Annotated in this window: 54 protein-coding genes and 1 tRNA gene (2 of these 55 cut by a window edge); 27 read left to right on the top strand and 28 right to left on the bottom strand. The window is 70.2% G+C overall.

Translation table 11 applies throughout. The annotated features are described in order from the left end of the window. The 5 genes from ISG29_RS07295 to cysS form a co-directional block, all read right to left on the bottom strand. Window positions 1–1242, bottom strand: partial view of an ABC transporter permease gene (locus ISG29_RS07295; RefSeq protein ID WP_194502701.1) — the 5' portion only. The gene continues 780 nt to the left of window position 1, outside the view; only the first 1242 of its 2022 coding nucleotides appear in the window; the start codon lies at window positions 1240–1242; the stop codon falls past the left edge of the window. A gap of 4 nt (window positions 1243–1246) precedes the next feature. After that, on the bottom strand, window positions 1247–2743 hold the full coding sequence (locus ISG29_RS07290) for an ABC transporter substrate-binding protein (RefSeq protein WP_207792829.1): 1497 nt from the start codon (window positions 2741–2743) through the stop codon (window positions 1247–1249). 119 nt (window positions 2744–2862) lie between these two features. Beyond that, entirely contained in the window at window positions 2863–4458 is a 1596-nt protein-coding gene (locus ISG29_RS07285) for a metallophosphoesterase (protein WP_194502699.1), read from the bottom strand. Next, window positions 4458–5411, bottom strand: coding sequence for a 23S rRNA (guanosine(2251)-2'-O)-methyltransferase RlmB (rlmB, locus tag ISG29_RS07280; protein WP_194502698.1), 954 nt, complete (start codon window positions 5409–5411; stop codon window positions 4458–4460). The genes ISG29_RS07285 and rlmB overlap by 1 nt, the downstream gene beginning before the upstream one ends. Continuing rightward, window positions 5411–6829, bottom strand: a complete 1419-nt coding sequence (gene cysS / locus ISG29_RS07275; RefSeq protein WP_194502697.1) for a cysteine--tRNA ligase — start codon at window positions 6827–6829, stop codon at window positions 5411–5413. The genes rlmB and cysS overlap by 1 nt, the downstream gene beginning before the upstream one ends. Before the next feature lie 104 nt (window positions 6830–6933). On the opposite strand from cysS, the gene ISG29_RS21550 reads away from it, so the two are divergent. Further along, entirely contained in the window at window positions 6934–8202 is a 1269-nt protein-coding gene (locus tag ISG29_RS21550) for a C39 family peptidase (protein ID WP_194502696.1), read from the top strand. Window positions 8203–8311: 109 nt separating this feature from the next. Here the strand turns inward: ISG29_RS21550 and ISG29_RS07265 are convergent, their stop codons facing one another. Together ISG29_RS07265 and ISG29_RS07260 are read right to left on the bottom strand one after the other, a co-directional pair. After that, window positions 8312–9070, bottom strand: coding sequence for an SDR family oxidoreductase (locus tag ISG29_RS07265; RefSeq protein ID WP_194502695.1), 759 nt, complete (start codon window positions 9068–9070; stop codon window positions 8312–8314). A gap of 2 nt (window positions 9071–9072) precedes the next feature. Beyond that, window positions 9073–10617: a molybdopterin-dependent oxidoreductase gene (locus tag ISG29_RS07260; protein WP_194502694.1), complete on the bottom strand. Its 1545-nt coding sequence runs from the start codon at window positions 10615–10617 to the stop codon at window positions 9073–9075. A 93-nt stretch (window positions 10618–10710) separates the two neighbouring features. Here ISG29_RS07260 and ispF point away from each other — a divergent pair, with 93 nt between their 5' ends. Beyond that, window positions 10711–11199 carry a 2-C-methyl-D-erythritol 2,4-cyclodiphosphate synthase gene (gene ispF / locus ISG29_RS07255; RefSeq protein ID WP_194502693.1) on the top strand — a complete coding sequence of 163 codons (489 nt, stop codon included), beginning with the start codon at window positions 10711–10713 and terminating at the stop codon, window positions 11197–11199. A 22-nt stretch (window positions 11200–11221) separates the two neighbouring features. Here the strand turns inward: ispF and nirD are convergent, their stop codons facing one another. Beyond that, window positions 11222–11566, bottom strand: coding sequence for a nitrite reductase small subunit NirD (gene nirD / locus ISG29_RS07250; protein ID WP_194502692.1), 345 nt, complete (start codon window positions 11564–11566; stop codon window positions 11222–11224). Between the two features lie 159 nt (window positions 11567–11725). Between nirD and ISG29_RS07245 the strand changes: the two genes are divergently transcribed. Further along, complete coding sequence (locus ISG29_RS07245; protein ID WP_328828313.1) at window positions 11726–12478, top strand: IspD/TarI family cytidylyltransferase; 753 nt, start codon at window positions 11726–11728, stop codon at window positions 12476–12478. Here ISG29_RS07245 and ISG29_RS07240 read toward each other — a convergent pair. Both ISG29_RS07240 and ISG29_RS07235 read right to left on the bottom strand, forming a co-directional pair. Continuing rightward, window positions 12465–13037 carry a hypothetical protein gene (locus ISG29_RS07240; RefSeq protein ID WP_328828311.1) on the bottom strand — a complete coding sequence of 191 codons (573 nt, stop codon included), beginning with the start codon at window positions 13035–13037 and terminating at the stop codon, window positions 12465–12467. The two genes, ISG29_RS07245 and ISG29_RS07240, sit on opposite strands and share 14 nt — an antisense overlap. A 226-nt stretch (window positions 13038–13263) precedes the next feature. After that, on the bottom strand, window positions 13264–13749 hold the full coding sequence (locus ISG29_RS07235; RefSeq protein ID WP_194502691.1) for a CarD family transcriptional regulator: 486 nt from the start codon (window positions 13747–13749) through the stop codon (window positions 13264–13266). 215 nt (window positions 13750–13964) lie between these two features. Here ISG29_RS07235 and ISG29_RS07230 point away from each other — a divergent pair, with 215 nt between their 5' ends. The 3 genes from ISG29_RS07230 to ISG29_RS07220 all read left to right on the top strand — a co-directional run bounded on the left by ISG29_RS07230 (window position 13965) and on the right by ISG29_RS07220 (window position 16412). Then, entirely contained in the window at window positions 13965–14894 is a 930-nt protein-coding gene (locus ISG29_RS07230) for a UbiA family prenyltransferase (protein ID WP_194502690.1), read from the top strand. Window positions 14895–15048: 154 nt separating this feature from the next. Next, the gene (locus ISG29_RS07225; RefSeq protein ID WP_194502689.1) at window positions 15049–15672 is read left to right on the top strand and encodes a hypothetical protein; all 624 of its coding nucleotides are present in this window, start codon (window positions 15049–15051) and stop codon (window positions 15670–15672) included. Continuing rightward, complete coding sequence (locus ISG29_RS07220) at window positions 15669–16412, top strand: phosphoglyceromutase (RefSeq protein WP_194502688.1); 744 nt, start codon at window positions 15669–15671, stop codon at window positions 16410–16412. The genes ISG29_RS07225 and ISG29_RS07220 overlap by 4 nt, the downstream gene beginning before the upstream one ends. Before the next feature lie 254 nt (window positions 16413–16666). Here ISG29_RS07220 and phoU read toward each other — a convergent pair whose 3' ends face one another. Next, the gene (gene phoU / locus ISG29_RS07215; protein ID WP_194502687.1) at window positions 16667–17323 is read right to left on the bottom strand and encodes a phosphate signaling complex protein PhoU; all 657 of its coding nucleotides are present in this window, start codon (window positions 17321–17323) and stop codon (window positions 16667–16669) included. Window positions 17324–17456: 133 nt separating this feature from the next. Here phoU and ISG29_RS07210 point away from each other — a divergent pair, with 133 nt between their 5' ends. After that, window positions 17457–18605 carry a sensor histidine kinase gene (locus tag ISG29_RS07210; protein WP_194502686.1) on the top strand — a complete coding sequence of 383 codons (1149 nt, stop codon included), beginning with the start codon at window positions 17457–17459 and terminating at the stop codon, window positions 18603–18605. Continuing rightward, complete coding sequence (locus ISG29_RS07205; RefSeq protein ID WP_194502685.1) at window positions 18602–19279, top strand: response regulator; 678 nt, start codon at window positions 18602–18604, stop codon at window positions 19277–19279. Before ISG29_RS07210 ends, ISG29_RS07205 begins: the two co-directional genes overlap by 4 nt. 70 nt (window positions 19280–19349) lie before the next feature. On the opposite strand, the gene ISG29_RS07200 is transcribed toward ISG29_RS07205, so the two are convergent. Next, complete coding sequence (locus ISG29_RS07200; RefSeq protein ID WP_194502684.1) at window positions 19350–19994, bottom strand: maleylpyruvate isomerase N-terminal domain-containing protein; 645 nt, start codon at window positions 19992–19994, stop codon at window positions 19350–19352. A 74-nt stretch (window positions 19995–20068) separates the two neighbouring features. On the opposite strand from ISG29_RS07200, the gene ISG29_RS07195 reads away from it, so the two are divergent. The 6 genes from ISG29_RS07195 (at window position 20069) to ISG29_RS07170 (ending at window position 24465) form a co-directional block, all read left to right on the top strand. Next, window positions 20069–21001 carry a DMT family transporter gene (locus ISG29_RS07195; RefSeq protein ID WP_194502683.1) on the top strand — a complete coding sequence of 311 codons (933 nt, stop codon included), beginning with the start codon at window positions 20069–20071 and terminating at the stop codon, window positions 20999–21001. 111 nt (window positions 21002–21112) lie between these two features. Further along, window positions 21113–21400, top strand: coding sequence for a hypothetical protein (locus tag ISG29_RS07190; RefSeq protein ID WP_194502682.1), 288 nt, complete (start codon window positions 21113–21115; stop codon window positions 21398–21400). Next, window positions 21397–22947: a hypothetical protein gene (locus ISG29_RS07185; protein WP_194502681.1), complete on the top strand. Its 1551-nt coding sequence runs from the start codon at window positions 21397–21399 to the stop codon at window positions 22945–22947. The genes ISG29_RS07190 and ISG29_RS07185 overlap by 4 nt, the downstream gene beginning before the upstream one ends. Further along, the gene (locus ISG29_RS07180) at window positions 22944–23519 is read left to right on the top strand and encodes a hypothetical protein (protein ID WP_194502680.1); all 576 of its coding nucleotides are present in this window, start codon (window positions 22944–22946) and stop codon (window positions 23517–23519) included. Before ISG29_RS07185 ends, ISG29_RS07180 begins: the two co-directional genes overlap by 4 nt. Next, on the top strand, window positions 23516–24070 hold the full coding sequence (locus tag ISG29_RS07175; RefSeq protein ID WP_194502679.1) for a hypothetical protein: 555 nt from the start codon (window positions 23516–23518) through the stop codon (window positions 24068–24070). Before ISG29_RS07180 ends, ISG29_RS07175 begins: the two co-directional genes overlap by 4 nt. Then, a complete protein-coding gene (locus ISG29_RS07170; RefSeq protein ID WP_194502678.1) occupies window positions 24067–24465 on the top strand; it encodes a hypothetical protein in 399 nt (132 codons plus the stop codon). Before ISG29_RS07175 ends, ISG29_RS07170 begins: the two co-directional genes overlap by 4 nt. 106 nt (window positions 24466–24571) lie before the next feature. Here ISG29_RS07170 and ISG29_RS07165 read toward each other — a convergent pair whose 3' ends face one another. Both ISG29_RS07165 and mshA read right to left on the bottom strand, forming a co-directional pair. Beyond that, window positions 24572–25072, bottom strand: coding sequence for a type III secretion system chaperone family protein (locus ISG29_RS07165; RefSeq protein WP_194502677.1), 501 nt, complete (start codon window positions 25070–25072; stop codon window positions 24572–24574). Window positions 25073–25094: 22 nt separating this feature from the next. After that, window positions 25095–26342: a D-inositol-3-phosphate glycosyltransferase gene (mshA, locus tag ISG29_RS07160; protein WP_194502676.1), complete on the bottom strand. Its 1248-nt coding sequence runs from the start codon at window positions 26340–26342 to the stop codon at window positions 25095–25097. 94 nt (window positions 26343–26436) lie between these two features. Between mshA and ISG29_RS07155 the strand changes: the two genes are divergently transcribed. Both ISG29_RS07155 and ISG29_RS07150 read left to right on the top strand, forming a co-directional pair. Beyond that, entirely contained in the window at window positions 26437–27204 is a 768-nt protein-coding gene (locus ISG29_RS07155; protein WP_194502675.1) for an SDR family oxidoreductase, read from the top strand. A gap of 254 nt (window positions 27205–27458) precedes the next feature. Next, window positions 27459–28148 carry an aspartate/glutamate racemase family protein gene (locus ISG29_RS07150; protein WP_194502674.1) on the top strand — a complete coding sequence of 230 codons (690 nt, stop codon included), beginning with the start codon at window positions 27459–27461 and terminating at the stop codon, window positions 28146–28148. 15 nt (window positions 28149–28163) lie between these two features. On the opposite strand, the gene ISG29_RS07145 is transcribed toward ISG29_RS07150, so the two are convergent. Then, window positions 28164–29462, bottom strand: a complete 1299-nt coding sequence (locus ISG29_RS07145; protein WP_194502673.1) for a protealysin inhibitor emfourin — start codon at window positions 29460–29462, stop codon at window positions 28164–28166. Between the two features lie 69 nt (window positions 29463–29531). Further along, entirely contained in the window at window positions 29532–30005 is a 474-nt protein-coding gene (locus tag ISG29_RS07140; protein ID WP_194502672.1) for a PPOX class F420-dependent oxidoreductase, read from the bottom strand. A 130-nt stretch (window positions 30006–30135) separates the two neighbouring features. On the opposite strand from ISG29_RS07140, the gene typA reads away from it, so the two are divergent. After that, window positions 30136–32031, top strand: coding sequence for a translational GTPase TypA (typA, locus tag ISG29_RS07135; protein ID WP_194502671.1), 1896 nt, complete (start codon window positions 30136–30138; stop codon window positions 32029–32031). A gap of 26 nt (window positions 32032–32057) precedes the next feature. On the opposite strand, the gene ISG29_RS07130 is transcribed toward typA, so the two are convergent. Further along, window positions 32058–32789: a TetR/AcrR family transcriptional regulator gene (locus ISG29_RS07130; RefSeq protein WP_194502670.1), complete on the bottom strand. Its 732-nt coding sequence runs from the start codon at window positions 32787–32789 to the stop codon at window positions 32058–32060. Between the two features lie 175 nt (window positions 32790–32964). Between ISG29_RS07130 and ISG29_RS07125 the strand changes: the two genes are divergently transcribed. The 4 genes from ISG29_RS07125 (at window position 32965) to ISG29_RS07110 (ending at window position 36881) form a co-directional block, all read left to right on the top strand. Continuing rightward, window positions 32965–33810, top strand: a complete 846-nt coding sequence (locus tag ISG29_RS07125; protein WP_328828303.1) for a 3-hydroxybutyryl-CoA dehydrogenase — start codon at window positions 32965–32967, stop codon at window positions 33808–33810. Between the two features lie 88 nt (window positions 33811–33898). Then, window positions 33899–34945 (top strand): FecCD family ABC transporter permease, encoded by a 1047-nt coding sequence (locus ISG29_RS07120; protein ID WP_194502668.1) that lies wholly within the window; start codon window positions 33899–33901, stop codon window positions 34943–34945. Further along, complete coding sequence (locus ISG29_RS07115; RefSeq protein WP_194502667.1) at window positions 34945–36039, top strand: FecCD family ABC transporter permease; 1095 nt, start codon at window positions 34945–34947, stop codon at window positions 36037–36039. The genes ISG29_RS07120 and ISG29_RS07115 overlap by 1 nt, the downstream gene beginning before the upstream one ends. Continuing rightward, the gene (locus ISG29_RS07110) at window positions 36036–36881 is read left to right on the top strand and encodes an ABC transporter ATP-binding protein (protein ID WP_194502666.1); all 846 of its coding nucleotides are present in this window, start codon (window positions 36036–36038) and stop codon (window positions 36879–36881) included. The genes ISG29_RS07115 and ISG29_RS07110 overlap by 4 nt, the downstream gene beginning before the upstream one ends. Window positions 36882–36948: 67 nt before the next feature. On the opposite strand, the gene ISG29_RS07105 is transcribed toward ISG29_RS07110, so the two are convergent. The 3 genes from ISG29_RS07105 to ISG29_RS07095 form a co-directional block, all read right to left on the bottom strand. Further along, window positions 36949–38049, bottom strand: a complete 1101-nt coding sequence (locus ISG29_RS07105; RefSeq protein WP_194502665.1) for an ABC transporter substrate-binding protein — start codon at window positions 38047–38049, stop codon at window positions 36949–36951. After that, window positions 38033–39067, bottom strand: coding sequence for an ABC transporter substrate-binding protein (locus ISG29_RS07100; RefSeq protein ID WP_194502664.1), 1035 nt, complete (start codon window positions 39065–39067; stop codon window positions 38033–38035). The genes ISG29_RS07105 and ISG29_RS07100 overlap by 17 nt, the downstream gene beginning before the upstream one ends. A 94-nt stretch (window positions 39068–39161) precedes the next feature. Further along, window positions 39162–40037, bottom strand: coding sequence for a siderophore-interacting protein (locus ISG29_RS07095; protein ID WP_207792826.1), 876 nt, complete (start codon window positions 40035–40037; stop codon window positions 39162–39164). A 185-nt stretch (window positions 40038–40222) separates the two neighbouring features. On the opposite strand from ISG29_RS07095, the gene ISG29_RS07090 reads away from it, so the two are divergent. The 4 genes from ISG29_RS07090 (at window position 40223) to ISG29_RS07075 (ending at window position 48804) form a co-directional block, all read left to right on the top strand. After that, the gene (locus ISG29_RS07090) at window positions 40223–41914 is read left to right on the top strand and encodes an ABC transporter transmembrane domain-containing protein (protein WP_194502663.1); all 1692 of its coding nucleotides are present in this window, start codon (window positions 40223–40225) and stop codon (window positions 41912–41914) included. Then, on the top strand, window positions 41911–43674 hold the full coding sequence (locus tag ISG29_RS07085) for an ABC transporter ATP-binding protein (protein ID WP_194502662.1): 1764 nt from the start codon (window positions 41911–41913) through the stop codon (window positions 43672–43674). Before ISG29_RS07090 ends, ISG29_RS07085 begins: the two co-directional genes overlap by 4 nt. Window positions 43675–43798: 124 nt before the next feature. After that, window positions 43799–43875, top strand: a tRNA-Phe gene (locus tag ISG29_RS07080). A 672-nt stretch (window positions 43876–44547) separates the two neighbouring features. Next, window positions 44548–48804 (top strand): hypothetical protein, encoded by a 4257-nt coding sequence (locus ISG29_RS07075; protein WP_194502661.1) that lies wholly within the window; start codon window positions 44548–44550, stop codon window positions 48802–48804. 248 nt (window positions 48805–49052) lie between these two features. Here the strand turns inward: ISG29_RS07075 and ISG29_RS07070 are convergent, their stop codons facing one another. The 4 genes from ISG29_RS07070 to ISG29_RS07055 form a co-directional block, all read right to left on the bottom strand. Beyond that, window positions 49053–49262 (bottom strand): transposase, encoded by a 210-nt coding sequence (locus tag ISG29_RS07070; RefSeq protein ID WP_328828383.1) that lies wholly within the window; start codon window positions 49260–49262, stop codon window positions 49053–49055. Window positions 49263–49292: 30 nt separating this feature from the next. Beyond that, window positions 49293–49829, bottom strand: coding sequence for a transposase family protein (locus ISG29_RS21545; protein ID WP_194502659.1), 537 nt, complete (start codon window positions 49827–49829; stop codon window positions 49293–49295). Window positions 49830–50204: 375 nt separating this feature from the next. Then, entirely contained in the window at window positions 50205–50729 is a 525-nt protein-coding gene (locus ISG29_RS07060; protein ID WP_194502658.1) for a calcium-binding protein, read from the bottom strand. Between the two features lie 41 nt (window positions 50730–50770). Then, window positions 50771–51160: a hypothetical protein gene (locus ISG29_RS07055; RefSeq protein ID WP_194502657.1), complete on the bottom strand. Its 390-nt coding sequence runs from the start codon at window positions 51158–51160 to the stop codon at window positions 50771–50773. 10 nt (window positions 51161–51170) lie between these two features. On the opposite strand from ISG29_RS07055, the gene ISG29_RS07050 reads away from it, so the two are divergent. Next, a complete protein-coding gene (locus ISG29_RS07050) occupies window positions 51171–51611 on the top strand; it encodes a DUF2511 domain-containing protein (protein WP_194502656.1) in 441 nt (146 codons plus the stop codon). A gap of 425 nt (window positions 51612–52036) precedes the next feature. Here ISG29_RS07050 and ISG29_RS07045 read toward each other — a convergent pair whose 3' ends face one another. Together ISG29_RS07045 and ISG29_RS07040 are read right to left on the bottom strand one after the other, a co-directional pair. Continuing rightward, complete coding sequence (locus ISG29_RS07045) at window positions 52037–52384, bottom strand: DoxX family protein (protein ID WP_194502655.1); 348 nt, start codon at window positions 52382–52384, stop codon at window positions 52037–52039. Between the two features lie 59 nt (window positions 52385–52443). Then, entirely contained in the window at window positions 52444–52755 is a 312-nt protein-coding gene (locus ISG29_RS07040; RefSeq protein ID WP_194502654.1) for a hypothetical protein, read from the bottom strand. A 465-nt stretch (window positions 52756–53220) separates the two neighbouring features. Here ISG29_RS07040 and ISG29_RS07035 point away from each other — a divergent pair, with 465 nt between their 5' ends. Beyond that, window positions 53221–53586: a winged helix-turn-helix transcriptional regulator gene (locus ISG29_RS07035; RefSeq protein WP_328828295.1), complete on the top strand. Its 366-nt coding sequence runs from the start codon at window positions 53221–53223 to the stop codon at window positions 53584–53586. 118 nt (window positions 53587–53704) lie between these two features. Here the strand turns inward: ISG29_RS07035 and ISG29_RS07030 are convergent, their stop codons facing one another. Both ISG29_RS07030 and ISG29_RS07025 read right to left on the bottom strand, forming a co-directional pair. After that, a complete protein-coding gene (locus ISG29_RS07030) occupies window positions 53705–54724 on the bottom strand; it encodes a hemolysin family protein (RefSeq protein WP_194502653.1) in 1020 nt (339 codons plus the stop codon). Further along, a protein-coding gene (locus ISG29_RS07025) for a hemolysin family protein (protein ID WP_194502652.1) crosses the window boundary here: on the bottom strand, window positions 54721–55983 show its 3' portion. Its footprint extends 129 nt past the window's final position; the window shows 1263 of its 1392 coding nt (coding positions 130–1392); its start codon lies beyond the right edge, outside the window; its stop codon occupies window positions 54721–54723. The genes ISG29_RS07030 and ISG29_RS07025 overlap by 4 nt, the downstream gene beginning before the upstream one ends.

Below are 55983 nucleotides of genomic sequence, written 5' to 3'. Positions count from 1 at the left end.
CGTCGAGAGCGCCAGGTAGAGGCCGGTGAGCCGGATCGACGGCAGCGCCACGAGCACACCGGACAGCGCGGCGACCAGGCCGGCGATGAGGATGCCGGTGAGCCCGGTGTTGCCCATCTTGATGTACGCCAGCGCACCCACGCCGGCGAAGGTGAGCTGCGAGAGCGACACGTGGCCGCCGTAGCCGGTGAGGAGCACCAGCGAGAGCATCACCATGGCGTAGGTGAGGGCGATGCCCACCAGCAGCAGGTTGGCCTCCGAGACCACCGAGACCACCATGGCGACGAAGAGCAGCGTCGCACCGCCCCAGCCGCCGGCCTTGAGTGGTGAGGGAAGCGGCGCCGAGACGATGCCCTTGACCTGGCCGATGCGCAGCTGGGCCTGGGGCATCAGCACGATGACGGCGAAGAGGAACAGCGCCGGGATCACGTTGCGCACCTGGTTCAGCACGCCGTCGGTGGGGAGGTAGCCCGAGGCGTAGGACGTCACCAGCCCCAACGTCATCGCGCCGACGAAGGTCAGCGGCAGGTTCTTCAGCCGTCCGAGCATGGCCGCGGCGTAGGCGTTGATGACCAGCAGGGTCAGCGCGTAGTAGTCCAGGCCCACGGTGCTGACGAGCAGGATGCCCGCAAGGCCCGCGAGCGAGACGCCGATCGCCCAGGCCAGGCCGGCGACCCGCTCGGGATTGCCGCCGAAGAGCTTCAGCAGCTCGGGATTGTCGACGGAGGCCCGCATGGCCGTGCCGATGCGGGTGCGGTTGAGCAGCCCGTAGAGGAGCACCGCGACGAGCAGCGAGAGCACGACCGTGAGCACCTGGTGCGCGGTGATGTAGGAGCCGCCGAAGATCTCGAAGCTGGTCTCGGGGAAGAACGGCGAGATGCTGCGCGCCTCGTTGGGCCAGATCGTCGTGGCCGCGCCGATGGAGAGCACCAGCAGCGCCACGGTGACGACCAGCGACACCGACACCGGCGCGTCACCCAGGCCGCGGGCGACCACACGCTGGATGAGCAGCCCGATGCCGGGCGCCACCACACCGAGCACGAGCACCAGCGCGAGCAGCGTGGGCATGCCCTGCCGGACACTGAAGTCCCAGAACACGAACGACAGCACCATGCCGAGCGCACCGTGGGCGATGTTGAAGACCCGGGTGGTCGCGTAGGTCAGCACCAGCCCGGACGCCGCGATCGCGTACGCAGACCCCGTGACCAAGCCGAAGATCGTGAAAGCGAGGAAGGATCCCATCGGGTCAGCCCACCGTCGTCGTTCCGGAGCAGGTGTACTTGGTGCCGCCCAGCGCCTTCCACTGACCGCCCTCGAGCCGCAGGAAGCGCCAGCAGTCGCCGGTGCGCTTGGGGCCGACGTGCTGCGGCGCGTGCATGCCGTTCGCGGTCCAGTTGTCGACCTGGGAGAGTGCCTGCACCAGCGAGGCCCGGTTCAGCTTGCCGCCGAGCTTGGCCGCCGTCTGGGCGAAGAGGCGCGCGGCCGACCAGGAGAAGACGCCGAAGAAGTCCGGCGTCGCGCCCGGCTTGGTCTGTTGGAGGTAGTTCAGGTACAGCGAGGTCTCCGGGCTCGAGGAAGCCTCCTCGAAGGGCACGAAGTTCGTGAAGACGGTCGTCCCCTCGGCCGCGTCGCCGGCCTGCTGGACGTACTTGGGGTTGTAGGCCGTGGGGTCGAACATGAGCACGTCGGGCTTGTAGTCCTGCTGCTGCATGGCCTGCACGAGCCGCACGAACTGCGGCACCTGCGCGATCATCTGCACGTAGCCGACGCCGGAGTCCTTCATCTTCTGCACGTAGGGCGAGTAGTTGAAGTCGGAGATGTCGACGCCCTGTACGTAGGTGAACTTCATGCCGCGCTTGTTCATCGCATCCGATTGCGTCTTGCCGTTCTCGGCCGCCGCGCCGGCGTTGATGTAGAGCATGGCGGCGTTCTGCGACGCCTCCTTGTAGCTCTTGAGCACGTAGTCGGGCACCGCGTTCTCGAACTCGGTCGACTTGGTCGACTGGGCGCCGAAGCACACGTCGCAGTCGTAGCGGGCCGAGGTGACCGCGGTGGACCGGATGTCGGGCAGACCGCACTTCTCGGCCGGACCGGCGCCGCCGGAGTCGAAGGCCGACATCGATCCGACCATGGCGAACACCTCGTTGCACGCCGCGGTGTAGTTGCGCTGGTCGCCGCTCTCGGAGGTGCCGGTGTCGTAGGTCTTGAGCACCAGCTTGCGCCCGCAGATGCCCTTCGGGTTGGTCTGGTTGAAGTAGGCGACGAACGCCTTGGTGGCGTCTTGGGAGGCCTCGAAGATGCCGGGCACCGGCCCGGAGACGTCGGAGGAGTTGCCGATGGTGATGGTCGAGTCGGTGATGCCGGGCCCGTTCTTGAACCCCGCGCAGTCGCCGGCGGGCAGCGGCTCGTTCTGACTGGGCGTCGTACCCGACGCCTTCGAGCCCGACGAGGAGGAGCCGCCCGACGAGGTGCCCCCCGAGGACGTCGAGGAGCCGTCGTCACCGCTCGCGGAGCCGGTGGACCCGGCGACCGAGCCGCCGGAGCTGCCGCTCGAGCCCCCGGTGTCGCCACCACCGGCGACCGAGCCGTCGGCGGCCGTGCTGCCGTTGGCCGAGCGCACCTCCTCGGGATCCAGCTGCGACCCGCAGGCCGCCAGCGTGCCGATCGAGAGCGCGGCGAGTACACCGATCGCCATGCGAACCCGGCGGCGGGGGTCTGTGGTCCGTGACCGGATGGCGGCCATCGGCACCTCCTGCGGCATCGAAAACTAGAACGTGTCCTAGTTCGTAACGACGGTCACAGCACAAGGTGACGTGGGGCACAGAGAAAATCCGACTGATGGCCAGAGGGATGGTGTGACGCTCAGCCCGCTCCGCTAGACGCGAGCCGGGAGGGCCCTGGGGCCGGGCCGCGGCTCGGACGCGTGGTCGGGATGCTCGCGCCGGGGCCGTCGCCACCCTCGGTGTCGGTCAGGTCGGGGAAGGTCAGTGGGATGTAGTCGTCGACGATCCACCGGCCGTTCGTCTGGAGCAGCACGGGCTGGATCCCGGCCGGGTGCCCCTCGGCGTCGTATGTCACCAGGGTGATCTCGGCCTCGCGGCGCGGCTTGCTGCCCAGGGCGAAGGCGTACGCCGCGCCGCCCGTCGTCCCGGTCGTGTAGCGGTAGCCCACCTGCCCGTCGGGGCCGTCGACGGCGTCCGGCCCGACCTGCACGTGCAGGTGCCCACCCACCACCAGACGCACGCACCCGCGCTCGAGGGCGGACGACGCCAGGTCGACGTCGTGCACGAGCATCGTGTCGATCGGCTCGTCGGACTCACACGCCACGTCGGAGAGCCGGTCACCGACCTCGGCGAAGCTCAGCCCGGTCTCGTCGCGCCAGGATCCCAGGCCGCTCGAGCGCGGGTCGGCCACCCCCAGCAACGTGCCTGCACCCGGACCCTTCGCGACCGAGCCGTCGAGCATGGTCCAGCCGTCCTTCGAGAGGTAGGCGGCCACGAAGGTGCCGTTGTCGTGGTTGCCCGCGACGCCCCAGCGGGGCAGGTCGGAGAAGGCGGCCTGGAGGGAGTCCAGGGAGAACGCCTCCCAGGTGGAGCCGGTCGAGGTGTCGTCGCCGGCGTCCATCACCGTGGTCGCCCCCGCAGCGTCGCCGACCGCCCGTGCGACGGCGTCCATGCCGATGTTGTCGTGCCGGTCGGACACCAGCACGGCCACGGTCTGGCCGTCCTTCGGCTCGTGCAGATCGAGGGCGGCGGCACCGGCGGCCGCGTCGTCGTAGAAGGTCTTGGACTTGTCGTAGGTGTCGACCGCGCTCTCGATGAGGCGTCGGGTCTGAGCCGTCGTGACGTCGCCGCGCACCTGCACGTCGTCGAGTTCGCTGGGCAGCGGTACGTCGGGGCCGAGGAAGTCGGCCAGGGTGGTCCAGCGTTGCGCCCGGCCCACGTCGTCCGGACCAGCCCAGGGCTGCCAGACGCCGACGACCAGGCCGGCCACGACGACGAGGGCGACGGCGCCCGCCCGCGTCGGCACCGCTCGCAGCAGCTCCTCGCGGCGACGACGCCCGACCAGCAGCCAGAGCACCACCGGCACCGCGCCCAGGGCCAGCCCTCGAACCAACGCCTCGATCGCCAGGTCGGCCACCTCGTGGTGCAGTCGCGACTCGACGCCCTGCGGGCTGGAGAAGAGGTAGGCGTAACGCTGCACGAGCACGTCGGTACTGGGCGCGTCGGTCTTGCCCAGCGCGATGTCGACGCCGATGGACGAACCCGACGACACGCGCAGGTCGGGCAGCACCGGGCCCGTGTGCAACACGGCCTCGCCGCTCAGCGTGGGCCGGAGAACGGCGTCGTGCGACGCGACCGTGATGTCGCGCGAGGAGTGCGTGAACACGAACAGCCCGGCCGCCGCGCTGAGCAGCAGCCAGACCGCCAGAGGTGCCGCGACCCGCAGGGCGCGCATCAGGCGCGGGCCCGGGCCACCGCGTAGAGAGCGACGCCCGCGGCAACGCCGGCGTTGAGGGACTCGACCTGATGCGCCATCGGGATCGACACGAGCTGGTCGCAGGTCTCGGCGACCAGGCGCGAGAGGCCGTCGCCCTCGGCGCCGACCACGACCACGAGCGGGCCGTCGGCGAGGTCGAGGTCGGGCAGCTCGACGTCGCCGTCGGCGGCCAGGCCGACGACCATGCAGCCCGCCTCGGCGTAGCTCTTCAGCTGCCGCGTCAGGTTGACCGCCCGGGCGACGGGGATGCGCGAGGCGGCCCCGGCGCTGGTCTTCCACGCCGCGGCGGTCATGCCGGCGGCCCGACGCTCCGGAACGACCACACCGTGCGCACCGAACGCCGCCGCGCTGCGCACGATCGCCCCGAGGTTGCGGGGGTCGGTGATCGAGTCGAGCGCCACGATGAGCGCCGGCTCGCCGGCCTCGTCGGCGGCGTCGAGCAGGTCGTCGGGGTGGGCGTACTCGTAGGCGGGGATGCGCGCGGCCAGCCCCTGGTGCACCGCCCCGCCGGTGAGCCGGTCGAGCTCGTTGCGACCGACCTCGAGCAGGCTGATGCCGCGCTCGCTGGCCACCTTGAACGCCTCACGCAGCCGCCCGTCGCGCTCGGCACCCTCGGCGACATAGAGCGCGTTGACGGGCACCCCCTCGCGCAGCGCCTCGACCACCGGGTTGCGACCCGCGATCCACTCGGCGTCGCCGGCGGGTTTGCGCGCGCGCTGAGGCCTGCCCTGAGCACCCGACTTCGGGGCACGCCGGGCCTGCTTGTGCGCCTGGTGGTACTCGCGGTCCTTGGCCTTGGGCGTGGGGCCCTTGCCCTCGAGCCCGCGCCGACGACGTCCGCCCGAACCGGCGGTGGGGTTGCCCTTGCTCGACTTGCGCACCGAGCCCTTGCGCTGGCTGTTGCCGGCCATCAGTCGGAGTCCTTCTCGGTGGTCGGGTCTGCGAGGGCCCAGGTGACGCCCTGGGCGGTGTCGGTGAGCACGACGCCCGCGGCGGCGAGCTGGCCGCGGATCGCGTCGGCGGTGGCGAAGTCCTTCGAGGCACGTGCCTCGGCCCGCTGCTCGACCAGCGCCTTGACCAGCGCGTCGACCACACCGGTGAGCGCCTGGTCGTCGCCTCCCCGCGGCCCCCACGCCGGGACGGCCGGGTCAAGCCCGAGCACCGCGAGCATCGCGCGCACCGCGGCCGCCTGCGAGGTCGGGTCGTCGGCGCGGTTGCCCTCGCGGACGGTGTCGAAGAGAACGGCGAGCGCGGCCGGGGTGCCGAGGTCGTCGTCCATCGCGGCGGCGAAGGCGACGGGGATCTCGCCGACCGGCACCTCGCCCGCCGTCTCCTGAGCACGGTCGAGGAACGCCTCGATGCGGCGGAAGCCCGTGGCGGCCTCCTCGAGCGCCTCGAAGCTGAACTCGACGTGGCTGCGGTAGTGCGCGGCCACGATGTAGTAGCGCAGCTCGATGCCGCGTACCCGCTCGAGCACCTTCGGGATCGTGAGACTGTTGCCGAGCGACTTGCTCATCTTCTCGCCCTTGGTCGTGATCCAGGCGTTGTGCAGCCAGAAGTTCGCGAACGCATGACCGGCCGCGCGGGACTGCGCCAGCTCGTTCTCGTGATGCGGGAAGCGCAGGTCGACGCCGCCGCCGTGGATGTCGAAGGCGGCGCCGAGGTACTTGCCGGCCATCGCCGAGCACTCGATGTGCCATCCGGGGCGACCGGGTCCGTACGGGCTGGGCCACGCGGCCGTCTCGGGCTCGGTGGCCACCTTCCACCCCTTCCACAGGGCGAAGTCGCGCGGGTCGCGCTTGCCGCGGGGGTCGGCGTCCTCGGCCGCCTCCATGTCGTCGATGCGCTGGTGGGTGAGCTCCCCGTAGTCGGACCAGGAGCGCACGTCGAAGTAGACGTCGCCCGAGCCGTCGTCGGCGGCGTAGGCGTGGCCGCGGGTGATGAGCCGGTCGATCAGCTCGAGCATCTCGGGCACGTGGCCGGTGGCCGACGGCTCATAGGTGGGCGGCAGCACACCGAGCGCGTCGTAGGCGCGGTCGAGCTCGCGTTTCATGTCGTAGGCGAGGTTGTACCAGGGGCGGCCTTGCTCGGCCGCCTTCGTGAGGATCTTGTCGTCGATGTCGGTGACGTTGCGGATGAACGACACGTCGTAGCCGCGGTGGGTCAGCCAGCGGCGCAGCACGTCGAAGTTGACCGCGCTGCGCACGTGCCCGACGTGTGGCTCGCCCTGCACCGTGAGGCCGCAGACGTAGATGCCGACCCTCCCCTCCTCGAGGGGTGCGAAGTCACGGACCTCGCGGGTCGCGGTGTCGTACAGCCGGATGCTCACGGTGCTCATCGTAGGTGCGCAGCCCTCCCGGCGCCGAAGTCGCGCGGGCGACGACCCGCTCGGATCGTGTGACGGGTGTGGCTGGTGTGACTTACCGTGGTCCGGTGCACCGCTCCCTCCGCCTCGTGACCACCCTGCTCGTCGCGAGCCTCACCGTCGCGCTGGCCCACCCCGCGAGCGCGGCCCCGGGGGCCTCGGGCGTGGCCGCGCGCCGCGCCGACTCCGGCGTGCACATCTCGCGCAGCTCCTTCGAGGGCGCCGACGCGCTGCGGGCCGGGCGCAAGGAGCAGGTGCGCGTGCGCCGCGACCGCGTGTGGCTCGCCGGCTCCCACGCGACCCGGCGCTACCAGGGCTCGCAGTACGACGTCGGCCGCTGGACCTCGCCCTGGGTCGGCACGCCGTACGGCCTGCGCCAGCTCGTGGCCTCCTGGGAGGCGCGCACGCCCGGCAACAGCTGGATCGAGGTGCAGGTCAAGGGCCGCACCGCCGACGGCAGGGCGTCGTCCTGGGACGTGCTCGGGCGCTGGGCGCGCGACGACCGGTTCGTGCACCGCACCAGCTGGTCTCCGCAGAGCGACGACCTCGCCTCGGTGTCGGTGGACACCTGGAAGGCCTCCACCCCGCTGACCTCCTACCGGCTGCGGGTCTCGCTCATGCGCAAGGTCGGCGCACGATCCAAGCCGCCGTCGCTCGGGTTCGTCGGCGCGATGGCCTCACGGCTGCCGTCGGGCGACCGGCCGACCTCGAAGCCCGGCGTGGTGGCGAAGGCGGGCGGCACGGTGCTCGACGTGCCGCGCTACAGCCAGATGGTGCACGACGGCGACTACTCCCGATGGGGCGGCGGCGGGGAGGCGTGGTGCTCACCCACCTCGACCTCGATGGTGCTCGGCTACTACGGCGACCTGCCCCCGGCGTCCGCGTACTCGTGGGTGAAGAAGCCGCACCCGGCCCGCTTCGTCGACTACGCGGCGCGGATGACCTACGACCACGACTACGACGGCACCGGCAACTGGCCGTTCAACACCGCCTACGCCGCCGGCCTCACCGGCCACGCGTTCGTCACCCGACTGCCCGACCTCCGGCTCGCGGAGCGGTTGATCAAGGTCGGCATCCCGGTGGTGGTCTCGATCGCCTTCGGCAAGGGCGACCTGCCGAACGCCCCGATCAGTGCCTCCAACGGCCACCTCGTCGTGATCGTCGGCTTCACCAAGGCCGGCGACGTCGTGGTCAACGACCCCGCGGCCGACTCCGCCTCGGGCGTGCGCCGCACCTACGACCGCGCCCGCTTCGAGGACGCCTGGCTGCCGACGTCCGGCGGACTGGCCTACGTGATCCACGACGACGCCCACCCCCTCCCCGCCGCGCTGCCGTAACCCGCGAGCGGTCGCGTAGTGACCCTCGAGGGGTCGCGAATCGTGGTCCGAGGGGTCAGGCGGCGAACGATATGCGACCCCTCGAGGAACGATTCTCGACCCCTCGCGGTTAACAGCCCCAGCCGCCGTCGACGTCGAGCTTTTGGCCGGTGATGAAACCGGCGCGGTCGGAGGCGAGGAAGCAGACGGCCTCGGCGATGTCGGACGCCGACCCGAAGCGCCCGAGCGGGATGTTGCCACGGGTGATCTCGAGGGCCTCGGGGCCGAGCTCACCGGAGTCGATCAGCCGGGCGGCCATGCCGTCGGTGAGCATGCCCGGGCCGACCGCATTGACGCGCACGCCGAACCGGCCCTCCTCCACCGCCAGCGCTCGCACCATGGCCTCGACGGCCGCCTTCGGCGCCGAGGAGAGCCCGTCACGCTTGGGGAACCGCGCTGTGGCGGCCGTCGTGACCGCGACCAGCGAGCCGGCCGCCGCCCGCAGCTCCCCCAACGCCGCGCGGGCGACCGCGAAGAAGCCGGCTGCGTCATCACGCAGCTGGTCGGCCATCGCCAAGGGATCCACCGTGCCCAGGTGCGTCATCGGCACGTGCGGACCCGCCGCGTGCACGAGCGTGTGCAGGCCACCGCACGAGGCGGCGACGTCGTCGACGACCCTGCGCGCCTGCGTGGCGACGTCCGGTGCGGAGAGGTCGAGATGATGCGCGTCGATTCCGACGGGGCGCTGCGTGCGGTAGGTGACGACGACGCGCGCTCCGCGCTCGGCCAGCAGGGCGGCGATGGCGGCGCCGAGGCCGCCGGAGCCGCCCACCACGAGCGCCGCGCCGGGGCGATCGGCGAAGTCCTGCGGCTCGGTCGTGCTGGTCATGGTCACGTCTTCGCCGTGAACGCGATGCCGTCCAGGCCGGTCGCGCCGTCGGGCAGGACGTCGCGCACGACGGAGGTCTGGACCTCGCCGTTCTCGTCGATCGCCCGCACCCGCAACACATGGTCGCCGGGCGCGACGTCGAGAGTGCCGGCCCACTGCACCCAGGTGTCGGCGTTCGGCACGCGGCCGAGGTCGACCCCGGTCCAGCTGCCGCCGTCGAGGGAGACCTGGACGGCGGAGATGCCGGTGTGCTGGAGCCACGCGAAGCCGCCGACCTGCACGCTGCCGGCCGCCACGGTGCTGCCCTGCTGGGGCACGTCGATGCGGGAGGCCATCTTGACCGGACCGCGCTCTCCCCACCCGCGCTGGGTCCAGTAGGCGGTGATGTCGGAGAAGCGGGTGACCTCGTACTCGCGCACCCACTTGGTGGCCGAGACGTAGCCGTAGAGCCCGGGCACGATAGTGCGCACCGGGAAGCCGTGGTCGATAGGGAGCGGCTCGCCGTTCATCGCCACCGCCAGCATGGCGTTGCGGTCGGGGTCGGTGAGGGCCGCGAGCGGGGTGCCGCAGGTCCAGCCGTCGTCGGAGGTCTGGAGCACCGCGTCGGCGTCCGGGTGCACACCGACCTCTGCGAGCAGGCTGCGGATGAGCACGCCGCTCCACCACGCGTTGCCGACGAGGTCGCCGCCCACCGGGTTGCTCACGCAGTTCAGGGTGACCCAGGCGTCGGTCAGGCCGCGCGCGATGAGATCCTCGTAGGTGAGCACCAGTTCGCGGTCGACCAGGCCGTGGATGCGCAGCGTCCAGTCGGCGGGGGTGATCGTGGGCGTCACGATCGCGGTGTCGATGCGGTAGAAGTCGTGGCTCGAGGTCGCCCAGCCGCTCAGGCCCTCGACGCCGATGTTGGCGCCGACCGGCATCCGTGGGCGGCTGACCCCGTCGAGACGCAGCAGCGATCGCGAGGCCTCGACCTGGCGGCGTCCGCGGCCGAGGAACCGACCGCCGACGGCCACCGCTGCGGCGGCACCCCCGAACAGCAGCCCTCGGACGACGAGTTGGCGGCGGGTGCTGGCCAGGAGCGTGGGCCCCGACTCCTCGGAGTCGACGACCGCCTCGGCGCGGCGCAGCGGCTCGGTGAGTGCCATGAGCACCACGACCCACGTGACGAACCCCGCCGCCACCGGCAGCAGGTCAGTGACGCCGGTTCCGGCGCGGGTCAGTACGGCCGCGGCGGCCAGTGCGGCGAGCACGACGTACGCCGCGAGCGCCAGCCACCAGCGGCGGCGCGACCACGCGCCGACGACGGCGAAGAGCACCAGGCTGATCAGCACGACCATCACGACGAGGAACGGCTTGTCGTAGCGCTGGAGGAAGCGGATCGCCGTCTCGGCGACGTTGCCCGGCGTCACCTGGATGACGGTCTCGGCGATGGCCGGGACCGGCGCCTCCCGGATCGCCAGCGCCGCCGCCACGGCGTAGCTCACGAGCAGACCGGCCACGCCCGCCACGAGGCCGGCGAACGGCCAGAGGGAGCGTGGGCGTGCCATGGCGCCATCATGACCTACTCGCCCGGCCCGCATGTCAGGTGTTCGGAGCGCCCTCGTGGGCGGATCGGAGGCTCCTGCGGCATCATCGGCACCATGAGCGCTGCCAGCGGTCTGCCGCGCACCGGCATCGGTGTCGACGTGCACCGCCTCCTCCCGGGCGTGCCGATGCACCTCGCCGGGCTGGCCTGGCCCGAGGAGGACCACGGGCTCGAGGGTCACTCCGACGCCGACGTGGCCGCCCACGCGGCCTGCGACGCCCTGCTGTCCGCGGCCGGGATCGGCGACCTGGGCTCGCAGTTCGGCACCTCCGACCCGGCCTGGGCCGGCGCCTCGGGGGCGATGCTGCTGACCGAGACGGCGCGCCGGGTACGGGCCGCCGGGTTCGAGATCGGCAACGTGGCCGTGCAGGTGATCGGCAACCGACCGCGGCTGGGATCTCGTCGGGCCGAGGCCGAGGCTGCCCTCTCCGATGCCCTCGACGCACGCGTCACGGTGTCGGCCACGACCACCGACGGGCTCGGACTCACCGGGCGCGGCGAAGGAGTCGCCGCACTGGCCACGGCGCTCGTCGTCCCGACCTGATCGGAGTGTCCCCGGGAGAGGGTCAGGCGGCGTCGACGCGGCGTTGACCGACCAGCACGACGCCGGCAACGATCTTCACCTCGTAGACGGGCACGTGGGTGGAGGGCTCCTCGAGGCATCGGCCGGTGCGCAGGTCGAACGCGTGCCGGTGCGCAGGCGAGGCCACGAACGGCACCGCGTCGCGCATGCCCACGATGCCCTTCGAGAGCGGGGTCGCGCGCGAGAACGGGTCGTGGTTGCCGAGGGCGTACACGTGATCGTCGGGCAGCCGGAACAAGGCGATGCCCTGGCCGTGCACGAGGGCCGCGACGCCGCGCTCGGGCTCGAGTTCGTCGAGTCGACAGACGGGGTGCCAGTCCTCGCTCATCGCACCTCTCTCGACCCTGGTGACCCGGCTCACGGCCGCCCTCTACCGGATGGAAGGTAGGCAGCACGGATTCCCGTTGCGTTTCACGACCCCGGCGCGGTGTAACGACGAGGTGAACGATCACGGCGCTCGCGGTCGTGGGTGGGTAGCGTGCGCACGGTGACGAGGGAGCAGTCCGCGCAGGCCGGCGAGGTCGTGAGCGTGGTGGTGCTGGGTGCCGGATCGGGTCAGCGGGTCGGCGCCGGTCGCAACAAGGTGCTGCTCGAGCTCTCCGGACGGCCGTTGCTGGCGTGGTCGGTACGGACCGCGCTGCGGGTGCCCGGCATCGTGCGGATCGTGGTGGTGGCGGCTCCCGGCGAGGAGCAGGAGGTGGCCCAGGCGCTCGGGCCCGAGCTCGAGGCGGCGGACACCCTGGACGTCGAGGTGCTGCTGACGGCCGGTGGCGACACCCGTCACGAGTCCGAGTGGCGGGCCCTCCAGGCCATCGCCGACCGGCTCGACCCACAGACCGACGACGGCGGCGACCGCCCCCACGTGGTCGCCGTGCACGACGGCGCACGGCCGCTCGCCACCGTCGATCTCTACACCGCCGTCGTCGGCGCCGCCCGCGAGCACGGAGGCGCCCTGCCCGCGACGCCACTGCCCGGCGTCCTGCGCCGGGATCTCTCGGCGGCACCCGTCGGGCTCGCCGGCGTACAGACGCCGCAGGCCTTCCGGGCCGGACCGCTCCTGGCGGCCTACCGTGCCGCCGCACGGGAGGGCGAGCAGGGCACCGACACCGCCTCGACGTTCCGCCGGCACGCGGGGCTGCCCGTGGTGGCGGTGGCCTCGACGCCGGGCAACCTCAAGGTCACCTGGCCCGAGGACGTCGCCCTCGCCGAACGGCTGCTGTCTCGCGTCACCGCGGACTGAGCGCCTCCAACGACGCGATGCCGTCTGCGTCGGCCAGGCGCCGTGCCTGCGGTGGCGCGAGCAGCGGGTGCACCTGGTGCTCCGCGGCCAGGCCGGCGACCAGGCCGATCAGGTCGGCCACGGTGCGCGGCGGCCCGGGCAGCGTGCTCATCGCGCGCGGGGGCAGCACGAGCGGGGACACCACCTCGAGCAGGTCGTCGCGGTCGAGGACGTCGAGCGTGGTCGCGCTGCGCGGATCGGTCGTGACCACGGTGTCGGTGACCGGTCGCACCCCCACCACCGCCGCGTCGCGCTCCCGGCTGAGGGCGACCGCCTCGGTGAGGAACCCGGGTGGCGTCAGCGGGCACAGCGGATCGTGCAGCACCACGGTGGCTTCGCACTCGGCCAGCGACGACCAGCGCACCGTGAGGTCGACCTGCTCGAACCCGGCCTCCCCCAGCGCCCAGGCCGCGCACGCCACCAGCGGCTCGCCGTGCACGAGCGCGAACGGCAGCGACCCCCGACCCGCGTCGAGCACGATCGCGTACGTCACCGGCTCGTCGGCCCAGGGATCGATCACGGCCCCACTCTGCCGCACCCACACTCACCCGCCGAGCCACCCGCACGACCGCCGTCCGGCGCGCAGTCACGACCACCGGACCTCGTCAGCCCCACGTTTGGGCGATAACTGCATCCAGATCGCCGATTTTGCCCACGTTTGGGACCAAACCACATCCCACCCACACACGACGAGGCCCCCGGATGGATCACCCGGGGGCCTCGTGCTGGCTGAAGAGGAGGTGCGCCTAGGAGGCGAGCACCTCGTCGAGGATGGCCTCGGCCTTGTCCTCGTTGGTGGACTCGGCGAGCGCGAGCTCGGAGACCAGGATCTGGCGGGCCTTGGCGAGCATGCGCTTCTCACCAGCGGAGAGGCCGCGGTCACGCTCGCGACGCCAGAGGTCACGCACGACCTCGGCGACCTTCATGACGTCGCCGGAGTGGAGCTTCTCGAGGTTCGCCTTGTAGCGCCGCGACCAGTTCGTCGGCTCCTCGACCTGCTGGGCCCGCAACACGTCGAAGACGCGGTCGAGACCCTCCTTGTCGACGACGTCCCTCACGCCGACCAGGTCGACGTTGCACGACGGCACGCGCACGACCAGATCCTGCTGGGCCACGATCCTCAAGACGAGGTACTCGCGGTCCTCGCCCTTGATCTTCCGGGTCTCGATGTCCTCGATGACGGCGGCCCCGTGATTGGGGTAGACAACCGTTTCGCCGACGGTGAAAGTCATATGTGAAGTTCCCCTTCCTAGGTGGCCATCTTAACACGCTCTCAGCCTTCTGAGAACTGCGTTTGCGCAGGTCAGCGCCCATGCAGGCGATCTCTTTGCTCTTGACACCGACCGCCGAGTCGTGCATGTGCCCGGGTGCGCGCGCACGAGGGAGAGCGCATTGACACGGCGGGATCCGCCTGCGGGACCGACACCCCGGGGGTGATACTGGACACATGCGCGTTCCCCGTCTCCGGCGCCGCGGCGCCGCCCCGGACCCCTCCACCGAGCCCGACGTGGCGTCGTCCGACGACGACACGGGAGCGGTCGCCACGCTGACGCAGGAGCGGGAGGATCCGCCCACCCGGACCCTCACCTCGGACGATGCCGCCGCGACCGAGTCCGGGCTCGACCGCCGGACCTCGTACGCGCCGCCGCCGCCCGCCGGCCGGCTCGGTGCGGTGCGCGCGTCGGGCCCGATGCTGTTGCTGCGCGCCGCCCACCCCCGCCACGCCGTCGTCGCCGCGGTGTCGATGGCTCTCGTCGCCGGTCTCAGCGGACGCCCGGGCGCCGACATGGGCCTGGTGCTGGTCACGGTTCTCGTCGGTCAAGCCCTCCTCGGGTGGCTCAACGACCTCGTCGATCGTGGTCGCGACGCCCGGCACGAGCGCCCCGGCAAGCCGGTGGCCGACGGCCGCCTCGATCCCGGCACGGTGTGGTTCGTCCTCTGCTGCGGCGTGCTGCTGCTCGTGCCGCTCGCCTTCTCCAACGGCCGCGTCGCCGGCAGCCTCTACCTGCTCGGACTCCTCGTCGGCGTGCTCGGCACGGTCCTCGTCCGCCGCACCATCCTCTCCTTCGTGCCCTGGGCGGCATCGTTCGCGTTGTACGCCGGATTCCTCTCCTACGGCACCTGGCCGGGCCGGGAACCGGGGGCGGCCCCGAGCCTCGGCATGGTGGTGCTGTTCGCGCTACTGGGCATCGGAGTGCACGTACTCACCGCGCTGTGGGGTCTCGTCGACGACGACAGCGACGGCTACTCCTACCTTCCACTCCGGTTGGGCCGAGTGCTCGGCGCGACCCGGCTGCTCGCGGTGACCGTCGCCTACATCGCCGTGGTGCTCGTCGCGATGGTGATCGTCGGCAGCGCGGTCGGGCTCCGCAGCTGATCGGCCCCGCCACTGCTCGGCCCCGCCACTCATCGGCCCCGCTCGGCTCCAGCCCGAGGCCGCTGAGCGGCCTGGTGGCCGCTAGGCTGTCGGACGCCGGTCCCTGAGCGAACCCTGCTCGACGTCCCTGCTCGACAAGAGGTCACCCACCACCATGCACCTGCGCCGCAAGCTCGCCCTCGCGACGGTCGTCCTCGCCCTGGCCCCCGTCCTCTCCTCGTGCGGCTTCGGCGTCGCCACCGAGCGCGTGTACACGCCCGCGGCCGGCCCCATCAACCGGGACGGCGAGGTCGACGTGCTCTCCGCCGTCATCGTCTCCGGCTCGCCCGGCGAGGGAACCTTCGTCGCAGGCCTCTCCAACAAGTCCGGCGACCAGTCCATCTCGCTGACCTCCTTCGCCCCCGTCGACTCCGGCGCGTTCACGGCGTCCTCGTTCGAGCCGCGCTCGATCCCGCCGCTGGGGTATGCGAACCTCTCCGACCCCGATCAGGGCATCGGCGTCATCGGCGACTTCGTCGCGGGCGACTTCATCCCCGTCGAGCTCACCTTCGACAACGGGCAGACGACCCGGATGGACATCCCGGTGGTCCGCGAGTGCGACATGTGGGCGGGCCACGACACCGCCAAGAAGCCTGGCAACGCCACCCGGCAGGACGCCGACGCCTCCGAGGCCGACGCCGACGCGGGCGATCTCTACGAGTGCGACGCGCTGCCGCCGGTCACCGACTTCGGCGGCGAGACCAGCGACGAGACGCACTCCGAGGGGGACCAAGAGTGACCTCGACGCTGATCCTGCTCCGCCACGGCGAGAGCGAGTGGAACGCCAAGAACCTGTTCACCGGATGGGTCGATGTCGCGCTCACCGAGAAGGGGCGCACCGAGGCGGTTCGCGGTGGTGAGCAGCTGCTCGAGGCCGGCGTGCTGCCCGACGTCGTGCACACCTCGCTGCTGCGCCGCGCCATCAACACCTCGGCACTGGCCCTCGACGCGGCCGACCGGCACTGGATCCCCGTCAAGCGCTCGTGGCGGCTCAACGAGCGGCACTACGGCGCACTCCAGGGCAAGGACAAGAAGCAGACTCTCGACACCTACGGCGAGGAGAAGTTCATGGAGTGGCGGCGCTCCTTCGACACCCCGCCGCCCCCGATCGAGGACGACGCCGAGTTCTCTCAGGTCGGCGACCCCCGCTACGCCGACCTCGGGGCCGACATGCCGCGCACCGAGTGCCTCAAGGACGTCATCGCTCGGATGCTCCCCTACTGGGAGTCCGACATCACCGCCGACCTCGCCGCCGGCCACACCGTGCTCGTCACCGCGCACGGCAACAGTCTCCGGGCCATCGTCAAGCATCTCGACCAGATCAGCGACGACGACATCGCCGGGCTGAACATTCCCACCGGCATGCCGCTGGTCTACGAGCTCGACGACTCCTTCTCCCCCGTCGAGAGGGGCGGGCGCTATCTCGACCCCGAGGCGGCAGCCGCCGCTGCCGACGCGGTGGCGAACCAGGGGCGTTGACCCACCCCCGGTGGTCGCCCTTCGACACGCCTCGTCCCTCGGCGGCTCAGGAATCGCAGCGAGACAGCACGCGGCTCACCGATGGTCGAGCAGCGATACAGCGCGCAGCGCTGACGAGCGTCGTCGAGACCCCGTGAGATGCGAGGAGACGTCTCGACGGACAGTCACCGGGTCTCGACACACCGGTCGCGGCTTCGTTCCTGCGCCGCGCGGCTTGCTCGACCACCATCAGCGCATCCGCTGACGCGTCTGCGCTAGGAATCGAGGGAGCGGGGGTTCTCGCCGGTGACGACGAAGACGACGCGGTTGGCGATGGAGACGGCGTGGTCGGCGATGCGCTCGTAGTAGCGGCCGAGTAGGGCGACGTCGACGGCGGCCTCGACCCCGTGTTCCCAGTCGTCGCCGAGCAGCTGGGTGAACGAGGCGCGGCGCAGTTGGTCCATGATCTCGTCGTCGCGGCCGAGCTCGATGGCGGCGGAGACGTCGCGTTGCACGATGATCTTCTGCACGCGGCTGACCATGTCCTCGGCCGTCTCGGCCATCTTGACCATGGTGGGGGCGATCTCGCCGGGCACCGCGACGTTGGGCACCCGCAGCCGGGCGATCTTGGCGACATGCACGGAGAGGTCGCCCATGCGCTCGAGCTCGGTGACCATGCGCAGGGCCGCGACGACGACGCGCAGGTCGCCGGCGACCGGCTGCTGGAGCGAGAGCAAGGCGAAGGCCTGGTCTTCGACCGCCTCGCGAGCCCGGTCGATCTGCTCGTCGGAGCTGATGACCTGCTCCGCGATGTCGATATCGCCCTCGAGCAGGGCCTTGGTGGCCTGCGACACCGCGGTCTCGACCAGGCCGCAGATGCTGGCGAGGTCGCCGAAGACGGCGTCGAGTTCTTCGTGGAAGGCGTCGCGCATGTCCACCAGCCTAAGGTGCGGCGCGGTGACGCGCCGGGCCTCGCAGCCAGGACGGCGTGAACGCGTGGTGAACACCTGGTACTTCGCTCTCGCCGAGGCCTCGCGGAGGTGCAGGATGCGTACGATCCTGCCCGTGGACCCGACGACGCAGGCATTCCTCGCTGCCGTCGCAGGCGCCCTCGTCGCGGGCAGCGCCGTCCTGGCGTGGGCCCTGAGCGACCGCCAGCAGCGTGACCTGCCGCCGTCCAGCGCGCCGACGGTGCCGGACGGCGTGGGCTCGGTGCTCTCGGTGCTGCGCAGCAGCGCGGTGGTCGTCGACGGAGCCGACAGCGTGCTCAAGGCCTCGGCTCCTGCTTATGCGCTCGGGCTCGTCCGCGGCACCCGGTTGGTCTCGACCGAGCTCGCCGAACTGGTGCACCAGGTGCGGCGCGACGGGCAGATTCGCGAGACCGAGATGTCGATCAGCCTCGGCGAGGCGAGTCCGCGTCTGGTCACCGCACGGGTGGCCCCGCTGGGCGCCCGGCTCGTGCTGGCGCTGGTCGAGGACCGCACCCGCGAGCGTCGCGTCGAGGAGGTCCGCCGCGACTTCGTCGCCAACGTCAGCCACGAGCTCAAGACGCCCGTCGGTGCGATCCGGCTGCTCGCCGAGACGATGGGCGACGCCGCCGACGACCCCGAGGCCGTGAAGCGGTTCGCCGACCGCATGGTCACCGAGTCCGATCGGCTGACCAAGCTGGTCCAGCAGATCATCGAGCTCTCCCGACTCCAGGCCGACGACCCGCTCGAGAAGCCCGTGCCGGTGCATCTCGACGACGTCATCGAGACAGCCGTCGACACCAGCAGCATCGACGCCGCGGCGAAGGGCATCTCGATCCTCGTGGGCGGGGTGCCCGACCTCCAGGTGTTCGGCAACGAGCGTCAGGTCACCGCGGCCATCAGCAACCTGGTGAGCAACGCAGTGTCGTACTCCGAGTCCGACGCGACGGTGCTGGTCACCACCCGCGTCGACGACGCGATGATCGACATCTCCGTGGTCGACCAGGGCATCGGCATTCCGGCCGAGGACCTCGACCGCATCTTCGAGCGTTTCTACCGGGTCGACCCGGCCCGCCACCGCTCCACGGGCGGCACCGGGCTGGGTCTGTCCATCGTCAAGCACGTTGCCGCCACCCACGGCGGCGAGGTCCGGGTCTGGTCGGCGGAGGGGCAGGGGTCCACCTTCACCCTCACGCTGCCGCAGCACTTCGGGGCCGAGAGGAAGAACGAGGAGGATCGCCCGTGACACGGGTACTCGTGGTCGAGGACGAAGAGAGCTATTCAGAGGCTCTCGCCTACACCCTGCGCAAGGAGGGTTTCGAGGTGGCGATCGCCGCCGACGGCAACACCGCGCTGGCGGAGTTCGACCGCAACGGCGCCGATATCGTGCTGCTCGACCTGATGCTGCCGGGGATCCCCGGCACGGAGGTGTGCCGCACGATCCGGCAGACGTCGAACGTGCCGGTCATCATGGTCAGCGCCAAGGACGACGAGATCGACAAGATCGTCGGTCTCGAGCTGGGCGCCGACGACTACGTCACCAAGCCCTACAGCCCGCGCGAGCTCGTGGCGCGCATCCGGGCCGTCCTGCGTCGCGGAGTCGAGCCCGACGCGACACCGGCGGCCCTCGAGGCCGGGCCGGTGCGGATGGACGTCGAGCGGCACGTCGTGACCGTCGACGGCACCGAACAGAAGCTGCCGCTCAAGGAGTTCGAGCTGCTCGAGATGTTCCTGCGCAACCCCGGGCGTGTGCTCACCCGCGGGCAACTGATCGACCGGGTGTGGGGGTCGGACTACGTGGGCGACACCAAGACCCTCGACGTGCACGTCAAGCGGCTGCGCGCCAAGCTCGAGCCCGACCCGGGCGAGCCGAAGTTCCTGGTGACCGTGCGCGGGCTGGGCTACAAGCTCGACCTGTGAACCCCGGGCTCTCGAACCCGATGTGGGTGCTGTCGCCGGTCGCCGTCGGGGCGCGGGGACGCCGCCAGACTCACCCGAGCAAGGGGTAGCGCTCGTCGTCGACCGGCAACCGTCCGGTGCCGCGCAGCACGGCCTCCTCGTCGTCCCAGACGTCGGGGAGCGGTGCGCCGAGCAGCCTCTCGAGTACGGCCCGGGTGTGGCTCAGCGCCTCGGGCGGTGGCCGGACGGCGAGCGTCGGCGCCAGGTCGAGGGTGTGCACGGTCGCCTCGACGAGCAACGTGGAGACGACGTCGCGCACGGTGAGCACGTGTCCCTGGGTCGTCACGGTCGATGACGGGTCCGCGGCCGCCACGGCCCGGGCCGCAGCCGCCGAGGTGTCGCGCCACAGGGCCACCAGGCCGTCGACACCGGTGAACGCGGCGGCCGAGCGACGTACCCAGGCAGCGTGCGCGGCCCCGCCGTCCCCGAGGTCGGGGCGGAAGCCGTGCCAGTAGGTGACGGCGTCGGTGTCGGGAGCAGCGTCCGCAGGCGTCGCCATCGTCACGAGCGCACGCTGCGCGTCACCGACGAGGTGGAGGAGCAGATCGCGCACGGTCCAGCCTGCGGCGCGAGTAGCGCCGTCCCCGGTGGCGTCGTCGAGGCCGTGGACGGCACCCGCGATGGCGGCGTAGCCCTCGCCCAGCAGCGCGGGGAGGTCTTCGGACGGTGGCCGCATGATGGCAGGGTAGCGATCATCCGTGTCCGAAATCCGCGTGCTGGGTGTCGGCGCGCGGCCCTAGGGTCGAGGCCATGACCACGACCGCGCCGGGGCCGCTCCCACCTGAAGCGCCCGCCCGCACCGCTCCCCCGTGGGCGCCGCTGGTGGCGATCGCGATCACCCTGCTGTTCTGGGCCTCGGCGTTCGTGGCGATCCGGCATCTGCGCGACGACTTCTCCCCCGGTGCGCTGTCGCTGGGCCGACTGCTGGTGGGCGCCGCCTGCCTGGGTGTCATCGTGTGGCGTTCGGGGCGCGGCGGGCGGGCTCGACTGTGGCCGCGCGGACGCCGCGAGTGGGCGTCGATGACCGCGATCGGCGTCCTCTGGTTCGGCGTCTACAGCGTGGCTCTCAACGAGGGCGAGACGCGCATCGACGCCGGCACGGCGGCGATGCTGATCCAGCTCTCACCGGTGCTGGTGGCCGTGATGGCGGCGTTGTTCCTCGACGAGCGGCTGAGCGTCACGCTGCTGGTGGGCCTCGCACTGGCGTTCGCCGGGGTGGCATTGATCGGCGTCTCGACCTCCGAGCACGCGGGGCAGGACTGGCTCGGCGTCGGGTTGTGTCTGCTCTCGGCGCTGGCCTACTCGGTGAGCCTGATCCTCCAAAAACCCCTCGTCGCCCGGGTGCCGGCCGTCATGGTCACCTGGCTCGCGTGCACGGTCGGGGCCGTGGTGTGCCTGCCCTTCGTCGGGCAGCTCCTCACCCAAGCGGCGTCCGCGCCCGCTTCGTCGGTGTGGTGGCTGGTCTACCTCGGGGTGTTCCCGACCGCCGTCGCCTTCTCGACGTTCGCCTACGCGCTCACCACGATGGACGCCTCCCGCCTCGGGGTCACCACCTATCTCGTGCCGCCGTTGACCATCGTGCTGGCGCTGGTCTTCCTGGGCGAGACCCCGCCCGCGCTGGCCTATCTCGGCGGGGTGCTGTCCCTGGTCGGGGTGGCAGTGGCGCGGCGCCGGCGCGCCTGAGCCCGGGTCGTGGTCCATACCGCGAAAATCGAGTCGATTGGCATGCGGGCATCTAGGGTAAAGATCGGTCAAGCAAACCCTGAGTAAGACCTGAAAGGCCGGCCCCCTTCGATGTCTGATCTTGTGCTCGACACCGACCAACTCGTCGAGACCGGTCACGCGCTGCGCGGCGTGGCCACGGAGTTCGAGTCCGCCAACGACCGCAGCGACTACGTGGCCGACCACGTAGGCAACCACGACCTCGCCGACAAGGTGCGCGACTTCGCTCACAAGTGGAAGATCACGCGCGAGGAGATGCTGGCCGACATCAAGGAGCTCGCCGAGGCCGCGTCGGCCACGGGCGAGAACTTCCAGCAGCTCGACAAGGATCTCGCCGCTGCCATCGAGGGCGAGAAGTGAGCCGGCCGGCCGACTGGTCGCCGCTCGACATGGGGTCCGACCCGACCCCCGGCGACGCGGCGACGGTGCTCGCGGCAGGCAAGCACTACACCGAGGTCGCCGACGCCATCGAACTCGCCTCCAGGCGCCTGAAGGAGCTCGCCGAGAACCCCGACATGAAGTCGGAGGCGGTCGAGAAGTTCCGCGGCAAGGCCACCACGGTCTCGACGAACGTCAGCAAGGCCGAGACCCGGTACCGCGAGACCGGCGAGGCGCTCACCACCTACGCGACGGAGCTCCAAGCAGCCCAGGAGGACGCCGACGCCGCCCTGAAGTCCGCGGTCTGTGCGCGAGACGACCACGAGGCCGCGAACACCCAGCTCTCGAGTGCCCGGGACGACCTGCGTCACGGCGAGAGTGAGAACGCCTGCCGTCCGGCCGACCAGGCACCGCGCGACCTCAGCCACCTGATCCAACGGGTCAGCTGCCTCAACGACCAGTGCTCGGCCGCCGCCTCCGACCTCACGGACGCCAAGGAGAAGGCGGAGACTGCCAAGCAGGACGCCAAGGACGCCGCCGACAAGGCTCGCAGGGCGATCGAGGACGTCGTCGAGGACAGCGAACTCAACGACAGCACGTGGGACAAGGTCGCCAACGTGCTGTCGAAGATCGCCGACATCGCCGGCGCGATCGCCGCCATCGCCGGCATCCTGGCCCTCGTGGTCGGCTGGATTCCCATCATCGGCCAGGCGCTGGCCGCCGTGCTCGGTGCTATCGCCCTCATCGCCGGCATCATCTCGCTGCTGTGCAACGTCGCCCTCCTGGTGGGCGGCAAGGGCAGTTGGGCCGACGTCATCATGGACGCCGTCGGAGTACTGAGCTTCGGCATCGGGCGGGTCGCCCTCAAGGGCGGCCAGGCTGCATTCAAGGCCGTCTCGGCCGTCAGCCGGCTCAAGGCGGGCAAGCTGGCCGCCCTGCCCGCCGCGATGCGCGCCCAGCGGGGCCTGCCGTCGATGGGCTCGGCCCGTTCGGTGATGAAGGCCCTCACCGGCAAGGGCGACGACTTCGTCAACATGAGCAGAGGCCGGGCTCTGAACATGCTCGACGACGCACGTGACATGTCCAAGATGAGATCCCTGCTCAGCGGCACCTTCGACGACTTCACGGACTTCGGCCGCAACCTGCGCACCGCCTTCGACCCCGCGAACCTGCGGGCCGCGCTCCGCGACTCCCCCGACGCCCTGCGCTCACTGGGCGGCTCGCTGCGCAACGGACACTTCAACGACGCCTTCGCCAAGCTGGTCCAAGACGGCGACATGCTCGCGCACCTGCAGTCGGTGCGCGGCATGGACGACGCGGTCAAGTCGATGTCCGCCATTCGCCAGGCCACCGTCAGCATCACCACCCAGGAGCTCCTGACCCTGGGCGGCGCCGGCATCGACGGCTTCCAGTACGTCCACGACGCCTTGAGCGGCGATCCCGCGGTGGTCGACCTGGGTGACGTGGGCGCCGGCGACTTCGACTTCGACTCCCTCAGCCAGTTCGACACCGAGAAGGCAGCCGGGTGAGCACCGCGACCGGATGCATCACCGGCTGGACGCTCAGCGCACCCGACGACTGGGTCACGCTGCCGGCGTCCTTCGACGACGTCACCGACACGCTGCTCGCCGAGGCCACGACCTCGGACGACGCGGCGCGCTACCTGCGCGAGTACGTGCGCGCCACGCTGCCGGCCCTGGCCAGCGATGACCCCCTGCTGGTCGCCCTGTGGGTTCCCGACCCAGAGCTGGGAGCGCCCATGGCGGTGCTGCGCGCCGTCCACTACCGCAACGCCGACCCCGACGTGTACGAGCAGATGGTGGCCAACGCGGAGACCGACGAGGGCGGGAGCCTGCTCGGTGTGGAGCGCACGGACGGCGAGGTCGACGCCGGACGCCTTCTCGTGATGGAGCGCCAGGAGGCCTGGGCCAACGGCACGGTCGAGCACCAGTTGCATCTGGGGGTCTTCCCGGAGGGCACCGACGAGGCCGTGGTGCTGGTGTTCATCTGCACGGCCCTGCACCGGATCGACGAGTTGGCGCTCATCGCGCGCGACATCACCGACACCATGCGGCTGCGGATCGAGGAAGAGGCGTCATGAGACTCCAGATGGTGCTGCCTCCGGGCTGGGAGACCTTCCACGTCGACGACCTCGAGGGATGCCAGCGCCGGATCGCCCGGATCGCGAGCGCGCTACCGCTCGACGACGGGCAGGGGGCGCGGCTGCGGCGCGAGCTGCGCAGCGACCTCTTCACGCAGGTCGAGCAGGCGCGCACGAACGGCGCGACACTGCTGTCGATCTCGGGCCCGTCGAGTCCGTTCGTGTCGGGATCGCTCATGGTGATGCCCCTCGACGACGCCGGCCAGGAGTCCACCGACGCCTGGGCCCGGGGCACCGGTGGCGCGGTGGAGCACTTCACCACCGATCTGGGCCGCGTCACCCGCGTCGTGCACGGACGCCTCGAGAGGCTCGACGAGACCGAACTCCCGTCGCTGGCGGTCGACTACCTGGTGCAGACGACGCACGGCCACGACTGCCTCGTGGCCTGCTCGAGCCCTCTGGTGGCCCACGCCGAGGCGATGACCTCGCTGTTCGACACGATCGTCGAGAACGCGTCGTGGGACGACGAGACGGTCGTGGGCCTCGCGTGAGCGACGCCCCCTCGCCGGACGCCGCCTCCGCGCAGGAGCGTCAGGGCTGGACGCCGATGATGGTCGCGGCCACGACGTTCGCCGTGGCGGAGATCCTCTGGGTCATCGCCACCCTGCTGAGCGCCCGGTTCGGTGAGGGCGTCTTCACGTTCATGCTCTCGGTGACGGTCGGACTGACCTGGTTCAGCGTGCTCCGGCTCGCGCTGCGCCGCGGCCTGGGCTGCACCGAGCTCCAACTGACCCCGATCGCGAGCACGGTCCTACTCGCGTCGTGGCTGGCGGCGCGCGACGTGGTCGGCGACGTGCGCGCCCTGCTCCAGCTCGCGGCCGCCGTCACCTACGTGGTCGTGCTGGTGGTCCGTCGACGACCCGCCTCCGCGCCTCCCCTGGACTGACCTCGGCCTCGCGGAGCTGGCTTGGGCGTGCGGGCCCCAGGGGTGCGCGTGTCGACCATCCGGGACTGCCCACGCCGCCGCACAGCGGCGTCGCCTGATCCTGCGATCAGGCTCCCGGCTCCTCGCCCGTCTCCAGCCACCCGCGGAACGCCTCGAGGTTCGCGGTCGACTCACCGCGCAGCCGGCGCCACTCCCACTCCTTGCGGATCGAGCTGGCGAAGCCCAGCTCGAGGATGGCGTTGAACGACTCGTCGGCCTGGCTCAGCACCGCGCCGAGCAGCCGATCGAGCTCGTCCGGCTCGACGGCCGACAGCGGGAGGCGCGCATCGAGATAGATGTCGCCGTGGTGGTCGAGGGCGAAGGAGACGGCGTACATCTTCAGGTTGCGCTCGAGGAGCCAGCGCCACACGCGCTCGTGGTTCTCGTCCGGACGCCGGCACACGAAGGCGTGCACGCCGAGCGCGTGCCCGCCGACGTCGAGGCGGACGGCCGTCTGGAGCTTCTTCTCACCCGGCAGCGAGAACGAGAAGACGCCGGGAGCCGACTCCTCGAACTCGATCTCGGCCTCGGTGAGGTACTGGCGGACGACGTCGACGCCGTCGGTCATGCGGACTCCTCGCGGTTCGGGGTCAGGCGCGCATCAGGTGCGCCGCGCGTTCGTAGGCGGCGCGCGTCGCGGCAGCGGTGGACTCCCAGGAGAACACGCAGGCCTGCTTGCGCGCGCCCTCCCGCAGGGTGTCCAGCAGCTCCGCGTCACGCAGGACGCGGTCGATGCTGGCGGCCCAGTCGACGGGGTCGTGGCTGTCGACGAGCAGCCCGCTGCGGCCGTCGCGCACGACCGTGGTGAGCCCGCCGACGGCGGCCGCCACCACGGGGGTGCCGCACGCCTGCGCCTCGGCTGCGACCAGCCCGAAGGACTCGTTGTACGACGGCACGGCCACGAGCGTCGCCGCGGCGTACCACCGGGCGAGCTCGGACTGCGCCACGGGCGGCACGAACCGCACGACATCGTCGAGCCCGAGCTCCCGCACGAGGCCGGCCAGGGCATCGGGATGCTCGAGCCCGGAGCCGGAGGGGCCACCGACGACCGGCACCACCAGGCGCTCTCGCAGCTCGGGTCGGCGCCGCACCAGTTCGGCGGCGGCACGCACCAGCACGTCGGGCGCCTTGAGCGCCTGGATCCGGCCGGCGAAGAGCAGCACGTCGGCGTCGACGGGCAGGCCCAGCTCGCTCCGGACGGCGGCGCGGTCGCGGGGAGCGAAGACGTCGAGGTCGACGCCGGGGTGCACGACCTCGACCCGCCCGGGGTCGGCGTCGTAGAGGTTGATCAGCTGCTTGGCCTCGAGGTCGGTGTTGGCGACCAGCAGATCGGCCGCCTCGACGACCTGCTGTTCACCGATGACCCGGGCGGCGGGCTCGGGGGTGTCACCCTCGGCGAGCGCCTCGTTCTTGACCTTGGCCATGGTGTGCATGGAGTGCACCAGCGGCACGCCCCACCGGTCGCGGGCCAGCGCGCCGACCTGCCCGGAGAGCCAGTAGTGGGAGTGCACGGCGTCGTAGTGACCCACCGGGTGGCCTGCCTCGGCGCGCAGCACCTCACGAGCGAAGACGCACAGCTGGCCGGGCAGCTCGGCCTTGGTCAGCCCCTCGAACGGGCCGGCGTGGATGTGGCGCACCAGCACCCCGTCGCTCGCCTGCACCACCGGCTCCTGGGCCGAGCTCGTGGCGCGGGTGAAGATGTCGACCTCGGTGCCCAGCGCAGCCAGCCGTTTGGCGAGCTCGATGACGTAGACGTTCATGCCACCCGCGTCACCGGTGCCGGGCTGGTCCAGCGGCGAGGTGTGCAGGCTGACCATCGCCACGCGCCGCACGCCCATGCCGCTCCTCTCGCTGCCCCCGCCCAGGAGGGGGCTCCAACCCGGGCCAACGCCGCCGTGCCAGCCGACATTCCCGTCGTGCTTGCATAGGCACATGAGTGAGTCGACCAGCCGCCGACTGGCGGTCGTGACGGGTGCGAGCAGCGGCATCGGGGCGGCGACGGCGCGCGCCCTGGCGGCGTCCGGCTTCGAGGTGGTCTGTGCCGCGCGGCGCACCGACCGGATCGAGGCGCTGGCGGCGGAGATCGGCGGGCGGGCGGTGGCCTGCGACGTGACCGACGAGGCGTCGGTGGCGGCGTTGGCGCAGGCCGTGGGTCCGCGACTCGAGGTGCTGGTCAACAATGCCGGCGGCGCCTTCGGCTCCTCGCCCGTCGCACAGGCCGACTCCGCCGAGTGGCGGGCGATGTTCGAGGTCAACGTGATCGGCCTGATGCAGGTCACCCGGGCCCTGCTGCCCGCGCTGCTCGCGGCAGGAGCCGAGGGCGATACCAGCGTCGTGTGCAACGTCGGCTCGACCGCAGGGCGGGTGGCCTACGAGGGCGGCGGCGGGTACACCGCCGCCAAGCACGGCACCCAGGTGGTGACCGAGACGCTGCGGTTGGAGCTGTTCGACCAGCCCGTGCGCGTGTGCGAGATCGCGCCCGGCATGGTCCGCACCGACGAGTTCGCCCTCGTGCGCTTCGGCGGCGACCAGACCGCGGCCGACCGCGTCTACGAGGGTGTGGCCGAGCCGCTGGTCGCCGAGGACGTCGCCGACGCGATCAGCTGGATGGTCACCCGGCCCTCCCACGTCAACATCGACTCCCTCGTCATCCGACCCCGTGCCCAGGCCGCCCAGCACAAGGTCCATCGCCAGTCCTGAGCGCAGCGAAGGAATGAAGGCGATGGAGGTCGAGCAAGCCCCACGACCGACGAAGGAGGTCGTGACGGGCGCGCGGAGACCCAGTCGAGAAGCTGGAGATGAGAACGCGGCCGCCACGACCGACGAAGGAGGACGCGGCCGGCGACCTCACCGGGGCTCGACATCGCTCGCTTTCGACACGCTCGACCCACTGGCTGGCGCTCGCTGCTCGACCACCGGCGTCGGCTGCCCGGGGCCAGTGACAGACTGACGCCATGAAGACGATCGGACTCGTCGGTGGGATGAGCTGGGAGAGCAGCGCGGCCTACTACCGCGATCTCAACCGTGGTGTGCAGGAGCGGCTCGGTGGGCTCTCGTCGCCCAAGCTGGTGCTCAGTTGCGTCGACTTCGCCGAGCTGACCTCGCTCGAGGACGCGCAGAAGTGGGACCAGATCGGAGACCTGCTGGCCGACGCGGCGCGCGGCGTCGAGCGCGCGGGCGCCGATTTCGTGCTGCTGTGCACGACGACGTTCCACAAGGTGGCCGACCAGGTGGCTGCCGCGGTCGAGGTGCCGCTCGTGCACCTGGCCGACGTCGTCGCCGAGGCCGTGAAGGCCCAGGGCGTGTCGACGGTCGGGTTTCTCGGCACCGAGGTCGCCATGAGCGACTCGTTCTTCCGTGAGCGAATGGCCTCCCACGGCCTCACGGTGATCGTGCCGGACGCCTCGCACCACCAGTGGCTCGACGACGCGATCTACCACGAGCTCGTGCACGGCGAGGTCAAGACCGAGACGCGGCGCACCGTGGTCTCCCTCATCGACGAGCTCTGGGACGCCGGCGCCGGCGGCATCCTGCTCGGCTGCACCGAGCTCGAGCTGCTCATCAAGCAGGCCGACGCCGAGATCCCGGTCTTCCCGTGCACCACGCTCCACGTCGACGCGGCGCTCGACCGCGCCCTGGCCTGAGCACTGCTCGGTCGGTCAGGGCCGCAGCACGAGAGCGACGAGCTGCTCGAGCTCCTCGGTGAGCTGTTGCTCGGCGACGCGGGCCCGCACTCCGCGCACGTGCATCTCATAGACGTACCGGTCGGGCTGCGGTGGGGCCGGCGTGAGCCCTAGCAGGCTCACTCGATCGCAGAGCGCGATCGCCTCGGGCACTCGCGGGTCGTCGGAGTCGAGGTCGACCACGCCCTCGGCTACCTGGCCGGCGAACCCACCCGTGCGACGCACCCGCACCGATCGGGCGGCCGGGGTGTCGGAGGACGGCACCGTGGTCGCCGCCCCGGGCTCCACGCCGACCTGACGCCAGGCGCCGGCCACGGCGTCGGCGTGCTCGCCCGCCGCGGCGACCGTGGCGGCCGCGAACGCCGCGAAGTCGGCGTCCGGGCCGACCTGGCCCCCGATGAGCGCGTCGTACCAGATGCGGCCCGCCCCCTCCCAGGACGTACCGCCCACGGCGAGGGCCGCGAGCTGGAACGCCTTGTTCGGGATGCCGGAGTTCAGGTGCACGCCGCCGTTGTCGTCGGTCGTGTCGACGTAGTCGCGCATGTGGCCGACCTGGGGATCCTGACCCAGCTTCGGGTCGTCGTAGGCCGTGCCCGGGTTGGCCATGTCGCGCAGCGCGCGGCCCTGCACGCCGGGCAGGAAGATGCCTTCGCCGATGAGCCAGTCGGCCTCGGCCGGCGACTGGTCGCGCAGCCGTTGCTTGAGGCACGCGGCGGCGACGTCGGACATCGACTCGTTGAGCGCGCCGCTCTGGCCTTCGTAGGTCAGCCCCGCGGTGCGCTCGGTGACCGCGTGCGTGAACTCGTGGCCGAGCACGTCGACCGGCTTGGTGAACCGGTCGAACACCTGGCCGTCGCCGTCGCCGAACACGAGCTGGGTGCCGTTCCAGAACGCGTTGTCGTAGTCCTGCCCGTAGTGCACGGTGAGGACGACGGGAGCGCCGGCGCCGTCGAAGGAGTCGCGGCCCCACACCTCGGCGTAAAGGGCCAGCGAGCCGGTGATGCCGACCGCGGCCTCGTCGACCGCTGCATCGCCCGACTCCGCCTCGCCCGCGGCGCGCACCACCTGGCCCGGCAGCGTCGTGCTCCCCGCGGCGGTGTGCACCACCCACGCGGGGCCTGGCGTCACCGTTGCCGTCTGTGCGGGCGCCGGGCCGGGCCGGGTGCCACGCAGCTGGCCATCGAGCCCGAGAGCCCCGGCACGACCGAGACGTTCTTGGAGGAAGGGCGGCACGAAGGTGCAGCGGGGGTGAGGCTGGGCGGGTCCGAGAGTCATGGCTCCAGCATGCCCCCAGCCACCGACATCGAGGTTGGCAGCGAGCTCGTGGGCGACCGGCCGCCCCGCTCAGCCCTGCGGGGCGCGATCGGGCGGGAAACCGCCCGTGGCGATGGGCCCCCAGTGAGTGGGCGTGATGCGGATGAGCGACTTGCCCTGCCGACGCATGGCGGCGCGGTACTCGTCCCAGTCGTCGTGCTCGCCGGAGATCGAGCGGAAGTACTCGACCAGACCGTCCTCGGCCTGGGGCGAGGGCATGTCGAGCACCTCGGCGATGCCGTCGACCTGCACGTAGGCGTCGTTCCACTCCTGCCCGTGCACGAGCACCGTGCACTCGGGGTCGCGGCGCAGGTTGTTCGCCTTGGCGCGGTCGGGGTAGGTCGCGATCACGAGCTTGCTGTCGGTGGTGACGCCGCCGCTCACCGGCGAGGCCTGCACGCGCCCACCGCTGCGGCGGGTGATGAGCGTGTACTGGTGCAGCGGCCTGATGAAGTGCAGCAGGTCGTTGAGGTCGACGCGGTCCGTGGTCGCGATGTTGGCCATGATTCGAGACTAGGCGCGCGGATTCACCCGAACGGGCTAGGTCTTGCCGAATCGGAGCCGGGGCGGGCTGCCGCCTAGACTCGGAGCGGCCCGCGCCCGGGTCCGTCGTCCCCTCCTAGAAGGCCCCGAGATGTCCGAGACCCGCTCCGCCAGCCTGCGCAACGTCGCCATCGTCGCGCACGTCGACCACGGCAAGACCACGCTGGTCGACGCGATGCTGCACCAGGCCGGTGCGTTCTCGGCCCACCAGGCCGAGGGCGTCGCCGAGCGCGTCATGGACTCCGGCGACCTCGAGCGCGAGAAGGGCATCACCATCCTCGCCAAGAACACCGCGGTGAGGTACGTCGGCCCCAGCGCCCCCGACGGCATGACCATCAACATCATCGACACCCCGGGCCACGCCGACTTCGGCGGCGAGGTCGAGCGCGGCCTCTCGATGGTCGACGGCATCGTGCTGCTCGTCGACGCCTCGGAGGGCCCGCTCCCGCAGACCCGCTTCGTGCTGCGCAAGGCGCTCAACGCCGACATGCCCGTGGTGCTCGTGGTCAACAAGGTCGACCGTCCCGACGCCCGCATCGCCGAGGTCGTCGACGAGACCTACGAGCTGTTCATGGACCTGCTCGACGACTCCCACTCCCAAGACGCCCTCGACTTCCCGGTGGTCTACGCCTCGGGCAAGGCCGGCGTGGCCTCGCTGGAGCAGCCGGACGACGGCACCCTGCCGGCCGACAGCAAGGATCTCGAGCCCCTCTTCCGCACGATCCTCGACACCATCCCGGCGCCGAAGTACACCGACGGCGCGCCGCTGCAGGCGCACGTCACCAACCTCGACTCCAGCCCCTTCCTGGGCCGCCTGGCGCTGCTGCGCATCCACGAGGGCGAGCTGCGCAAGGGGCAGACGGTCGCGTGGATGCAGCGCAGCGGCTCGGTGAAGAACGTGCGCATCACCGAGCTGTTGATCACCGAGGGCCTCGAGCGCAAGCCGGGCGAGGTCGCCTACGCCGGCGACATCGTGGCCATCGCCGGCATCCCCGACATCACCATCGGCGAGACGCTGGCCGACCCCGAGAACGCCGTCGCCCTGCCGTTGATCCACGTCGACGAGCCGGCCATCTCGATGACCATCGGCACCAACACCTCGCCGCTGGTCGGCCGGGTCAAGGGCGCCAAGGTCACCGCGCGTCTGGTCAAGGACAGGCTGGACGCCGAGCTCATCGGCAACGTCTCGCTCAACATCCTGCCCACCGAGCGCCCCGACGCCTGGGAGGTGCAGGGCCGCGGCGAGCTGGCCCTGGCGATCCTGGTCGAGCAGATGCGCCGCGAGGGCTTCGAGCTGACCGTCGGCAAGCCCCAGGTGGTCACGAAGGAGATCGACGGCAGGGTGCACGAGCCCACCGAGCGGCTCACCATCGACGCCCCCGAGGAGCACCTGGGCGCGATCACCGAGCTGCTGGCCACCCGCAAGGGCCGCATGGAGACCATGACGAACCACGGCACCGGCTGGGTGCGCATGGAGTTCATCGTGCCCGCCCGCGGCCTCATCGGGTTCCGCACGGAGTTCCTCACCGAGACCCGCGGCACCGGCATCGCCCACCACATCTCCGAGGGCTACGAGCCGTGGGCCGGCGAGATCCGCTCGCGCAACTCGGGCTCGCTGGTGGCCGACCGCAAGGGCGCGGCGTCCGCGTACGCGATGACCTCGCTGCAGGAGCGCGGTGTGCTGTTCGTCGACCCGACCACCGAGGTCTACGAGGGCATGATCGTGGGCGAGAACTCCCGCGCCGACGACATGGACGTCAACATCACCAAGGAGAAGCAGCAGACCAACATCCGCTCCGCGACCTCCGACAACTTCGAGAAGCTCATCCCGCCGAAGAAGCTCTCGCTCGAGCAGTGCCTGGAGTTCTGCCGCGAGGACGAGTGCGTCGAGGTGACGCCGGAGTCGGTGCGCATCCGCAAGGTCGTGCTCGACCAGAACGAGCGGGCCAAGGTCGCCTCGCGGGCGCGCAAGGCCGCCAAGGGCTGAGCCCCGGCCGACTGCGCCCGCGGCCGTCAGACCGCGCGGTGCACGAGGCCCGTGACGAGCAGGTCGAGGCCGCCGGCGAACTGCTCGGTGTCGTCGTGCGCGGCGAACTCCTCCCCGATGGAACGCAGCCAGTCGAGCCCCTCGTACTCGGGGCCCTGCCAGGAGTCGGCGAAGGTGCGCAGCTGCTCCTCCTTCGAGGTGCCGGGGTCGGCGTGGGCATCCTGCGACATCATCTCGGCGCTGACTCCCATCACGTAGCCGATCACGGCCGTGCTTCCGATGAACTGCTGCTGGGGCGAGAGGCCCATGACGGCGAGCTGACGACCCAGGGCGTCCCAGAAGCGCATGCCCTCTACCCGCCCGGCGCCCACCAACTGGGACTGAGCCGCCAGCCACGGGTGTGCCATGAGCTCGCCGAACAGCGCCATCGCCAGCCGGCGCACGCCCACCGCACCGTGCTGCACAGCTTCTGGGAGGCCGTCGAGGTCGACGTCCATCGGGGGCGAGGAGAACTCGGCGTCCCCCACCCCCAGATCGACCGCCCGACCGAAGAGCACGTCGCAGCACAGCTCCATGAGCTCGCGCTTGCCCTCGACGTACCAGTACACGCTGCCCAGCCCGCCTCCGAGCTCGGCCGCCAGGCCCCGCAGAGTCAGGCCCGCCGCACCCTCGCGGTCGAGGACCGCGATCGCGGTCTCGACGATCTGCTCTCGGGAGTGCGTGGCTCGGCGCGGACGCCGGGGGGCGCGTGCAGGCATGCCGGCACCCTAGTGGCGCGGGCACGAAATCACTGAACGGCTGGTCGCGACCCGGCCATGCACCGCGCACCATCAGCCGTGCCGCGAGATGCCCGTTTCTCCTACTCGCGGGTACTGGATACCGTCGAACCGGAACCGAGTCCCACGGGGACGAGATGCAGGTCGAGGAGGAGCAGTGGAGCGAGTCGGAGTGGTCGGGTGCGGCCTGATGGGTGCGGGCATCGCGGAGGTCGCGGCGCGCAGCGGCAGCGAGGTCGTGGTGGTCGAGGGCGACGACGCGGCGGCCGGGCGGGGCCGGACGCGGCTGGAGCAGTCGCTCACGCGGGCCGAGAGCCGCGGCAAGATCGAGTCCGCGAGCGAGGTGCTCGGCCGCATCCGCGTCGTGACCGACCTCGAGGCCCTCGCCGACCGCGAGGTCGTCGTCGAGGCGATCGTGGAGGACGAGGCGGCCAAGACGGCCCTGTTCCAGCGGCTCGACGAGATCGTGAGCGACCCGGAGGCGATCCTGGCGAGCAACACCTCGTCGATCCCGATCATGAAGCTGGGCGTGGTGACCTCGCGCCCGCAGCAGGTGATGGGCATCCACTTCTTCAACCCGGTGCCCGTGCTGAGCCTGGTCGAGCTCGTACCCTCGCTCATGACGGCCGAGGCGACCACCGAGCGCGCCCGTACCTGGGTGCAGGAGACGCTCGGCAAGCAGGCGATCGACTGCCAAGACCGCGCCGGCTTCGTCGTCAACGCGCTGCTCGTCCCGTTCATCCTCTCGGCGATCCGGATGATGGAGTCCGGCTTCGCCTCCGCCGAAGACATCGACCGCGGCCTCGTCCTCGGCGCCGCACACCCCCAGGGCCCGCTGGCCCTGGCCGACCTCATCGGTCTCGACACCACCAAGGCCGTCGCCGAGTCGCTCTACGAGGAGTTCAAGGAGCCCCTCTACGCCGCTCCCCCGCTGCTGGCGCGCATGGTCGACGCCGGCCTGCTGGGCCGCAAGACGGGCCGCGGCTTCTACACCTACGACTGAGGCCCCGCTCGCCTCGATGTCACGGAGTCCGACGCCGATCGCGGCACGATAAGGTTAGCCTGACCTAACTGATGTCGGAGGAGAGTGCATGTCGGCTACTCCCGCGCCCGTGGCCGCCGCGCCCGCCCAGCGTGCGCCCGCGGTGACCCGAGGGAGCCTCGTCGGCCTCGTGGTGCTCGGCGGCCTGCTCGTCCTCGCCTGCCTGCTCAGCCTCGCGGTCGGCAGCAGGAGCATCCCGCTCGGCACGGTTCTACACGTGCTGCTCCACCCCGACGGCTCGGACGCATCGATGATCGTGCACACCCTGCGCGTGCCGCGAACCGCCCTGGGCCTGGCCGTCGGCACCGCCCTGGGAACCGCCGGCGCACTCATGCAGGGACACACCCGCAACCCACTCGCCGACCCGGGGCTGCTCGGCGTCGAGGCGGGGGCATCCTTCGCGGTGGTCGTGGGCATCTACGCCTTCGGGATCACCCAGCTCTCCGGTTACGCCTGGTTCGCCCTCGCCGGGGCGGGTCTGGCCTCCGCCGCCGTCTTCGCCATCGGCTCGAGCCGTGGCGGGCCTAACCCGGTCTCGCTCGTCCTCGCCGGGACAGCCGTGAGCGCCCTGCTCTACTCCGTGGCCCAGGCGATCCTGCTCCGCGACGTCGACACGCTCGACGACTACCGGTTCTGGGCGGTCGGCTCGGTGGCCGGACGCGATCTGGACGTCCTGCTCGAGGTGCTGCCCTTCCTGCTGGTCGGCATGCTGTTGGCCGCCGTCAGCGCCTCGACGCTGAACCTGCTCCAACTCGGGGACGACGTCGCCGCCTCGCTGGGACTCCACCCGATGCGCCATAAGGTCGTCGGGATCCTCGCCGTCATGCTGCTCACCGGCGCGGCGACCGCCGCATGCGGTCCGGTCGGCTTCGTCGGCCTGGTGGTCCCACACGTCGCCCGCTTCTTCTCCGGCGTCGACTATCGCTGGGTGCTCCCCTACTCCGCGCTCATCGGCGCCCTCCTCGTGATCGCCACCGACATCCTCGGCCGAGTGGTGGTCCGGCCGGCCGAACTCCAGGTCGGCATCGTCATGGCGTTGGTCGGAGGTCCCGTGTTCATCTGGCTCGTCCGTCGCTCGCGGATGGTGCGCATCTGATGAGTGAGCCGACCGCCGCGCCCATCGCGCCCTCGCGGCCCGGTACCCTGCGCCTCGGAGTCCTCTCGTGGCAGGTGCCGCTTCGCGCGGGCGCCGTCAGCCTGGTCGGCCTTCTCCTGCTGGCCGTCCTGGTCGCGGTGGACCTCTCCCACGGCGACTTCCAGATCCCCCTCTCCGAGGTGGTCTCCACGCTGCTCGGAGGCGGCGACACCGGGCAGCGCTTCATCGTGCTGCACCTGCGGCTCCCCCAGACGCTCGTCGCGGTCCTGGTCGGGCTCGCACTCGGCCTGGCCGGCGCCATGACGCAGACCTTCGCCCGCAACCCGCTGGCCAGCCCCGACATCCTGGGCGTCAATCAGGGGGCCGCGGTCGGCGCCGTGGCGGTCATCGTCATGACGGGGTCGACGGGCAACGATGGGGGCCTGCCCTCCGGCCTCCTCCAGCAGGTCGGAGTGCCCATGGCGGCGTTCGGGGGCGGCCTGGGTTCGGCCGTTCTGCTGTACGCGCTGTCGTGGCGGCGCGGCATCGACGGTCAGCGACTCATCCTCATCGGCATCGGTCTCTCCTTCGTGCTCACCGCGCTGACGTCCTACCTGCTCGTGCACGCCCGCATCCAAGACGCCGTCTCCGCTCAGGTCTGGCTCAACGGCTCACTCAACGCGCGCGGATGGGACCAGGCCTGGCCGCTGATATGGACGCTCCTCGCGTTGGTCCCGCTCGCGCTGCTCCTCGCGCACCCGCTGAACGCGCAGCAACTGGGCGACGATCCGGCTCGAGGGCTCGGTGTCCGTCTACAGACGACCGAACTGTTGACCCTGCTCACTGCCGTGGGGCTGGCCGCGGTGGCCGTGGCGGCGGTTGGCCCGCTCTCGTTCGTGGCGCTCGTCGTGCCGCAGATCGCGCTCCGCCTGGTCGGGGGCTCACGCCCCCCGATGGTGGCCTCGATGGTGTGGGGGGCGTGCCTGGTCGTGACCTCCGACGTGGTGACCCGCGTGCTCTTGACATCGGTCCCGGCCGGCCTGGTGACCTCGGCGGTCGGTGCGCCCTATCTGATCTGGCTCCTGCTCCGCTCCAATCGAAGGATCTCGACATGACGACGAACCCGACTCAGGGCACCCGACTGCGCGCCGAGTCCGTGACCGTCGGGTACGGCGAGGAGCCGATCGTGCGCAACCTGACACTGGCGATCCCGGACGGCCGCGTGACGACGATCGTGGGCCCCAACGGATGCGGCAAGTCCACGCTCCTGCGGACCATGGCGCGCCTGCTGACCCCGACCAGCGGGTCCGTGCTGCTCGACGGCGGCCCGATGCACGACCTCGCCACCAAGGAGGTGGCCCGCAGACTCGCGCTGCTGCCACAGAGCCCGGTCGCGCCCGACGGCCTGCTCGTGCGCGACCTGGTCGCCCGCGGAAGGCATCCCCACCAGCGCTGGTTCAGCCAGTGGTCTCGCCACGACGAGGAGGTCGTGACCGCTGCCCTCACGATGACCGACACCGCACATCTCGGCGAGAGGCCGCTGGAGAAGCTGTCGGGGGGTCAGCGACAGCGGGCGTGGATCGCGATGACCCTGGCGCAAGACACCGACCTCGTGCTGCTCGACGAGCCCACCACCTATCTCGATCTCGCCCACCAGATCGAGGTGCTCGACCTCGTCACCCGTCTCAATCGCGAGCGGCAGCGCACCATCGTGATGGTCCTGCACGATCTCAACCTCGCGGCCCGCTACAGCGACCTCATCGTGGCCATGAAGGACGGCACGATCGCCGCCACCGGCGCACCCGCCGAGGTCTTCACCCCGAGACTGCTGGACGACACGTTCGGCCTCTCCGCCGACGTCGTGCCCGATCCCCGGACTGGCCTGCCCCTCGTCATCCCGATCTCCCACCGCTCCTCCGGCCTGCCGGACGCGCGCTCTCACGTGTCGCACTCGTGACCGCACCACCCCGGCCACGCCCTCTCGCACCGGGACCAGGCAGAGGGCCGGCCGTCTCGGCGCCCGCTCAGTCCCTGACGGCCGGGACCGCGGTCTGCGGGTCGCCGTCGACGGCAGCCGAGAGCTGGGGCACGTAGCGCTCGACGAGGTAGGGGATGCTGAGCGGCGTCACGAAGCTGTGGGCGACGTAGTAGTCGGGACTGTCGTCGCCGTTGATGTCGAACCAGCGGCCCTCATCGTAGGCGGTCGTGCCCTCCCAGAGGCGATCGATCTGCTTGTCACCGCTGTAGTCGATCCACACCACGGCGCCGGCATCACCGAGGTCGGTGGTGCGTTCGCTGCTCAGCGAGATGCCGAACTCGCTGTCGTCGGCACCGGTGATCAGGGGATGCAGCGTGAAGCCGAGCTGGGTCAACAGCTGGGAGCGAGGATCCTCGGGCCCGTAGATGAAGAGCCCCTCGTACGGCGTGACGACGGCCGCGGTCTCGCCCTCGAACTCGGGGTGGGCTGCGGCCGCCTGGGAGATGCTCTCCTTCGCCGCGTCGACCAGGCGCTGCGCGGCCTCGGGCTTGCCGATCGCGGTGCCGAGGGTGAGCGCGGCGACGTCCCAGGGGGTGCCGTAGTCGGCGTAGTCACCGTTCTGGGCGACGACGGGGACACCGAGGGCGGAGAGCTTCTTGTAGTCTGCCGCACTCATGCCGGAGTACTGACCGATGATGAGGTCGGGGGCCAGTGCGGCGACCTTCTCGATCTCGATGCCGTCGCTGTCCTTGAGCACTGTCGGCGGATCCGCCTCACCCAGGTAGTCCTCGGCCCAGGGGTAGATGCCGTGCAGGCTCTCGTCGCCGAACCAGTAGGTGATGGCGACGGGCACGGTGCCCAGTGCCATCAGCGTGTCCTGGTCGGTGAGTCCCACGCACACGACGCGCTCGGGAGCTCGGTCGATCGTGGTCGAGCCGTACTTGTGCTCGATGGTGACGGGGAAGGCTCCGTCCTCGGTTCCGTCCTCGGTTCCGTCCTGGGTTCCGTTCTCGGAGTCTGCGCCACCCGAGGGCCCGGAGTCGTCGGCACCGCTCCCGCAAGCGGCCAGCCCGGGGGCCAGGGCGAGGAGGGAGAGTCCGGCGAGGAATCGCCGGCGGCCCGTCGCGATGTCAGGAGGGATAGGCACGTGGTTCCTTTCCTTGTGATGCTGCCTCGAGCATCGGAGTCAGGCGCTCGAGCAGGTAGTCGAGACTGAGCGGGGTGCTGAAGTAGGTGGCACCGGCCATCACCTCGTCGGTGTAGACGGCCCGGTTCTCCGCGACCGCCTCGAGCAGGGGGACGGTGCCGAAGTCCTGCAGCTGGTCGAACTGCTCACGGCTCTCGGTGGCGAAGACGATCACGTCGGCGTCGATGAGCCCGACGTTCTCCGCCGAGATGAGCGCCTGGGAGTCCGAGTCGGCCGCGAACTTCTCCAGCCCCTTGGTCATCGTGAATCCCAGGTCGCTGAGGAACTCGGTGCTCAGCCCATCGGGATAGACGTAGAGCTGGTTGTCGGAAGGGCCACCCTGGGAGAAGGTGGCGGTCATGCCCTGCCACTGCGGGTGGTCGGCCGCCACCTCGGCGTAGCGTTGGGCGACGGCGTCGACGATCCGGTCTCCCTCGGCCTCTCGCCCCACGGCACGGGCGATCTGACGCACCTGGTCCCGCCAAGGCGAGAAGTACCGGGTGGATCCGGGCACGCTGACGACGGTGGGCGCGATCTGGGAGAGCGTCCGGTAGTCCTGCTCGGTCATCCCCGCGTTGACGCCGATGATCAGATCGGGATCCAAGGCGGCGATCTTCTCGATCTCGAAGCCGTCGCTGGTGGTCAGAACCTCCGGATGGGCGCCGTCGAGCAGGTCGTGGGCCCACGGCCAGGTCGCGTCGGGCTGGTCGCCGTACCACTCGGTCACCGCGACCGGCACGATCCCCAGCTGGAGAAGGACGTCTTGTTCGGTGACGCCGACGCTGACCACACGCTGCGGCCGAGCCGGCACCACGGTCTCGCCGAAACGATGTTCGACCGAGACCGGGAACACCGCATCGTCCGAACTCGCGGACGCCGTCTCCTTGGCTCCTTCCGTGCGATCGGCGGATCCGCACGCCACCGCGGCGGTCACCAGCACCATCGCGCACACGGCGCGCAGGAAGCGAGACACGATCATGGGACGACAACCTCTCATTTTTAGGTAAGGCTTACCTTACACAGTTGCCTTCGGTCCAACCGCCCTGACCGCCGCCTCCAGGCGACAGCGGCGCTCAGAGTCCCAACTCATCGAGCCGCAGCTCGTAGTCGTCCTCGATCTCCTCCTCGTCGCGCCCGCTCTCCCACATCGCCTCGAGCTCGCGGCGGACGTCCTCGGGGAGGGCCTCGTAGCGCTCGCGCCATTCCTCGGCCCCTCGGGTCCAGTAGCCGACGATCTTGTAGGCCGTCGCGGGCAGCCCCAGCTCGCGACGCAGATAGGCGCGGATCGGGCGCAGGGCCCTGGTCTCTCCGGCCACCCACACGTACCCCTCTCCGAGGGTCGAGGGCGGCAACGCGCGGACCACGTTCTCGAGTGCGCTCGGAGCCGCGCCGTTGCCCCCGTAGAGCCAGCGCACCTCCGCCGCCGGAGGGGTCGGCAGCACGTAGTCCGGCCCCGGCACCTCCAAGACGGCGACGGTGCGCACGTGCGCCGACTGCTCCATGATGCGCAGCGCCGCCGGCACGCCGGCATGGTCGGCGACCAGCACCTGCCACGCGATGTCCTCGGGAGGGTCGTATAGCCCGACCGGGGTGTTGATCACCACGACCTGGCCGACGGCGGCCTGGCGGGCCCAGCTCGCCGCGACACCACCCTCGTGCAGAACGACATCGATGCTCACACGTCCTGGCTCGTGGGCGCGCACCGTGTAGCAACGCAACTGTCCGACATCGATCGTCGAGTAGTCGACATGACTACCGAGGATTCCCGGCAGCGCAGGGCGCTCTTGCGGAACACGCGGGAAGAGAACGCGGACGTACTCGTCACCGACACCGGTCGACTCGTAGTCCGCCAGTCCCGGGCCACCGAGCACGACGCGGCGCATGCCGGGCGTGAGGTCGGTGACGTCCACGACCTCTGCGTGGGCGACCCGCATGGGCAGGACCTTCACGTCGACGACACCCGTCGAGCGAGGGTGGGCGGGTCTGTCCACCCACCGACGGGCGCCTGAGGATCGGACACGGGAACTCCTGTCTATTAAGGCCAGGCTAACCTTAGTGTCATGCCGAGTCATCTCGCTCGCCCGCTTATCCGTCCGCGCGGCGAAGCGTCCGGCAACCCGTCGTCGTGCACCGCATGAGCGCGAGCGGCCCCGGACCGACCGTGCAGACGGCGTGGTCGGTGACTCGGCTCGCCCTGCGCCGCTCTCGCAAGGGCGCCGGGGCGACCACACTGATGGTGAGCGTCCATCAGATCTGCGAGGCATCCACCCCCGTCATCGTCGGCCTTGCCCTCGATGACGCGATCGCCCGCGGCTCGGTGGCCGGCACCTGGGCGTGGATCGCCCTCCTGGCCGGCATCTATGTCGTCCTCTCCGCGTGCGGGAACGGCGCGGGCCCCGTCGGCGTTCGCGCCTGCACCCGAGCCGAGCACGACGTCCGTCAGGCCGTCGTCGCTCGCTTCCTGGACCCGCGGGGGATGAAGGGTGAGAGGTCGACCGGCGAGGCGCTGAGCATCGCGAGCTCCGACGCCTCCGAGGTGGGCAACAGCGTCCACGCGCTCGCCTCCGGGGTGAGTGGCCTGGCGGCCCTCGGCGTCGCGACGCTCGCTCTCTTCGTCACCTCGCCCCTGCTCGGGCTCGTCGCTTTGGTCTCGGTGCTGGTCGTGGTCTTCGTCGCACCTCTCCTGGCGCGTCCCCTGCAGCAGCGCAGCGCCGCTCAGCAGGAGGCGGCCGCTCAGTCCGCGGCCGTGGCGGTCGACCTGGTCGAGGGCCTGCGCGTGCTCGGCGGCATCGGGGCGGAGCAGACGGCCGCGGACCGCTACCGTGAGATGAGTCAGGTCTCCCGGCGTGCACGCGTGCGTGCCGGGGCGGCGGAAGCCCTCTTCGAGGGTGTCACCAGCACGATCGGCGGATTCCTGCTCGTCGCCGTCGCGGCTGTCGGGGCGCTGCTGGCGATGCGGGGCGAGCTGACCGCCGGACAGCTCGTCGCGGGAGTCGGCCTCGCGCAGTTCCTGGTAGGCCCGGTCAGCAGGATCGCCTACGCCGGCGCGCTGGCCGCGACGACGTACGCGTCGGCCCGCCGAATCGCCGATCTGCTGAACACTGACTACGCCGTGGGCGAGCCCGCGGCGGACCTGCCAGGGGCCGTCCCCGGCCAGGACGGGATCGCGCTCGGGGTCGAGCGTGTCCACGGAGGTCATCTGCGCGGCCTCGACCTCCGGGTTCTCATGGGGGAGTTCGTCGCGATGGTCGTCGATGACCTGGGTGAGCGCTTGGAGCTGCTCGATCTGCTGGCCAGACGCCACGACCCGGCAACGGGTCGCGTGATGGTCGACGGCGTGCCTGCCGAGCAGTACCCACTCGACGATCTGAGACGGAGGGTCGTCGTGGTGCCGCACGACGCGTCGCTCTTCACCGAGCCCGTGGCCGACATCCTCGGCCCCCGCCCTGGCCCTGCTCTCGTGGCCGCGCGCGCGGAGGAGGTCGCCGACTCGATTCGCGAGCTCGGATCGCTGCAGGGCGGCCGCAACCTCTCCGGTGGGCAACGGCAACGGCTGTCCTTGGCGCGCGCCCTCGCCATCGACCCACCGGTTCTGGTGCTCGATGAGCCGACGAGCGCGCTCGATGCGGTGACGGAGGCAGCCGTCGCTGCGGGCCTGCGAGACCTGCGCGCGGGTCGCCACACGACGATCGTCATCACCTCCAGCGCCGGAGTGCTGGCCGCGGCCGACCGCGTGGTCTTCGTGAGCGAGGGCAGGGTCGTCGCTTCCGGACGGCACGAGGAGCTGACCTTTGACGAGCGCTACGCAGGCGTGGTGCTGGCATGAGCGGACGGCAACGCCCGGCAGGGGATCCGACGTTGCCCGTCGCCTCCGCCCGCGAGGCCCGACGCCACCTCTGGAGCGTTCTCCGGCCCGACTGGCCGGGGGCGTTGCTGGCCATCGTGGTCCTGGTCGTGACCGTGGCCGTGGGCCTGGTCATACCCCCCGCGATCGGCCGCGTCGTCGATGTCGCCGACGGCCAGGGCACGCGTCACGATCTTGCTGGCGCGCTGCTCGTCATCACCGTCGCGACCATGATCCAGGGGCTCACGGCCAGTGCGGGCTGGTACCTCGTGGTACGCGTGGGCGAGGGGGCGCTCGCGGCCCTGCGCGAGGCTGTTCTCGGGCATGCCCTGGCCATCCCGCGCGCGAGCGTCGAACGAGGCGGCACCGGTGATCTCGTCTCGCGGGTGAGCAACGACGTCGACCGGGTCAGTCAGGCGCTGCGCGAGGGCGTACCGGAACTGCTGTGGTCCATCTTCACGGTGGCACTGACCCTGGTCGGCCTGGCCGCGCTCGACTGGCGCTTCGCCCTGGCGGGTCTGGTCTCGCTCCCGTTCTACGCCTGGGCCGCGCACGGCTACACGGTGATCGCACCTCCGCTCTACGTCGACGAGCGCCGCGCCGAGGGCGATCGCTCTCAGCAGCTCCTGGAGGCCCTGGGCGGAGCTCGGACGATCCAGGCGCTCGTGCTGGGTCCGCGTCATCTGCGGCGGGTCGAGGCAGCCTCGGAGGCGGCCCGGCTCCGCAGCATCCGCGCCGCCGACACCACGGCCTGGTTCTTCTCACGCATCCACGCCGGCGAACTGACCGGCACCGCGACCGTGCTGCTGGTCGGCGCCGCACTGGTGGGTGACGGCTCGGTCTCCCTCGGCGCCGCCACGGCGGCGGCCCTCTACTTCATCCGGCTCTACGACCCGATCGGCGCTCTCGTCCACCTGCTCGACGAGATCCAGAGCGCGACGGCTTCCCTGCGCCGCCTGACCGGCATCGTGCAACTGCCACTGGACCGTAGAGCGGACGGGCCGACTCCGCGGGACTCCCGTCTCGTGCTGGCGGGCGTTGGCTTCGGGTACGACGACCCCGACGTCCTCCACCAGGTCGATCTGGTCGTCGAGCCGGGCGAGCACGTCGCGCTCGTCGGGACGAGCGGGGCAGGCAAGACGACGCTGGCCGCTCTCGTGGCCGGCATCCACACGCCGCGGGCGGGTCGCATCGAGCTCGGCGGCACGGCCGTCGACGCCCTCTCCCGCGAGCAGTTGTCGGCCCGGGTCACGCTGGTGACACAAGAAGTCCATGTCTTCGCTGGGACGCTGGCACAGGATCTGCGGCTGGCCCGGCCCGAGGCCAGCGACGACGATCTGTTGGCCGCGCTGAGCGCCGTAGGGGCGCTCGACTGGGTCGCCGTGCTTCCCGACGGCTTGGCGACGCGAGTGGGCGCCGGCGGACGTGCCCTGACTCCCTTGCAGGCCCAGCAGCTGGCACTGACCCGGTTGGTGCTGCGCGACCCGGATCTCGCGATCCTCGACGAGGCGACGGCAGAGGCCGGTAGCACCGGTGCTCGCCAGCTGGAGGCCTCCATGGCGCGGGTGCTCGCCGGACGGACCGCGCTGCTCGTGGCGCATCGCCTCAGTACCGCGGCGGCGGCGGATCGTGTCGTCGTCCTCGAACGCGGCAGAGTCGTGGAGGAGGGGCCACCCGACGTGCTGGCAGCCGGCGACGGCCCCTACGCGCGGCTCTGGCGCGCATGGCAGTCTGCTCGTTGAGAGCATCGGGCACGAGCACGATCGCGTTCGGGTCGCCCGACCGGTCGTGCCCGCCCGAATCGGAGACCCCACTCACCTGCATGTATGCTCGCTCGCGTTCGGCGGCCGGTTACGGCGGTCGGATGGGCAGGTAGCTCAGTTGGTACGAGCGTCCGCCTGAAAAGTGGAAGGTCGGCGGTTCGACCCCGCCCCTGCCCACCACACAGCAGGTCGCTGACCTGCGAGAACAGCCCCCGCCGGCGCTGGCGGGGGCTGTCGTCATTCCGGGCCAGTTGCAGTTCCAGTTGCAGTTGCGTGCGCGCGGGATCTGTGTGCGAGCCGCGGCCGAGGTCGATTGGCACCCGGTCAGCCACATACAGGCGGCCTGTGCAGGAACCGGCGACTCCGATCGCGAGGTCTCCACACCGCTCGAGGCCCGCATGTTCCTGCCAGGCATCCGCACGCCAGCCCGGCCAACTGGTCGCGGCTCCCAGATCGCAGCCCCAGCCCATCGACCCACACCGCAACGCGTGGCACATCTGGGAAGTCATCGCAACCGGCAACCGTGCCTCAGCGCCCCGCGTCCTTCCGCCCGCAATGACGCACGCACTTCGGTGGGTACGACGTGCGAACGCTTGGGTTGGGGCTGTCGTTCGGAGAGACGGTCTGTGCGGCGTTCTTCGTCCGAGATGGCGCGTGTGATGAAATTCCGGGGCACCGCTCAAGAGGACGTTTCGCGACCTGCTAAGTCCGGGAGAGGATGAGGTCGTGGGCGCGAAGGGAGGTCGTCAGGGCAGCACGCGGCGTACTTCGTCGCCGAGGACGCAACGCGGGGCAGCGGTGAATTCGAGCGGCTCGGATAGGAAGGAGCCTACTTTCGAGCGGCGGCGAAAGATGCCCAGAGACGAACTGTTCGCCGACCTCAGGCAAGGGGCACGCAACGTTGCTGGTGTCCGCTGGCAGACAAGCGTGTGTGCGCACCTTTTGGTTGCCTCGCATGCTGGAGAACTGGACTTCGTGAGTCTCGTACCTGAGGGATACGAGGACGCGGACTGCACCTCTCGTGACGGCGCCCGCACCTACGTGCAGATGAAAGAACTCGATGCTGGCCATGGCGTCATGCACCCGTCCGGTGTAGCTGAAGCGCTGGCGCACGCCGAGGCGAGCGCTCGAGGCGCCAGGATCGTCCTCATCACCGACGGCACCCTGAGTTCGGAGCTGACGTTCACCGGCTGGAAGGACACGCTTGGACCTGCGACCCGGCCCGGTGTCAGCCGCATCAAGGACGGCCTGATTTCAAGCGGCTACTCCGACGACGAAGCCGACGACATCTTGTCCCGGTCGCATCTATTACACCTGCCTTACCGGCTGCGCCAAGACACCGAAAGGCTGCTGGTCCAGTCCGCTGCCGCACATCCAACGGTGGGCGGGCTCACTGTGGCCCGCCTGACCGACGAAGTAGGCCGTCTGTCGGGCGATCAGCGTCGGGCGACATCGACTACTGCTGGGTTGCTGCGGACCAGTGACATCGACGCCCTTCTCGTCGAGATCCAGGACTCGGTGGACCCGGCGGGGCTGCACCAGGCGTTGACGGCTGGTGTGTGCGCTCCGGTCGACTTCATCGCTCCCGAAGAGATCGAGTCCCGGGTCTTCTACCTCGGTGTCGACGGCCGGCCGGCCCACATCGCAGCCAATCTGGACGTCCGCCGTCCTGTGGAGCTTGATGCGTGCGGTGAGGGACTGGCAACCGAACGTGCCGTCATTTTGGTGGGACCTTCGGGTGCCGGGAAGTCCGTGCTGTTGTGGCGTGCGGCCCGCGACCTAGTCCCGGGTGCACGTGTCCTGCGGGTTCTTCGGGTCCAGACTGAGGAGGACGCCCGAGACCTTGCCCGACATGTACGTCTACAGCGGCCAAGTGACCACTCGCCCGTGTTGGTCGTCTGCGACGACCTAGGCCGGCCGCACGTCGGTGAGTGGTCGAAAGCGGCAGCCTTAGTCCGAGAGGTGCCGGGGACGCTTCTGTTGGGTGCCGCTCGAGCCGAAGACTTCACACCGGCCCTGACGGTGGGTGCGACCCGGATCGTTCGACCGGTGCTGATCGCGCCCGTGGCCAAGGATCTGGGGGAGCGGCTGAGCACTCGGGGCGTCGCTCTTCAGATGGACCCGCTTGAGGCTCTCGGAAAGTCTGAGGGGCTGATGATGGAGTTCATCGCTCTACTGACGACTGGGCGACGTCTGCGTGAGGTTTTGGCGGCACAGGTTGAGCAACTCCGAGACCCTGCCAGGCGGCTGCAACGCGAAGGGGCCCGACTGGTGACGACCGCCCATCTGCTTGGTCTGCAACTCGACGCAGACCGGCTGGGTGCTCAGTTGCTGGCCAATGCGCCCAGGCCGCAGGCGCCTCGCGGAGACGCGCCAGGAACGGAGCGGAATGAGCCAGCAGCAGCTGGGTGGGATCCTGACGAGTCCGATGTCGGTGATGCGCTCTCTGTTCTTCGAGACGAGCACATCGCCGTCGAGAGCGGCTCCACCTGGCGGGGCCTGCATGAACTCCGGTCGGCCGTAATCAGTGGGCTGCTTCATGAGAGCCCACCACCTACGACGGCCACGACGCTGTCTCGACTCGCTCCCGTCATCGACCCAGATCACGCGGGCTGGATGCTGCGACGCGTCGCGGAACAATTCCCGAAGGATCTGAATGAGGTCGTAACGGCGTTGTCGCAGACCCTTCTGAACCGAGGAGCGTCGACGGCGACGATCGCATCGTTCCTAGAGGGCGCCGAACGCGCCGACAATGCCCTCTATGCGACCGCCACACTCCCGGCACTTGAAGAGGCGAAAAAGGACAGCCTCCCGATCACCACCCTTGCCATGTTCATCTATCCGATGCGGAACCAGGGGTTCGGCGATACAGGCCAGGGAGGGGTCTTCGACGAGCTCTTGCCGATGATCCGACCCATCGCTGACAAGATCCCTCGACGAGTTGCCTTCGACACGACACTGACTTCGGCCTGCCGCGGCCTCGCCCAAGATGCGCTAGATGAGTTGCTGCGAAATGCGGACCTGGTCGACGCGACGCGCCTGCTCGAAGCGGGCCGCGAACCCCTCAACGTCTCAAAGGAATCGGTCCGTGCGCTGTTGGCGAGGTCGACAGCGCCGCATGACGACACCACCGCACTCGTGTGGTCGCGGCTGCTGGCTGTGTGCTCCATACACGTCTCGGCCGAAGAACTCGCCGAGGTCGCCGGAGACGTGACGCAGCGGGTACGGACCGTGTGCGCTGCGGACCCCTTCGTTCTCGACGCTGAGGTGCTGCACACCACCCCGCCTGAAGAGGACCAAGACGACGAAACCGAAGACGGCACCGCATCCGGAAATCGCACCGGCGAGAATCGTCTTCCGAACAGCCCAGCCCGGTCTAGCCTTTCGAGCCCCGGCCGGCTGACCGCAAGCGTCACACGGCTACTTCCTTCTGAGACCGATCAAGTCCCGCGATTGTCATGGGACCTTCCGCCGAAGTCCGACGATGGCCTCAACTGGTCGACAGTGTCTTGCCTTGAGCGCATTAAGGACGCCTGCCCTGAAATCGAACAGTTCCAGATCATCACCGTGACCGCTTCCGGTGCGCGATACCGGCTGCGCGACTTCGAACCCGGATACAAAAACATGGCCCGGGCCGCCTTCCCGGACCGGTTCTCGGTCCGCCAAAGCGTTGGCTACCAAGCCAGCCTTCGACGCATCACCTCGTCGCAGACATGGACCGAGGTCATCACCGCCCAAGCAGCCGTAGCATCCGACCTTACCGCCGCTGCACAGCAGATCCCGCTCCGGCTAAAGCCGGCGGACCACCCGAAGCGCCGGGCCGCTTGGCAGCAGCAGCTGGTCGATATCCGGAACCGTGTCAGCGCAATCAGTCCGCCACCACTGCCACCCGGGACTGCCAGCGACACCGCCCATGCCCACGATGACCAACGCGACCGAGCGGCCGACGCCACCACACGCGCATTGCAAACCGCCTTCGAGGCCGTCTTCAACGCCGCACCCCAAGACAACGAAGCAACGCGACGCGCCCTCGCCATGGCGATGTCGTTAAGAGACGCCGCTGACGCTCTCGACAAGGCACGCGACGCCGCTCAACCCGTCGTTCCTGAAGTCGGATCCGTGTTACCCGAAGCCCTGAGCACACACATGCGCAGTGCAGCGGACCTGGCTGCGGCCCTCCATGTTCAGCCGACACAAGCACGACATGTGCGAGCCGATGACCCGTCCGGTTCAGCCGCTGAGATCGTGGAGCGAGTGCGCGAAGAGGCCAGCGTTCAGGGCGCTGAAACACTGCGGCAAGTCTTGGCCCGCGTCCCAGAGGCTACCTACCAGCTCGTTGCTGACCCCGATCCCGCGTCATGGGCTCTACAACCCAACAGTTGGGTGATCGTCACCCCAGGAGAACTGCTCGACCAGACCCTCGAGGCACTCGGAACTCTCGACGACGCCGCTCGTGAAGTTCTCGGACCGCACACAGTGGTCATCCCCATCGCCATCGCCGAGGACAGAGCCGATGACCACGACACGCAAGTCACATCAGTGATCTCGCTCGACATGGGTTTCCAGCTGTCCTCTACCTCGACCCGTGAACCGTTACAGATCACCCCAGATGCTGTTCGCGCTTGGGCTATCGCCGCCGGCGTACGTGCCTTCGGTGGAACGTCAAGCCATCTCGACGCCGCCAGCAAGCTTGTCGAGCAGTCACAAGAAGCAGCGCGCCGCCGAATGCGCCGGCTGCCAGACCCGGGCACGGGCACGGTGACCTCAATGGGAGCCCCCTCACCCGAGCGCCCTCCAGTCGCAGTCGGGCCGGGGGCAGACCACAACCCAGACTCTCCCGATGGGGCTCTCGCCCTATTGAAGGCGCAGGTCAAGGCTGAAGAAGCCGGGACCACCACCACGTACCTCGCAGAGGTGGTCCTGCGCGCCACCACCGGTGTGCCGCACGACGATGAGTCGATGCGCTTGATTGAACTGCTGTCCGTTCTTCACTTCGACAGGCTTCAGAGCCAAGTGCAAGAAGCCACTGCGGCTCAGGCCGCCGCTGCGCAGACTGCTATCACTCTCACCTCCACTGAGTCGACTAACACAGCTGACCTTCCGGTATAGACGAGTACGCCAGGAGGCGTGCGCGCCAAACGGTCTCAGTCGGCGGGACGGCTTACCAGTCGTTTCCGTCGGCAACCTCGGAGTCGTATCGGAGGTTGGCCTTAAGTCCTACACCGCAGCGTCGATGTGTTTGGGAAGATCTCGCACTGAGCATCTGAAGTGCGGCGACCAATACTAGTGGAGTCCACTGCAGCGCTCGCTGCGGACTTGCCTCGGACCGGCGTCATACCGCCCTTCGGGTCGCTGGACTAGCCCCCGGATCTGCCGTTGGGCAACCAGCGCCGCACGGCGGAGCGGAACGAGGCCGACGGGTCGATCGCGACCACGTCCACCCGGCGCCGCCACCAGCGCGGCTGTGCGGCCAGCCAGGCCGCGACGGCTCCTGCATCCCGACCCTCGACCACGTCGATCACCTCACCAGTCGAGAGGTCGAGGAAGGTCGTCATCCAGGGCTCGATCCGCCGCCACGAGCCACGGTCGTCCTTGAACTAGCGCACCGACCTGAACCGGTGCTCATCGATCCCCAACCGTCGCACCAGCCGCGGCCGTGTCCGGCGCCACGCCGCCAGCGCTGCCGCTGCCTGATCGACGAGGCGTTGCACGGTCGGCCAGGAGAGCCCGAACTGGTTAGCGACGCGGTCGATGGCTCGGACCTCGCTGGCGACCGCGTCGAGGATCGCGTCCTTGAGTCCAGTGGTGAGCCTGGCGCGGGGCGGGACCTGGTCGGTGTGCTCGGTGAACGACTTGCGGGCGCACAACGCTTCGGTGCACTTGCAGCGCTTCTTGATCCAGGCGACCTCGACGTGCCCGTCGAAGCTCACGTCGGCAAGCCGCTGTCGGGTGCGTTGGTGCACCCGCGAGGACAGCGCCCCGCAGTCGGGGCAGGCCGCCTCGCTCGCCGTCGCCGCGATCACCACGGTGCGTGCACCGTCGTCGTCGCGGGTCGCCTCGAGGACCTCGTGGTCGGGCAGGTTGAACAACACCGACGCAGCCGAAGAGGCCGCGCCAGCCGTAGGCTGGGACACGCTCGTGGTCCCCTCTGCCGGATGCCTGAAGAACACCCAGCCTGCCGCAGGGCCACGAGCACCTACGTCAGGATCGCGTCACGCCGAACGTTGAAGAGCCGACATACGGGCCTTTTGGCCGGTCATGGAGCCCCGTTCTGGGGCCTCAGATGTGACCACCGCGCAGAAGATCGGCGAGAAAGTTCAGAATGGATCTGCGGCCACCTTGGAAAATACTCTTACGGCTATTCGCCGGAACCTGCCCAAGCCCACGGACTTATATCGAGACGCATGACTCATCGATGATGCAGTCTAAAAGACTGGTTCGCACGCGATAGCCATGCTTACGAGAAGTGACTGCTCAAATTTTGATTAGTCGAGATCCTGGAACAGGATTTAGACGTAATATCCATCTATTACGACAGTCTCACAGCCGCCCATGACGTGATCGTAGCCAGAGATGACATGACATATGTCATTGTCACCTGCCCCGCCCCATACTTTGTCATCCCCGTTCAAGTCGTCATCACTGGCGATGATGAGGTCGTCATCACCATCGCCTGAAAGACGGTCGTCGTTCGGCCCCCCATACAAAACGTCGGTGCCACCGTCTCCGTGTATGTCGTCCAGTCCGTTTCCACCTGCTAGGCCGTCGACTTCGTTATTAGAATAGACGACGTAGTCGTAGCCTGGGCCTCCGAAAACCGTGTCTCCCGAGTCTCCTCCGCGAACCAGATCCTTACCTCCTCGCGCGTCGACCGAGTCGTTCCCGTCATAGGCGAAGATCACGTCATCGCCACCGCTGCCGGTGATGTTGTCTGCCGAGTTCGTGCCGGAACAGGAGCCACCTCCCGAAGAACAGGCGATGTTGGCTGCGTAAGCGGCAGACAACGCGAAGCAGCAACCGATGAGTACAGTCACCGCCAAACCTTCACAGAAGCGAAGCGTTGCGTTCTTCCGACTCAACGTCCTGCTCCCTTAACCAGACTTTGCGCCAAAAGTTCCGGATCTGGGCACTCGGCGAAGCGCGACTGAAGCGCGTCATTTCCAAAAAAGGTTAAAAAAGCCTCCAGGTTGCTCTTATCTTCTAAAAGCTTTTGCAGCCCAGGGCACTCGAGAATCGGTACGCTATTAGCCTTTTGCCGCGACATGAATTCATCTAGAGATTCACCAGGCGTCGCTCCTAAATCCGTCAATGTGTAGCGGACCTCGTCTGCTCCGACGCCCTTAGATTCGCTCGGCGGAGCCGACGGTGCGGCGGAGGTGTGCGTCGACCCGGGCACTAGCCACATCGCAAGAGCGATCATGATCACACCAACTGCTGCCCCAATGCCGCCCGCGATGTTTCTCATCGTGTACTCCTTGGCACTCCTGGATTCGATCAAAGTACTACGTGATGGCGGTCGCGGTCTTCGGTTCGCAGGAACTTTCTTGTCCTTCCTTCAGCTAGACCTTCCGCAGCACGACGGTAGCGACGCCGAGCCATCCGATGCGGAACCGGCTGACGTGCCCAAAGGGTTCCGTGATGACCCGGGCCTCGTCACGGCGGCAAGCTACGGAGACGGCTGGCCCCTCACCGTCGAGTACGGTGCGCTCACCTGCCGCATCGTGAAGTCTGGCGGCCGAGAAGCGTCCTCGGTGACGATCCGTGTGCCGGGAGCGCAGTACGCACTCAACGGCGTCGCCCGGTCAATGTCGCCCTTCCAGAACGTGGACCCGATCTGGGCCGACAATCCCGACATCAAGGGCGCAAAGCTGGATCTAGGACCGTTCATTGAGCGCGGACTTGAACTCTGCGAATAGACCACAATGCGGCCACCTCTAAGGCGTGGTCGGGCATAGTCAGTCGTGGTCTACGCCTCACCAGGATTCGGACCTCGACCTGCTGAAACGGCCTCTGACCTGGGCAAACGGCGGACCACCGATTCGCGCTGAAAGGTGGAAGGTCGGCGGTTCGACCCCGCCCTTGCCCACCACCACGAGGGCCGTGTTTCGGCTGGTAGATCGGCGAAAGCCGCCGCCAGCCGGGCGCGGCCCTCAGGCTTTCTACGAGGTCGAGACCGCATCGGACCGCGTCCGCTCCTCGCCACGAGTGGCGCACGCCGGCGTCGCGACCAGCGGCCCCACTCGCCTGGAGTCGACCTGGGCGCGGTGCGTCTCCGAGCCGTCACGGGGCGAGGCACCGTGGACGGCATAGTTGCAGGTGGGCGCCGCGGAAGGCCCTGGGCTCACAGGGCGAGGAGCAACAGGGTGAGGGTCACCGCCGACAGTCCGGCGAGGACGCCAGCCGGCTGCCAGTCCGGATCGTGGGCCCGCAGGTGTGCGCCCACCGCACCGAGGAAGTACACCACCAGCCCCGTCGCGGCGGCGATCGCGAGCGGCGCGAACCACAGGCCGGCGACCAGCCCCAAGGCGGCGGCTACCTGGAGTCCGCCGAGCACGGTCAGGACCGGGCCCTGCACCCCGACGGCGCTCATCAGGGTGACGATGCGCTCGGAGCGGGCGAGCTTGAGGCTGCCGGAGGCGAGCATGCCGGCGGCGAGCAGGACAGAGGCGATGTGTGCAGCGAGGGTCATGGGGTTGTCCTTCTGGGTCGATGTGGATGGGATGACAGCTGACGCGCGTGGGCCGGGGGTCAGCCACGCAGCAGAAGCGCCCCGTCGCGCCCGAGGCGTTCGACCGACGACGTGACGAGGTGGCGCGGGAGTCCGCCGAGGTCGGCCTTCCCGAGGAATCGGTCGATTCCGAGCCGGTCGCGGCGTTTCGCGATCTTGTCGGTGACTTCGCCGACGCTGCCGACGACCAGCGGGCCGTCCGGCCCCGCCATCGTCTCGAGCAGCGCGCGGTCGAGGTGGGCACCACGGCCCTCGGGGACGTAGGTGCGGTAGTAGGGGTAGAACGTGTCGCGTGCCTCCTGCGAGGTCGCGCCGACGTAGAGGTGACTCACTCCCGCCACGCGAGCCGCGCCCCATGTCCGGCCGCACCGGCCGCGTCGCGATGGACGTCGACCAGCGGTCGTGCGCGGGCCGGCGCCCCGCCCAGCGACGCGAGACTCATCGGGAGGCCCCGACGGCCCGCGCGAGAGGCGCTCGCTGACGTGCCACCCACGCCCACCCACACGCGTCGACGCAGTCGCCGCGTCGGTGATGTCGGTGATGTCGGTGATGTCGGTGATGTCGGTGAGGGAGAAGACGCCCGGTTCCATGACAACGACGTTAGGAAGTCCTCAGGTACCGATCAGTACCTATCGACTTCCGCGGTGGCCCCGTCCGAACCCGGGATCGACGGAGAGCGTGTGCACAGTCAGAGGCACAGCCCCCTCGCGGAAGAGTGAGAGAAGCGCGACGGGCGCCGCCACTGGGGGTGTCGGCGACGCGAGGGAGTCGATAGGTACCTCCGGTACCTTCGAGGAGTGAAGTCACTCCAGGCTGGCAACGTGTTCCTCGCCGACTGCCCTGCCCGGACGGCCATCGAGGTCATCGCGCACAAGTGGTCGGTCGTGGTCCTGTTCGCTCTCAGCGAGGGGCCCAAGCGTCACGGCGAACTCGTCACCCTCACCGGGGGCATCTCCCGCAAGGTTCTCACCGAGACTCTCCGAAAGCTGCAGGCCAACGGTCTGGTCACCCGTGAGGCGTTCGCCGAGGCGCCCCCGCGGGTGGAGTACGCGCTGACCCCGCTCGGGGAGACGCTGCAGGAGCCGATCCGGATGCTGACCCTGTGGGCTCGGGAGAACGGCGAAGCACTGGTCGACCACCAGGAGTCGTACTCGCGTACCTGATGCGCCACCGACCATCGCAGGGCCCTCGCCGAGACGACCGCGTGGTCTGGCCGGGTGCGCAACACATGGCACGAGGACGGCACGAGGACGGCCCGACGACGGCCAGGCGCGCCCCTCGCTACCGGGGCACCTCGGAGTGCGTCGGGGCGGGCAGCGCTCGGGCCAGCAGGTCGTGGAGGGTGACGACGACGAACCCGCCGCGCTCGCGCGGCACCACGCCCAGGTGGACCCGGCTGCGCTGCATCCGACTCAGCGCCTCGCGCAGCGAGGTCGTGCCGGGCACGGTGAGCACGTCCTGACGCAGGTCGGCCAGCCCGGCGCCGGGCTCGGCGTCCAGGGTGTCTCGTACGTGCACCATGCCGGTGGCCGCACCCGACTCGTCGACCAGCACGATGCGCAGGTGCCGGGAGCGCCGAGCCGCCTCCCGCACCTGCGAGACGGTCGCGGTCGCGCCGACGGCCGTCGGCGCCCTGCCCAGGTCGAGGTCGTCGACGGTGAGACGGTCGAGGTCGAGAGCGTCGTCGACCTGGGCGGAGAACTCGGCCTCCAAGGTGCCGACCGTGGCCGAGTGCCGGACCAGGGCCCTCAGGTCGGCCGGGGAGTGGCCGACGGCCGCGGTGTCGCGTGGCTCCACCCCCACCCGGCGCAGCAGGGCGTTGGCCACCGCGTTCATCCCGCGCAGCACGGGTCGGGTCAGCGCCATGAAGCCCCGCATCGGCGGCGCGAGCAGCACGGCGGCCGTCTCGGGATGCGCGATGGCCCACGACTTGGGCGCCATCTCACCGACGACGAGGTGCAGGAACGTGACCACGCCGATGGCCACCGCGAACGCGACCACCTCCACCGTCCAGGACGGCGCACCCGTGGCGTCGAGCAGCGGGGTCACGGCGTACTTGAGAGCGGGCTTGGTGACCGCACCCAGGCCGAGGGCGCACGCGGTGATGCCGAGCTGGCAGGCCGCCAGCACGATCGTCAGCTCGTCGACCGACCGCACGGCGGCGCGGGCGCCCGCGCTGTGCGCAGCCCGCGCCTCGAGCCGGTGCCGACGGGCGGCGAGCACGGCGAACTCCGTGGCCACGAAGAAGGCGCTGAGCACGATGAGAGCGACCGTCACGGCGCCCACGACCACGGGACTCATGCCGTGTCCTCGCCGAGTCGGGCCAGCACGAGCGCCGGGACGTGACGACGCACCTCGAGCACCTGCAGGTGCAGGCGGGTCACCGGGGTGTGCTCGGACGCCATCGGACCCGAGGGCAGCTCGACCGCCACCGCGTCGCCCTCCACCGGGAGCCGGCCCAGCACGGCCACCACGAGACCACCGAGGGTCTCCTGCGAGCACGCGGGGAGCGGGCGTCCTATCCGGCGAGCCACCTCGTCGAGGGGCAGCGCGCCGGCCAAGCGCCACTCCACGACCTCCTCACCCACCGCCCCAGGGGCATCGGGATCGTCGGGATCGAGGTGGGAGACCGGGTCGTGCTCGTCGTCTATCTCCCCCACCAGCTCCTCGGCGAGATCCTCCACCGTGACGACGCCAGCCAGCTCGCCGTGCTCGTCGAGCACGCACGCCAGTGGCGAGGTGGCGTCCAGCAGCGTCGTCAGGGCGTCGGGCAGGCGCATGGAAGCCGGCACCAGCAGTGGCGGGCGCATGACCTCGCTGACGCGAGCGGCTGCGGAACCGTCCGGGGTGCCCTGCGCCTCCAGCCGGTCGAGCACGTCGAGCAGGTCGACGACGCCGACCACGTCGCCGCTGACGTCGAGCACCGGATGCCGCGAGTGCGCGTCGCGACTGGTGGTCTCCCACAGCTCTGCCAGCGTCAGGTCCGTCGTCACGACGCCGACCCGCGCTCGCGGCACCATGGCGTGGGCGACGTCGCGGTCGGGGAACTCGACGAGGCGGTCCAGCAGCAGCGAGAGGTCGGGCGCCAGGTCACCCGAGGCGCGCGAGTCGCTCACGATGGCCCCGAGGTCGTCGCGGGTCACAGCGTGCTCGACATCGTGCACGGGCTCCATCCCCACGGCCCGCAGGAGCCGCTCCGAGGCGCGGTCGAAGAAGGCGATGAGCCAGCCGAACAGTCGCAGGTAGAGCTGCGTCGACCTGGCCAGGGCGATGGCCAGCCGCTCGGGCCGGGCGATCGCCAGGTTCTTGGGGAACAGCTCGCCGAGCACCATCTGCACGCCCGTCGAGACCACGAGTGCTGCCATCGTGCCGATCGTCACGCCGACGGCGGTGGGCACGCCGACCCCACCGAGCGCCGTCCCGATGGCCGCACCCACGAGGGGTTCGGCGGCGTAGCCCACGAGGAGGGCCGTGACGGTGATGCCGAGCTGCGCACCCGAGAGCATGAAGGACGTGCGCCGGGTGATGTCGAGCGCACGCGCGGCGCCTCGGTCGCCGTC

This window comes from Nocardioides acrostichi, from assembly GCF_015319165.1.
GTDB lineage: Bacteria > Actinomycetota > Actinomycetes > Propionibacteriales > Nocardioidaceae > Nocardioides > Nocardioides acrostichi.
Note: the sequence above shows the minus strand (reverse complement) of the source record. Positions and strands in the feature narration are given on the sequence as shown.

Excerpts from the sequence above, each read along its gene's own strand:
- ISG29_RS07290 (WP_207792829.1), bottom strand. The coding sequence starts at position 2,743 with ATGGCCGCCATCCGGTCACGGACCACAGACCCCCGCCGCCGGGTTCGC.
- ISG29_RS07285 (WP_194502699.1), bottom strand. The coding sequence starts at position 4,458 with ATGCGCGCCCTGCGGGTCGCGGCACCTCTGGCGGTCTGGCTGCTGCTC.
- rlmB (WP_194502698.1), bottom strand. The coding sequence starts at position 5,411 with ATGGCCGGCAACAGCCAGCGCAAGGGCTCGGTGCGCAAGTCGAGCAAG.
- ISG29_RS07265 (WP_194502695.1), bottom strand. The coding sequence starts at position 9,070 with ATGACCAGCACGACCGAGCCGCAGGACTTCGCCGATCGCCCCGGCGCG.
- ISG29_RS07260 (WP_194502694.1), bottom strand. The coding sequence starts at position 10,617 with ATGGCACGCCCACGCTCCCTCTGGCCGTTCGCCGGCCTCGTGGCGGGC.
- ispF (WP_194502693.1), top strand. The coding sequence starts at position 10,711 with ATGAGCGCTGCCAGCGGTCTGCCGCGCACCGGCATCGGTGTCGACGTG.
- nirD (WP_194502692.1), bottom strand. The coding sequence starts at position 11,566 with ATGAGCGAGGACTGGCACCCCGTCTGTCGACTCGACGAACTCGAGCCC.
- ISG29_RS07235 (WP_194502691.1), bottom strand. The coding sequence starts at position 13,749 with ATGACTTTCACCGTCGGCGAAACGGTTGTCTACCCCAATCACGGGGCC.
- ISG29_RS07230 (WP_194502690.1), top strand. The coding sequence starts at position 13,965 with ATGCGCGTTCCCCGTCTCCGGCGCCGCGGCGCCGCCCCGGACCCCTCC.
- ISG29_RS07225 (WP_194502689.1), top strand. The coding sequence starts at position 15,049 with ATGCACCTGCGCCGCAAGCTCGCCCTCGCGACGGTCGTCCTCGCCCTG.
- phoU (WP_194502687.1), bottom strand. The coding sequence starts at position 17,323 with ATGCGCGACGCCTTCCACGAAGAACTCGACGCCGTCTTCGGCGACCTC.
- ISG29_RS07200 (WP_194502684.1), bottom strand. The coding sequence starts at position 19,994 with ATGCGGCCACCGTCCGAAGACCTCCCCGCGCTGCTGGGCGAGGGCTAC.
- ISG29_RS07195 (WP_194502683.1), top strand. The coding sequence starts at position 20,069 with ATGACCACGACCGCGCCGGGGCCGCTCCCACCTGAAGCGCCCGCCCGC.
- ISG29_RS07190 (WP_194502682.1), top strand. The coding sequence starts at position 21,113 with ATGTCTGATCTTGTGCTCGACACCGACCAACTCGTCGAGACCGGTCAC.
- ISG29_RS07175 (WP_194502679.1), top strand. The coding sequence starts at position 23,516 with ATGAGACTCCAGATGGTGCTGCCTCCGGGCTGGGAGACCTTCCACGTC.
- ISG29_RS07165 (WP_194502677.1), bottom strand. The coding sequence starts at position 25,072 with ATGACCGACGGCGTCGACGTCGTCCGCCAGTACCTCACCGAGGCCGAG.
- mshA (WP_194502676.1), bottom strand. The coding sequence starts at position 26,342 with ATGGGCGTGCGGCGCGTGGCGATGGTCAGCCTGCACACCTCGCCGCTG.
- ISG29_RS07155 (WP_194502675.1), top strand. The coding sequence starts at position 26,437 with ATGAGTGAGTCGACCAGCCGCCGACTGGCGGTCGTGACGGGTGCGAGC.
- ISG29_RS07150 (WP_194502674.1), top strand. The coding sequence starts at position 27,459 with ATGAAGACGATCGGACTCGTCGGTGGGATGAGCTGGGAGAGCAGCGCG.
- ISG29_RS07145 (WP_194502673.1), bottom strand. The coding sequence starts at position 29,462 with ATGACTCTCGGACCCGCCCAGCCTCACCCCCGCTGCACCTTCGTGCCG.
- ISG29_RS07140 (WP_194502672.1), bottom strand. The coding sequence starts at position 30,005 with ATGGCCAACATCGCGACCACGGACCGCGTCGACCTCAACGACCTGCTG.
- typA (WP_194502671.1), top strand. The coding sequence starts at position 30,136 with ATGTCCGAGACCCGCTCCGCCAGCCTGCGCAACGTCGCCATCGTCGCG.
- ISG29_RS07130 (WP_194502670.1), bottom strand. The coding sequence starts at position 32,789 with ATGCCTGCACGCGCCCCCCGGCGTCCGCGCCGAGCCACGCACTCCCGA.
- ISG29_RS07120 (WP_194502668.1), top strand. The coding sequence starts at position 33,899 with ATGTCGGCTACTCCCGCGCCCGTGGCCGCCGCGCCCGCCCAGCGTGCG.
- ISG29_RS07115 (WP_194502667.1), top strand. The coding sequence starts at position 34,945 with ATGAGTGAGCCGACCGCCGCGCCCATCGCGCCCTCGCGGCCCGGTACC.
- ISG29_RS07110 (WP_194502666.1), top strand. The coding sequence starts at position 36,036 with ATGACGACGAACCCGACTCAGGGCACCCGACTGCGCGCCGAGTCCGTG.
- ISG29_RS07100 (WP_194502664.1), bottom strand. The coding sequence starts at position 39,067 with ATGATCGTGTCTCGCTTCCTGCGCGCCGTGTGCGCGATGGTGCTGGTG.
- ISG29_RS07090 (WP_194502663.1), top strand. The coding sequence starts at position 40,223 with ATGAGCGCGAGCGGCCCCGGACCGACCGTGCAGACGGCGTGGTCGGTG.
- ISG29_RS07085 (WP_194502662.1), top strand. The coding sequence starts at position 41,911 with ATGAGCGGACGGCAACGCCCGGCAGGGGATCCGACGTTGCCCGTCGCC.
- ISG29_RS07075 (WP_194502661.1), top strand. The coding sequence starts at position 44,548 with ATGCCCAGAGACGAACTGTTCGCCGACCTCAGGCAAGGGGCACGCAAC.
- ISG29_RS07055 (WP_194502657.1), bottom strand. The coding sequence starts at position 51,160 with ATGAGAAACATCGCGGGCGGCATTGGGGCAGCAGTTGGTGTGATCATG.
- ISG29_RS07045 (WP_194502655.1), bottom strand. The coding sequence starts at position 52,384 with ATGACCCTCGCTGCACACATCGCCTCTGTCCTGCTCGCCGCCGGCATG.
- ISG29_RS07030 (WP_194502653.1), bottom strand. The coding sequence starts at position 54,724 with ATGAGTCCCGTGGTCGTGGGCGCCGTGACGGTCGCTCTCATCGTGCTC.